The sequence below is a fragment of the Telluria sp. RB2R28 genome, from assembly GCF_059685835.1.
This window is the reverse complement of record NZ_JCASIK010000005.1, coordinates 284,059-341,729: the sequence shown is the minus strand read 5'-3', so window position 1 is coordinate 341,729 and position 57,671 is coordinate 284,059. Positions and strand designations below refer to the sequence as shown.

48 protein-coding genes and 1 pseudogene (2 of these 49 only partly in view) are annotated in these 57,671 nt (G+C 63.1%); 25 read left to right on the top strand and 24 right to left on the bottom strand.

Features of this window, described 5'->3' with window-relative positions:
* The 3 genes from AC56LV_RS19755 to AC56LV_RS19745 form a co-directional block, all read right to left on the bottom strand.
* Positions 1-130 carry the beginning of a DUF979 domain-containing protein gene (locus AC56LV_RS19755; RefSeq protein ID WP_499560106.1) on the bottom strand. 827 nt of this gene lie to the left of the window's left edge, so the window shows 130 of its 957 coding nt (coding positions 1-130); the start codon lies at positions 128-130; its stop codon lies beyond the left edge, outside the window.
* A complete protein-coding gene (locus AC56LV_RS19750; protein WP_499560105.1) occupies positions 127-831 on the bottom strand; it encodes a DUF969 domain-containing protein in 705 nt (234 codons plus the stop codon). The genes AC56LV_RS19755 and AC56LV_RS19750 overlap by 4 nt, the downstream gene beginning before the upstream one ends.
* A 77-nt stretch (positions 832-908) precedes the next feature.
* Positions 909-1,211 (bottom strand): YciI-like protein, encoded by a 303-nt coding sequence (locus AC56LV_RS19745; RefSeq protein WP_183557384.1) that lies wholly within the window; start codon positions 1,209-1,211, stop codon positions 909-911.
* A gap of 210 nt (positions 1,212-1,421) precedes the next feature.
* Between AC56LV_RS19745 and AC56LV_RS19740 the strand changes: the two genes are divergently transcribed.
* The 10 genes and pseudogenes from AC56LV_RS19740 to AC56LV_RS19695 all read left to right on the top strand — a co-directional run bounded on the left by AC56LV_RS19740 (position 1,422) and on the right by AC56LV_RS19695 (position 11,287).
* Positions 1,422-2,360 carry an alpha/beta hydrolase gene (locus tag AC56LV_RS19740; RefSeq protein ID WP_499560104.1) on the top strand — a complete coding sequence of 313 codons (939 nt, stop codon included), beginning with the start codon at positions 1,422-1,424 and terminating at the stop codon, positions 2,358-2,360.
* A gap of 245 nt (positions 2,361-2,605) precedes the next feature.
* Positions 2,606-3,622, top strand: coding sequence for a BMP family lipoprotein (locus tag AC56LV_RS19735; RefSeq protein WP_499560103.1), 1,017 nt, complete (start codon positions 2,606-2,608; stop codon positions 3,620-3,622).
* 96 nt (positions 3,623-3,718) lie between these two features.
* A complete protein-coding gene (locus tag AC56LV_RS19730; protein WP_499560102.1) occupies positions 3,719-5,248 on the top strand; it encodes an ABC transporter ATP-binding protein in 1,530 nt (509 codons plus the stop codon).
* Positions 5,245-6,351: an ABC transporter permease gene (locus AC56LV_RS19725; RefSeq protein WP_499560101.1), complete on the top strand. Its 1,107-nt coding sequence runs from the start codon at positions 5,245-5,247 to the stop codon at positions 6,349-6,351. Before AC56LV_RS19730 ends, AC56LV_RS19725 begins: the two co-directional genes overlap by 4 nt.
* Before the next feature lie 3 nt (positions 6,352-6,354).
* A complete protein-coding gene (locus AC56LV_RS19720; RefSeq protein WP_183557370.1) occupies positions 6,355-7,320 on the top strand; it encodes an ABC transporter permease in 966 nt (321 codons plus the stop codon).
* A 243-nt stretch (positions 7,321-7,563) separates the two neighbouring features.
* Complete coding sequence (locus AC56LV_RS19715) at positions 7,564-9,177, top strand: methyl-accepting chemotaxis protein (protein WP_499560100.1); 1,614 nt, start codon at positions 7,564-7,566, stop codon at positions 9,175-9,177.
* A gap of 221 nt (positions 9,178-9,398) precedes the next feature.
* Positions 9,399-9,764, top strand: a pseudogene (locus AC56LV_RS19710) (methyl-accepting chemotaxis protein); the annotation flags it as partial.
* A gap of 266 nt (positions 9,765-10,030) precedes the next feature.
* Positions 10,031-10,528, top strand: a complete 498-nt coding sequence (locus AC56LV_RS19705) for a hypothetical protein (protein WP_183557350.1) — start codon at positions 10,031-10,033, stop codon at positions 10,526-10,528.
* A 190-nt stretch (positions 10,529-10,718) separates the two neighbouring features.
* Positions 10,719-10,997 (top strand): type II toxin-antitoxin system RelE/ParE family toxin, encoded by a 279-nt coding sequence (locus AC56LV_RS19700; RefSeq protein ID WP_499560099.1) that lies wholly within the window; start codon positions 10,719-10,721, stop codon positions 10,995-10,997.
* A gap of 14 nt (positions 10,998-11,011) precedes the next feature.
* Entirely contained in the window at positions 11,012-11,287 is a 276-nt protein-coding gene (locus tag AC56LV_RS19695; protein WP_499560098.1) for a HigA family addiction module antitoxin, read from the top strand.
* Positions 11,288-11,333: 46 nt separating this feature from the next.
* Here the strand turns inward: AC56LV_RS19695 and AC56LV_RS19690 are convergent, their stop codons facing one another.
* The 12 genes from AC56LV_RS19690 to AC56LV_RS19635 all read right to left on the bottom strand — a co-directional run bounded on the left by AC56LV_RS19690 (position 11,334) and on the right by AC56LV_RS19635 (position 29,858).
* Positions 11,334-12,197, bottom strand: a complete 864-nt coding sequence (locus AC56LV_RS19690; protein WP_499560097.1) for a MipA/OmpV family protein — start codon at positions 12,195-12,197, stop codon at positions 11,334-11,336.
* A gap of 101 nt (positions 12,198-12,298) precedes the next feature.
* Entirely contained in the window at positions 12,299-13,372 is a 1,074-nt protein-coding gene (locus tag AC56LV_RS19685; protein ID WP_499560096.1) for a S1/P1 nuclease, read from the bottom strand.
* 15 nt (positions 13,373-13,387) lie between these two features.
* Positions 13,388-15,073, bottom strand: a complete 1,686-nt coding sequence (locus AC56LV_RS19680; protein WP_499560095.1) for a bifunctional metallophosphatase/5'-nucleotidase — start codon at positions 15,071-15,073, stop codon at positions 13,388-13,390.
* A gap of 202 nt (positions 15,074-15,275) precedes the next feature.
* Positions 15,276-18,695 carry a TonB-dependent receptor gene (locus AC56LV_RS19675; protein WP_499560094.1) on the bottom strand — a complete coding sequence of 1,140 codons (3,420 nt, stop codon included), beginning with the start codon at positions 18,693-18,695 and terminating at the stop codon, positions 15,276-15,278.
* A gap of 511 nt (positions 18,696-19,206) precedes the next feature.
* A complete protein-coding gene (locus tag AC56LV_RS19670) occupies positions 19,207-20,700 on the bottom strand; it encodes an adenosine deaminase (RefSeq protein ID WP_499560093.1) in 1,494 nt (497 codons plus the stop codon).
* Between the two features lie 249 nt (positions 20,701-20,949).
* The gene (guaD, locus tag AC56LV_RS19665) at positions 20,950-22,254 is read right to left on the bottom strand and encodes a guanine deaminase (RefSeq protein ID WP_499560092.1); all 1,305 of its coding nucleotides are present in this window, start codon (positions 22,252-22,254) and stop codon (positions 20,950-20,952) included.
* Positions 22,254-23,246: a xanthine dehydrogenase accessory protein XdhC gene (gene xdhC / locus AC56LV_RS19660; protein ID WP_499560227.1), complete on the bottom strand. Its 993-nt coding sequence runs from the start codon at positions 23,244-23,246 to the stop codon at positions 22,254-22,256. Before xdhC ends, guaD begins: the two co-directional genes overlap by 1 nt.
* Before the next feature lie 2 nt (positions 23,247-23,248).
* Complete coding sequence (gene xdhB, locus AC56LV_RS19655) at positions 23,249-25,582, bottom strand: xanthine dehydrogenase molybdopterin binding subunit (RefSeq protein ID WP_499560091.1); 2,334 nt, start codon at positions 25,580-25,582, stop codon at positions 23,249-23,251.
* Between the two features lie 10 nt (positions 25,583-25,592).
* On the bottom strand, positions 25,593-27,062 hold the full coding sequence (gene xdhA / locus AC56LV_RS19650; RefSeq protein WP_499560090.1) for a xanthine dehydrogenase small subunit: 1,470 nt from the start codon (positions 27,060-27,062) through the stop codon (positions 25,593-25,595).
* Positions 27,063-27,265: 203 nt separating this feature from the next.
* Complete coding sequence (gene puuE, locus AC56LV_RS19645) at positions 27,266-28,219, bottom strand: allantoinase PuuE (RefSeq protein ID WP_499560089.1); 954 nt, start codon at positions 28,217-28,219, stop codon at positions 27,266-27,268.
* Positions 28,220-28,305: 86 nt separating this feature from the next.
* Positions 28,306-29,478 carry a hypothetical protein gene (locus AC56LV_RS19640; RefSeq protein WP_499560088.1) on the bottom strand — a complete coding sequence of 391 codons (1,173 nt, stop codon included), beginning with the start codon at positions 29,476-29,478 and terminating at the stop codon, positions 28,306-28,308.
* On the bottom strand, positions 29,478-29,858 hold the full coding sequence (locus AC56LV_RS19635; RefSeq protein ID WP_499560087.1) for a response regulator: 381 nt from the start codon (positions 29,856-29,858) through the stop codon (positions 29,478-29,480). The genes AC56LV_RS19640 and AC56LV_RS19635 overlap by 1 nt, the downstream gene beginning before the upstream one ends.
* Positions 29,859-30,032: 174 nt before the next feature.
* Here AC56LV_RS19635 and uraH point away from each other — a divergent pair, with 174 nt between their 5' ends.
* From uraH to AC56LV_RS19595, 8 genes are all read left to right on the top strand, one after another.
* Entirely contained in the window at positions 30,033-30,386 is a 354-nt protein-coding gene (gene uraH, locus AC56LV_RS19630) for a hydroxyisourate hydrolase (RefSeq protein WP_499560086.1), read from the top strand.
* Position 30,387: 1 nt separating this feature from the next.
* On the top strand, positions 30,388-32,151 hold the full coding sequence (locus tag AC56LV_RS19625; RefSeq protein ID WP_499560085.1) for a DUF4153 domain-containing protein: 1,764 nt from the start codon (positions 30,388-30,390) through the stop codon (positions 32,149-32,151).
* A gap of 213 nt (positions 32,152-32,364) precedes the next feature.
* Positions 32,365-33,603, top strand: a complete 1,239-nt coding sequence (locus tag AC56LV_RS19620; RefSeq protein ID WP_499560084.1) for a porin — start codon at positions 32,365-32,367, stop codon at positions 33,601-33,603.
* 9 nt (positions 33,604-33,612) lie between these two features.
* Positions 33,613-34,014 (top strand): type 2 periplasmic-binding domain-containing protein, encoded by a 402-nt coding sequence (locus tag AC56LV_RS19615; RefSeq protein WP_499560083.1) that lies wholly within the window; start codon positions 33,613-33,615, stop codon positions 34,012-34,014.
* A 66-nt stretch (positions 34,015-34,080) separates the two neighbouring features.
* A complete protein-coding gene (locus AC56LV_RS19610) occupies positions 34,081-35,649 on the top strand; it encodes a methyl-accepting chemotaxis protein (protein ID WP_499560082.1) in 1,569 nt (522 codons plus the stop codon).
* Between the two features lie 301 nt (positions 35,650-35,950).
* Positions 35,951-37,675: a type IV-A pilus assembly ATPase PilB gene (gene pilB, locus AC56LV_RS19605; protein WP_499560081.1), complete on the top strand. Its 1,725-nt coding sequence runs from the start codon at positions 35,951-35,953 to the stop codon at positions 37,673-37,675.
* Positions 37,676-37,695: 20 nt separating this feature from the next.
* A complete protein-coding gene (locus AC56LV_RS19600; RefSeq protein WP_499560080.1) occupies positions 37,696-38,928 on the top strand; it encodes a type II secretion system F family protein in 1,233 nt (410 codons plus the stop codon).
* A gap of 154 nt (positions 38,929-39,082) precedes the next feature.
* Positions 39,083-40,126: a S41 family peptidase gene (locus AC56LV_RS19595; protein WP_499560079.1), complete on the top strand. Its 1,044-nt coding sequence runs from the start codon at positions 39,083-39,085 to the stop codon at positions 40,124-40,126.
* Positions 40,127-40,534: 408 nt separating this feature from the next.
* On the opposite strand, the gene AC56LV_RS19590 is transcribed toward AC56LV_RS19595, so the two are convergent.
* Both AC56LV_RS19590 and AC56LV_RS19585 read right to left on the bottom strand, forming a co-directional pair.
* Complete coding sequence (locus AC56LV_RS19590) at positions 40,535-41,857, bottom strand: ATP-binding protein (RefSeq protein WP_499560078.1); 1,323 nt, start codon at positions 41,855-41,857, stop codon at positions 40,535-40,537.
* On the bottom strand, positions 41,854-42,516 hold the full coding sequence (locus tag AC56LV_RS19585; RefSeq protein ID WP_499560077.1) for a response regulator transcription factor: 663 nt from the start codon (positions 42,514-42,516) through the stop codon (positions 41,854-41,856). The genes AC56LV_RS19590 and AC56LV_RS19585 overlap by 4 nt, the downstream gene beginning before the upstream one ends.
* A gap of 357 nt (positions 42,517-42,873) precedes the next feature.
* On the opposite strand from AC56LV_RS19585, the gene pbpG reads away from it, so the two are divergent.
* From pbpG to AC56LV_RS19560, 5 genes are all read left to right on the top strand, one after another.
* The gene (gene pbpG / locus AC56LV_RS19580; protein ID WP_499560076.1) at positions 42,874-43,740 is read left to right on the top strand and encodes a D-alanyl-D-alanine endopeptidase; all 867 of its coding nucleotides are present in this window, start codon (positions 42,874-42,876) and stop codon (positions 43,738-43,740) included.
* Between the two features lie 143 nt (positions 43,741-43,883).
* The gene (locus AC56LV_RS19575) at positions 43,884-44,123 is read left to right on the top strand and encodes a hypothetical protein (RefSeq protein WP_499560075.1); all 240 of its coding nucleotides are present in this window, start codon (positions 43,884-43,886) and stop codon (positions 44,121-44,123) included.
* A 6-nt stretch (positions 44,124-44,129) separates the two neighbouring features.
* Positions 44,130-44,450 carry a hypothetical protein gene (locus AC56LV_RS19570; RefSeq protein ID WP_499560074.1) on the top strand — a complete coding sequence of 107 codons (321 nt, stop codon included), beginning with the start codon at positions 44,130-44,132 and terminating at the stop codon, positions 44,448-44,450.
* Positions 44,451-44,694: 244 nt separating this feature from the next.
* The gene (locus tag AC56LV_RS19565; RefSeq protein ID WP_499560073.1) at positions 44,695-45,594 is read left to right on the top strand and encodes a mechanosensitive ion channel family protein; all 900 of its coding nucleotides are present in this window, start codon (positions 44,695-44,697) and stop codon (positions 45,592-45,594) included.
* Between the two features lie 292 nt (positions 45,595-45,886).
* Positions 45,887-46,801 carry a cyanophycinase gene (locus AC56LV_RS19560; protein WP_499560072.1) on the top strand — a complete coding sequence of 305 codons (915 nt, stop codon included), beginning with the start codon at positions 45,887-45,889 and terminating at the stop codon, positions 46,799-46,801.
* Positions 46,802-46,903: 102 nt separating this feature from the next.
* Here the strand turns inward: AC56LV_RS19560 and AC56LV_RS19555 are convergent, their stop codons facing one another.
* The 7 genes from AC56LV_RS19555 to AC56LV_RS19525 all read right to left on the bottom strand — a co-directional run bounded on the left by AC56LV_RS19555 (position 46,904) and on the right by AC56LV_RS19525 (position 56,180).
* Positions 46,904-47,653 (bottom strand): DUF8692 domain-containing protein, encoded by a 750-nt coding sequence (locus AC56LV_RS19555; RefSeq protein WP_499560071.1) that lies wholly within the window; start codon positions 47,651-47,653, stop codon positions 46,904-46,906.
* A gap of 385 nt (positions 47,654-48,038) precedes the next feature.
* Complete coding sequence (locus AC56LV_RS19550) at positions 48,039-49,064, bottom strand: porin (RefSeq protein ID WP_499560070.1); 1,026 nt, start codon at positions 49,062-49,064, stop codon at positions 48,039-48,041.
* 30 nt (positions 49,065-49,094) lie between these two features.
* Entirely contained in the window at positions 49,095-49,799 is a 705-nt protein-coding gene (locus tag AC56LV_RS19545) for a MarC family protein (protein ID WP_499560069.1), read from the bottom strand.
* Between the two features lie 341 nt (positions 49,800-50,140).
* Positions 50,141-51,529, bottom strand: a complete 1,389-nt coding sequence (locus AC56LV_RS19540; RefSeq protein WP_499560068.1) for a c-type cytochrome — start codon at positions 51,527-51,529, stop codon at positions 50,141-50,143.
* Positions 51,530-51,541: 12 nt separating this feature from the next.
* Positions 51,542-53,317, bottom strand: coding sequence for a GMC family oxidoreductase (locus AC56LV_RS19535; protein ID WP_499560067.1), 1,776 nt, complete (start codon positions 53,315-53,317; stop codon positions 51,542-51,544).
* Positions 53,318-53,319: 2 nt separating this feature from the next.
* Positions 53,320-54,045, bottom strand: a complete 726-nt coding sequence (locus tag AC56LV_RS19530) for a gluconate 2-dehydrogenase subunit 3 family protein (protein ID WP_499560066.1) — start codon at positions 54,043-54,045, stop codon at positions 53,320-53,322.
* A gap of 779 nt (positions 54,046-54,824) precedes the next feature.
* Positions 54,825-56,180, bottom strand: coding sequence for an MBL fold metallo-hydrolase (locus AC56LV_RS19525; RefSeq protein ID WP_499560065.1), 1,356 nt, complete (start codon positions 56,178-56,180; stop codon positions 54,825-54,827).
* A gap of 196 nt (positions 56,181-56,376) precedes the next feature.
* On the opposite strand from AC56LV_RS19525, the gene AC56LV_RS19520 reads away from it, so the two are divergent.
* The gene (locus AC56LV_RS19520) at positions 56,377-57,246 is read left to right on the top strand and encodes a prepilin peptidase (RefSeq protein WP_499560064.1); all 870 of its coding nucleotides are present in this window, start codon (positions 56,377-56,379) and stop codon (positions 57,244-57,246) included.
* Positions 57,243-57,671, top strand: partial view of a dephospho-CoA kinase gene (coaE, locus tag AC56LV_RS19515; protein WP_499560063.1) — the 5' portion only. The gene runs 177 nt beyond the window's last position; the window shows 429 of its 606 coding nt (coding positions 1-429); it begins with the start codon at positions 57,243-57,245; its stop codon lies off the right edge, out of view. The genes AC56LV_RS19520 and coaE overlap by 4 nt, the downstream gene beginning before the upstream one ends.

Genomic DNA, 57,671 nt, shown 5'->3' with positions numbered 1-57,671 from the left:
GCGCGTACAGGCCCCAGAACAGCGCCGTCGTGACCCGGCGCGGATTGCTGCGGTCCACCAGGTTCATGATGGCCACGGCGGCCAGCAGCAGGCCGACGAGGATGTAGAAGTGATCGATCGAGAGCGTCATGCGGCGCCCTTCTCGCCCAGCACGGCGCGGGCAATCTCAGCGTCCAGGCGGCGCAGGTTCCAGGCGTGAATGACGAACGCCGTGATCGCCGTCGGGATGCCCCACAAGGCGATGTGCAGAGGATTGACCTCAATGCCTTCGGCCTGCAGGATCGTGTGCATCAGGACGATGGCGCCGAACGCAACAAAGATGTCTTCGCCGAAGAACAGGCCGATATTGTCGGTGGCAGCCGACATCGCGCGGATGCGGTAGCGGATGCGCTGTGGCAGCGGGCCGTGTTGCGCCTCGGCCGCCGCCTCGGCCATTGGCGCCACCAGCGGGCGCACCATCGTCGGATGGCCGCCCAGGCTGGTCAGGCCCAGCGCCGCCGTGCTTTCGCGCGCAAACAGGTAGACGATCAGCAGGCGCCCGGCGGTGGCAGACCGTACCTTGCCGATGGCGGCCTGGGCGCGGTCACGCAGGCCGAAGCGCTCGAGCAGGCCGATGGCGGCCAGCGGCAGCAGCAGGATGAGTGGCAGGTTGCGGGTCTTGAGGAAGGCGGCGCCAAGCGTTTCGAGCAGCGTCATGACGGACATCGCCGCGGCAACGCCCGTCACGCCGCAGGCGGCCACCGCCACCAGCACCGGATTGGCGCGCAGCACGAACCCGACCACGATGACGACCACGCCGAGCAGTGGCCACAGATTCACAGCAGATTCCATTGCATTCCCCGGCGGTGATAAACGCGGGCAATCTTACCCGATGTTCATGGGGCGCCGAGGCGAATGTCGGATGAAGGTTAGCCCGGCCGGACGGGATTGGTCGCCAGGTCACCGACGACCGTATTCCACTGGCGCACATGGAAGGCGCGCACGAGGCCATTGAGCACGTACGGATCGCGCGCCGCGAACAGTTGCACCAGCTCCGCGGTCTCGCAGTCGAACACCAGGACGGCCTTGTCGGCCGGCTCGGCCATGGCGCCGGCAAGTATCAGCTCGCCACGCTCTTGGGCTTCCCACGCCAGCGCCAGGTGGGCGTCGCGAAACTCACCGCGGCGTTCGAGATAGTCGGGGGCCAGATCATAGGTCAAAAGAAAATGCACGAAGACTCCAGGAGATGGCGCGTGGCCGGGTGCATCAATCCTACCGGAAAGCCGAACAAGTGGCGCAAGCGTGCTGTCCGGCATCGCTACCACGGGGCAGGCTCTGCTATGTTGGAATAAAACAACTTTTTGACTGCAAAACCGTCATGAAACATGCATAGAAGAATGCCTCTAAGAACAAAACTCGACAGCAGGCGTAGACTTGGAAGCATGGACAGGTCGAAAAAAATGGCGGCAGGAATCACTGGACTGGCCAGCATGCTGTGGCTGGGCCTGACCGCTGCCGTCGCGGCCAACCAGCGCCGTCTCGTGTTCAATCCGACGCTCGAACGCGAAGTCAAAAGCCCCCGTTCGAGCGGTCACCGCACCCGCCCCGTCGTCTTGCGCGCGAAAGACGGCACGCGCCTTGCCGGCTGGCTGATGACGCCCGTCATTCCCGGTCCGCGCCCGGCCGTGCTGTATTTTGGCGGGCGCTCCGAAGAAGTGTCGTGGGTTGCGCGAGACGCCGGCAAGCTGTTCCCCAACATGACCGTGCTGGCGATGAATTACCGTGGTTATGGCGATTCGCAAGGCATCCCGGCCGAGATCCACATGATTGAGGATGGCGCCCTGCTCTACGACTGGCTCGCCACACGCGGCCAGGTCGACCCGCAGCGCATCGCCGTGGTCGGCCGCAGCCTGGGCTCGGGCGTTGCGGTGCAGGTAGCCCGCGAACGCCCTGCGCACTCGGTCGTGCTGATCACGCCGTACGACTCGATCCTGGCGATTGCCAAGCGGCGCTTCCGCGTGATGCCCATCGAATACATGCTGCGCCACCGCTTCGAGTCGATCAAGTACGCCCCGATGCTCAAGGCCCCTACCTACGTGCTGCGCGCCGCCAGCGACGATGTCGTACCCCACTTCCATACCGACCTGCTGGTGGCCAAGCTGGGCGCGCTGGTGGCCGACGAGGTGGTGCCGGACTCCGACCACATGACCATCCCGTACCTGCAAGCGACGCATGACATGGTTGCCGGCTTCCTCACGCGTCAGTTCAATCAACCGGTGACGCCGGCCGCTGCGGCAGCCGTGGCCGATGCCGTGGCCAATGCCACGCCACCCGTCGAAACGACGGCGGCAGCGCCCGATCTGGCCCTCTCCGCAAAATAATCGCTGAATTTGTCAGCATTTATATTTCCAGCGAATAAATTGGGAAGTAAAATCGTATTTGTCATCAACTTGCAGCTTGATGCATATTTGACAGCTTGTGCCCGAAGGGCGCGGGCCTGGCCTCAACGCCCCTCCCCAGATACAAACCGTAACCACTTGCACGGCGCCGTGCTGCGACAATCGCGCAGCCGATCCCATCGCAAGGCATGCGGCGGGTACAATATCGCTATTCCAGGAGCTCAACCATGAAATTCAAGCAACTCAGCATCACCGTGGCGGCCATGTGCCTTGCCGGCAGCGCGCTGGCAGCGCCATCGACCGCACCGATCGCCGCGCCGAAATTCGGCATGGTCTACGATGCGGGCGGCAAGTTCGACAAGTCGTTCAACCAGTCGGCCTTCGAAGGTCTGCAGCGCTTCACGAAAGAGACCGGCGTGAAGGTGTTCGAGGTGCAGGCCAATAGCGATACCCAGGCCGAGCAAGTCATGCGCGGCCTGGCGCGCAAGAAGGTCGACCTGATCGCCGCCATCGGTTTCTCGCAAACCCAGGCCGTGCAAAAAGTCGCCCGCGAATTCCCGAACGTGCGCTTCATCCTGATCGACAGCGTGGCGCAAGGCCCGAACATCGAATCGGTGATGTTCAAGGAGCAGGAAGGCGCGTACCTGGTCGGCGTGGCATCGGCCATGGCGTCCAAGACCAAGAAGCTCGGCTTTGTCGGCGGCATGGACATTCCGCTGATCCGCGCATTTGCCTGCGGCTACGGCCAGGGCGCCAAGGCGCAGGCGCCGAAAGCTGAAATCATCCAGAACATGGTCGGCACCACGGCAGCAGCCTGGAACGACCCGGCCAAGGGTGGCGAACTGGCCCGTGCGCAGTTCGACCGCGGCGTGGACGTGGTCTTCGCCGTGGCCGGCGGCAGCGGCATGGGCGCGCTGCAGATGGCCAAGACCAAGGGCAAGCTGGCCGTGGGCGTCGACTCGAACCAGAACTACCTGCACCCGGGCACGATGCTGACCTCGATGGTCAAGCGCGTCGACGTGGCAGTGTACGACTCGTTCATGGCAGTCAAGAAAGGCACCTGGAAAGCAGGCGTCACCTACAAGGGCCTGAAAGAAGGCGGCGTCGACTGGGTGCTGGACAAGGATAACCGCGCGGTCGTCACGCCGGACATCGAAAAGCGCGTCAATGCCGTACGCCAGGACATCATCAACGGCAAGATCAAGGTCATCGATTACCGCGCCGGCAGTTCCTGCCCGGTCTGATCACCTTCATTCCATTCGAAGCGCGCCGCGCCGGTTGATTACCGGTCCGGCGCGCTTTTGAATGATAAGCACACTTCCTTTTTACGACAGATCGCAATGCAGCCAGCCGTAGAATTTCGCAACGTGAGCAAGGCCTTCGGGCCGGTGCAGGCGAACGCCGACGTCAGCTTCTCGATCGCCAAGGGTTCGATCCATGGTGTGATCGGCGAAAATGGCGCGGGCAAATCCACCCTGATGAGCATCCTGTACGGCTACTACCATGCCGACAGCGGGCAGCTCGTCATCAACGGCAAGGAGCAGCAAATCCGCTCGAGCCAGGAAGCCATCGCACTTGGCATCGGCATGGTGCACCAGCACTTCATGCTGGTCGAGAACATGACGGTGCTCGACAACGTGATGCTCGGGGCCGAAGGCGCCTTCAAGCTGTCGAAGAAACGCCGCGAGACGGAAGTGAAGCTGCGCGAAATTTGCGCGCGCTACCACCTCGACGTCGATCCGCTGGCTGTGATTTCCGATTTGTCGGTGGGCGCGCAGCAGCGCGTTGAAATCCTCAAGCAGATCTACCGCAGCGCCGAGATCCTGATCCTGGACGAGCCGACTGCCGTGCTCACCACGCAGGAAATCGCATCGCTGTTCGACATCCTGCGGCTGTTCAAGGAACAGGGCAAGACCATCATCCTGATCACCCACAAGCTGGGCGAGATCATGGACATCACCGACCAGGTGACCGTGATGCGCGCGGGCCGCCTGGCCGGCGCCGTCGCCACGGTCGACACCAGCAAGGAACAGCTGGCCAACATGATGGTCGGCCGTCCGATCGAAGGCAACCTGCCGCGCAAACCCTATGCGCCAGGCACGCCAGTGCTGCAGGTCGAGAACCTGCAACTGAAGGACGCCAACGGCGTGCAGCTGCTGGGCGACATCGCCCTGTCGGTGCGCGCTGGCGAGATCGTCGCCATTGCCGGCGTGTCGGGCAATGGCCAGAGCGAGCTGATGCACATCCTGTCGGGCATGCGCCTGCCGACCTCCGGCACGGTCTCACTCGAAGGCAAATCCCTGCCCTTCGCCGGCCGCTCGAACGCCGACGGCCTGCCCGCCGAACTGCGCGACATGGGTATCGGCCACGTGCCGGAAGACCGCCTGCGCGACGGCGTGATCAAGGATTTCTCGGTCATGCAGAACACCGTGTTCGGCTACCAGGAGCGCGTCACGAAGGGCATGGGCCTGTTCGATTTCGACGCCATCGCCAAGCGCTGCGCCCATTTGCTCGAGGCATTCGACGTGCGCCCGAAAGACCCCAACGTGCGCATCGGCCTGCTATCGGGCGGCAACCAGCAGAAGGTCGTGATCGCGCGCGAAGTGTCGGGCTCGCCGAAACTGCTGCTGGTGGGCCAGCCCACGCGCGGCGTGGACATCGGCACCATCGAGAGCATCCACACGCAACTGCTGCGCCTGCGCGACGAGGGCGTCGCGATCCTGCTGGTCTCGACCGAGCTGGAAGAAGTGCGCGCGCTGGCTGACCGCATCATCGTGATGTCGGGCGGGCGCATTACCGGCGAATTGCCGATCGACGAATTCGACACGACCCGCATTGGCCTGTTGATGGGCGGGATGCACAAATCATGAAAACCACTGAACTCCCACGCTGGGCCTCGGGCTTCGTCCTGCCGGTCCTGAATCTGCTCTCTGCCCTGCTGGTCGCGGCGCTCGTGATCCATCTGCTGGGCGAAAGCCCGGTCGAGTCGCTGCAGATCCTCGTCAACAGCGCCGTCATCAATCCGGAAGGCCTGTCGTACACGCTGTTCTATGCGTCGACCTTCGTGTTTACCGGCCTGGCCGTGTCGATCGCGATGAAGGCGGGCCTGTTCAACATCGGTGCCGAAGGCCAGATGTATCTGGGCGGCCTGGGCCTGACGCTGGCGATGCTGGCGTTCGACGCGACGCTCTCGCCGTGGCTCCTGATCCCGCTGGCGATCGTGGCCAGCGCCGTCTTCGGCGCCGCCTGGGCCTTCCTGCCGGGCTACCTGCAGGCCAAGCGCGGCAGCCACGTGGTGGTCACGACCATCATGTTCAACTTCATCGCCGCCGGCCTGATGAACTTCATCATCGTCAAGTACATGATTCCCGAGGGTGACCAGAACCCGGCCAGCCGCACCTTCTCCGACGCTGCCGCGATCCCGCTGCTGTCGAACTGGCTGCCGTTCTTCGGCGAGAGCACGCCGCTGAACCTGGCCTTCCTTCTGGCCCTGGTCGCGCTGGTGGTCTACTGGGTGGCCGTGTCGCGTTCGAGCTGGGGTTACCGCTTGCAGGCCACGGGCCTGAATGCCCACGCCGCGCACTATGCGGGCGTGCGCATCAGCCGCACGATCATCATTGCGATGCTGATCTCGGGCGCCCTGGCGGGCCTGGCGGCGGTGAACTCGATCCTCGGCTCGACCCACTACCTGAGCCTGAACTTCCCGGCCGGTGCGGGCTTTATCGGCATCGCGATTGCGCTGATGGGCCGCCAGCATCCGGTGGGCATCCTGCTCTCGTCGATCCTGTTCGGCGCGCTGATCCAGGGCGGTTTCGACCTGTCGCTGGAAAAACCGAACATCCCGCAAGAGACCTTCATTTTCATCCAGGGCCTGATCATCCTGTTCTGCGGCGCCATGGAAAACATGTACGCGCCGGCGGTCCTCAAACTGATCAACGCAACACGCTCCAACAACGGTGCAAGCAAGGGATAAGCCATGGAAGACTTCCAGTTCGCCAGTATCGTCGTCTCCACCATCCGCAACGCACCGGTGCTGATGTTCGCGGCCATGGCCGGCCTGTTCGCCGAGCGCAGCGGCGTGGTCGACATCGGCCTCGAAGGCAAGATCCTCGCGTCGGCCTTCGTGTCGGCCGGCGTTGCCTACACCTACCAGGATCCGTGGCTCGGCATTGCGGCCGGCATCGTGGCCTCCGTCGTGCTGGCGCTGATCCAGGCCTTCGTCTCGATCACGCAAAAGGGCAACCAGCTCGTGGCCGGCATCGCGATCAATATCGCCATGAGCGGGCTGACGTTCGTCGTGGCCCAGTACTTCTTCCAGCAGGGCGGGCGCACGCCGGACCTCGGCGAGGCGCGCCTCGCGAGCGTCATCCTGCCCGGGACCGAACTGGTGGCCGACGTGCCGGTGCTGGGCTGGGTCTACGGCAGCCTGATCGGCGGGCACTCGGTGCTGGTGTACCTGGCCTTTGCCCTGCTCCCGATCGTGCACTGGGTGCTGTTCTACAGCCGCTTTGGCCTGCGTCTGCGCGCCTGTGGCGAAAACCCGCATGCGGCTGACGCAGCCGGCATCTCGGTCCAGCGCACCCGCTACACGGCGATGATCATCGCCGGTGTGCTGTGCTCGTTCTCGGGCGCCTACCTGTCGATCGTCCAGAGCGGTTTCTTCCTGCGCGACATGTCGGCCGGTGCCGGCTATCTGGCGCTGACGGCGCTGGTGTTCGGCAACTGGCGCCCCGTGCACACGGTGCTCGGTTGCATGATGTTCGGCTTCTTTGCCGCGGTGCAGATCCAGATCGAAGGCGTCGACCTGCCGGTCGTGGGCCGCATTCCGGGCTCGCTGATCCAGATGATTCCGTACATCGTTACCGTGGTCGTGCTGGCTGGTTTGATGGCCAAGTCGGTGGCGCCCAAGGCGCTGGGCAAGCCGTTCGTCAAATCGCGCTGATCGTTCGCCGGCCGGTGCCTGAACAACGACGCTGCCACCCCGGCAGCGTCAAACGTTTCAGGGGTGCGTGTACCGCGAAAACTTCGTCTGTACAACGCGTGACCATCGCGCGACATTCCGGAAAAGTGATCGTACTTCGCACAATTTCTCCGGATTTTCTGTTCCGAATCTGTGAAAATGTAGTGCCTTGTGGCAATACTTTGTATGCCACGAATTTTGCTTTTCACCGATAGACGGAATTTCATGAACTTTCAAAATCTCAAGATCCGCACGCTGATCCTCGGCGGCTTCGCCACCATCCTCGCTGCAATGGTGCTGCTGGTTGGCATTGGCCTGTTCCAGATGCAGAAAGCGGAAAACCTGACCGACGAGCTGACCGGCGAGAGCCTGCATCGCCTCGCCCTGCTGCAGGAGTGGCAGGCCATCATCGAGACCAACGCCGCGCGCACGATCGCCGCGATCAAGATGACCGATGCGAACGACGAGAAATATTTCCTCGACGCGATCGCCGAATCGTCCAAGCGTTCGGACGTGGTGCACAAGGAACTGACCACGAGCCTGGCGAACAACCCCGCCGCGATGGCCCTGTTTGCCAAGGTCGACGAGCAGCGCGAAGGCTACCGCAAGGCGCGCAAGAGCGTGATGGCGCAGAAGGCGGCGGGCGACGATGCGGCTGTGCGCAACTTCCTCAATACCGACATGCTGCCGCGCGTGCAGTCGTATCTCGAGAGCCTGCGCGCCATGGTGAAATTCCAGAAGGATGTCGTGGCCGCCGATTCGGCCAAGATCGACGAGAGCTTCGCAACGAGCCTGAAGCTGCAGGTCACGCTGGCCGCCCTCGCGCTGGTCTGCGGCGGCCTGTTCGCCTGGTGGATCGGCCGCCGCATCACGACCCCGCTCGAAGAAGCCGTGCTGGTGGCGCAAACCGTCGCCACGGGTGACCTGAGCAGCCAGATCGTCGTCCAGGGCAACAACGAAACGGGCGCGCTGATGGGCGCCCTGAAGGACATGAACGACAACCTGGTCGGCATCGTCAGCCAGGTGCGCAGTGGCACCGACACGATCGCCGAAGCGGCCGACCAGATCTCGGCCGGCAACCTCGAACTGTCGGCCCGCACCGAGCAGCAGGCCGGCGCACTGGAAGAAACCGCATCCTCGATGGAAGAGCTGACCTCGACCGTGCGCCAGAACGCGGACAACGCGCGCGAAGCCAACACCCTCGCGCAGAACGCCTCGCAGGTGGCCGGCCGCGGCGGCGACACGGTCGGGCGCGTCGTCCAGACGATGGACGCCATCACCGATTCGTCGAAGAAGATCGTGGACATCATCGGCGTCATCGACGGCATCGCGTTCCAGACCAATATCCTCGCGCTTAACGCGGCAGTCGAGGCAGCGCGCGCCGGTGAACAGGGTCGCGGTTTCGCGGTCGTGGCTTCCGAAGTGCGCAATCTGGCGCAGCGTTCGGCGGCAGCAGCGAAAGAAATCAAGACCCTGATCGGCGACTCGAGCGCCAAGGTCGAAGAAGGCAGCCGCCTGGTGTCGGATGCCGGCGCGACGATGCAGGAAATCGTCGACAGCATCGGCCGCGTAACGAGCATCATGTCGGGCATCGCCATGGCCAGCCAGGAGCAGTCGGCCGGCATCGAACAGGTGAACCAGGCGATCGCGCAAATGGACCAGGTGACGCAGCAGAACGCAGCGCTGGTCGAAGAAGCAGCCGCCGCATCGACGTCGATGCGGGAGCAGGCGAAGGCGCTGTCGCAGCTGGTGTCGACGTTCCGCTTCGAAGCGCAGCAGGCGCGTCCCGCGCTCAAGAGCGCGGCGCGGCCGGCGCTGGGCATGCGCGAGGCCGCATAACGCGGAGTACCTCATCCGCCACATGAAACGCCGGGTTCGCCCGGCGTTTTTTTTACGGTTTGAAGGAAAACATAGCCAGCACAATCAGCCGCCAGAACAGCCAGGGTCAGGTCTGACATTTGGACACGGACTCTGCTTTAGTCCGTTCATCAGGGCTTTTATAGCTAGACTTTTGTTGAGCTCGTGTCTGAATGCCAGACCTGACCCTGTCGTGCTAGACCCTGATCGGCGACTCGAGCGCCAAGGTCGAAGAAGGCAGCCGCCTGGTGTCGGACGCCGGCGCGACGATGCAGGAAATCGTCGACAGCATCGGCCGCGTGACCAGCATCATGTCGGGCATCGCCATGGCCAGCCAGGAGCAGTCGGCCGGCATCGAACAGGTGAACCAGGCGATCGCGCAGATGGACCAGGTGACGCAGCAGAACGCGGCGCTGGTCGAAGAAGCGGCCGCCGCATCGACGTCGATGCGGGAGCAGGCGAAGGCGCTGTCGCAGCTGGTGTCGACGTTCCGCTTCGAAGCGCAGCAGGCGCGTCCGGCGCTCAAGAGCGTGGCGCGGCCAGCGTTGGGGATGCGCGAGGCCGCATAACGCAGGTCACCTTCTCCACCACATGAAACGCCGGGTTCGCCCGGCGTTTTTTTATGGATGCGCTGTCAACGTAGGGTGGACGGCTGCGCCGTCCACGCGTTCAACCATGTCGCGCAGTGAAGGTGTCATCAAACTGCGACCGAGCACCAGGAGCATGTGGGCAACCTGCAACAACGTGAAAAAATGGAATCGTGCGCGCAAGAGGATTTGTTCTCTTATCTTAGTATGTGCAATATCATTTTTTTAACAGCCAAGGAATTATTGTAATGAAGACTGTCTCCGTACGCCTCCTGTCCAGCCTGGTCCTGATGGCCGCTTCGTTCTCGGCCTCGGCCGGTCCGAACGTGGTCAAGGCGCTTGAAGTCAAAGGCGTATTCAATGAAAAGGTGGGGCCTGCGCCGCAATGTGCGTCCACCCTCGGCGGCAAGCTTGCCGGCCACGGTGAGACGGCTGAAGGAACGCCGGTCGCGTTCGTGGGCGGTGATTGCTTCGCCCAGTCCGGCACGACCTTCACCTTCAGCAAGGGCAAGTTCATCCTGCTGTATCCAAACGGCGACCAGATTTTCGCCGACTACAGTGGCCAGTTCGTCCCTACAGGCGCAGGCACTGCCTACGTCATGAACGGTGGCACCTTCACCATCACGGGCGGCTCCGGCACCTATTTTCACGCAACCGGCGGCGGCTCGCTGAGCGGCACTGAAGACTTGTCGAACGGCGCCGGTACGATCGGGTTGTCGGGTCGTGTTTCTTACAAGCCGAAGTAATCGCTGAAACTGCGCCGAGCGACGCTGATACTGCGTCGTGACGGCCTGAGGGAAAAGAGCGGCATGTAAAAGAGCGGCGGATATCCCGCTCTTTTACGTGCCGCTCTTTTTCTTGACCATGCCCGATGATATGACTGACAGGTCATGACAGGGATTGTATCTTGTAGCGATACAAGATACTATACATCGCATGATCAGAACCTTCAGGCACAAAGGGTTGCAACGCTACTTCGAGACCGGAAACAAAGCCGGGATCCAGGCTTCGCACGCAGCAAGACTGCGCCTTCAATTGGCCGCCCTTGATCAGGCAACCCGTCCGGAAGACTTGTCGGCGCCGGCATGGGCACTTCACCCATTAAAAGGTGGCCTCAAGGGGCATTGGGCAGTGACAGTCAGCGGTAACTGGCGACCGATTTTTGCATTCGATGGCACCGACGCCATCCTCTTTGACTACCTTGACTACCACTAACTTCAGGAGAAAAAATGACTCGTATGCATAATCCGCCGCATCCGGGAGAGGTGCTTCGGGAGTACCTGGGAGAGATGACGATCACGGAGGCGGCGGCGCGGCTGGGGGTCAGCCGTGTCACCTTGCAGCGTGTTGTCAACGGCGCAGCAGGTGTGTCGCCCGATATGGCCTACCGGCTCGGCAGCGCACTGAATACCAGCCCCGAACTTTGGGCAGGCATGCAGCTGCAATACGATTTATACCAGGCCGGAAAAATCGAACGGACCAACGTCCAGCGCATTGCAGCGTAAGACGTGCACCACACATTCACCAAACACCGGCCTTGCCCGCGTTACGTCATGGCGTCACCGGATCGACCGGCTCGAAGCCCGCCGCGCGGCGGCTCGAGCGCGCCAGCGTCCAGGCGAAGCCGATGCCGGCCGACGTGCCCGAATTCTTCAGGTGCAGCGGGCTATCGCGGTTGGCGCTGCCAGCGTACGACTCGTAGCGCACGTAGCCGAACAGGCGCACGTCGGGATTGAGCTGGCGCGTCGCAAAGAGGCCCACGCGCGCCAGCACCAGGCCGGCGTCGGCGCTGTAGGCGTCGCGGCTGGCGGTCGCATACTGCGGCGCGACTTCATAAAAATAGCGGTTGATGCGCTTGTCGCCAAACACGACCGACGTGTTGGCTTCGAACGACCACAGGCCGCGCTCGCCGCGCGTCTCGTAGGCCAGCTTCGGCTCGAACGTCCAGCCCTGACGGCGCAGGCCGCCCCGCGCTTCGATCACGGCGCGCAGTGGCAGTTCGGCGCGCAATCGGCTCGTCGCGTCGATATCGGCCACGCGAATTTTCAAACGCGGACCGAATTCGAACAGCGCGCCCAGATCCGGCATGCCGGCACGTACCTCGACGTCGTCCGAGTCCGACGGCAAGGCACCTGACAAGCCGACGTCGAATTCAAGCCGATCAGAGCGGAACAGACGCGCACCGATACCCGACTGGTCAGCGCGCAGCACTTCCCCGCGATACAGCAAAAACGGGATGGGCAGGACGCGGGTGGTGCGGTCGTCGGCGCCGGGATACGCCGGCGTGCTCAGGGCAGCGGCGCCAAGGCCGAATTCCCACAGTGGCAGGCTGGCGCCGGTGGGGGTTTGCGCGTGAGCGTGGAGTGCGGGGAACAGGCAGGCTGCCGCGATGGCGGCCTTCAGTGGGACATGCATGGGGCCTCGGGAGTCTGGTCAGGGGATGACCGGATTCTATCCGAGGCCGTGCCAAAAGTGCACCGCGCGCGCGAACAATCCGCGCGCTGCATGCCGTGGGCTTACGGCCAGATTGCCTGCAGCATCGCGGCCAGGTTATACCCGCCCTTGATCAGCTGGGTCTTGGCGATGTCGGAGCTCGGCACCGGATAATTGGCCGGCACTTCGAGCGCGAAGGTGTAGTAGGTCTCGCCCTTCTTGCCCGTCTGCGGCGTCAGCTTGCCCGGCACCACGTCGGCATACGCCAGCTTGGCGGATTTGAGGCCGTCTTCCACCCACTGCACGGGCCAGGTGGCCACGTCGCCCTTGGCTTTCGCGACCAGCGGCGCGCTGGCGATTGCCACGTCCGCGAACTGCTCCGGCGTGCGCGTCTTGACGCGGCGGAAGGCGTAGTCGACCGTCGTGCTGTCCCAGTACGAGTGGAACGGCTTGGTCAACGCCTTCGGCACGCCCTCCTTGACGACGACCGGCGCATCGCCCGCTTCTGCAGCAGGAATCACCCCTTTGGACAGCGCTGCCAGTTTCTCGTCATCGAGCAGCAGGTTGTTGCCGCCGCGCGAATCGAACACGAGCGCGTCGTCGATCTCGGCGCGCGATTTCGGCACGATGAACTTGCCGTCCTTGCTGACGAACGCCGAACCCACGTGCAGCGGCTGGTGGATGTCGCCGGCAAAGTGCGCCAGCAGGATCAAGGCCTGGCGCCTGGTGAACTTGTGCGGGTTCAGCGCCGGATCGGTCTTGCCCTGCAAGACAGCGATGCACTGCTCCAGCGTCTGCACGATGTCGACATCGCTCGTACCCACACCATGCTCGTGATAGTGATCGAGCTGGAACGGCACGTTGGTGTAGTGATATTCGCTGTGGCGCGGATTGCCTTCGACGTATTCGACCATCTCGGGCGTCTGCGGGCCGCAATACGTGCCCTTGACGCAGTCGGCCCAGTTGGCGACCGACGCCAGCGATTCACCCGGCTGCAACAGCAGCGCGATCTGCTTTTGCGCGTTGGTCCCCTTGAGCAGCTTGTCGGCGATCGAGCCGACGGCGCGGTGGCCGTCGCGGCCCCAGGCGGCGGCGTCCGATGCACCCAGTAATCCAAAGGCGCTGGTGAGCGCCAGCACGCATGCGAGTTTTTTCATGATGGTTTGATGGTCTTAATTGAGGCGCACGATGCGCGGGGTAGCCGGGGCCAGCGCGGCGCCCTGCCCTTCGAGTTTTTTCAGGTAGGCGATGAAGCCATCCAGGTCGCGCAGGCCGGTATCGATGCGCTGCGTGCCCAGTGCGAATTCCGGATAGCCGTCGCTGCCTTCGGCCAGGAAGTTGTTCAGTGCCAGGCGATATGTCGCAGTATCAACCAGCGGCTTGCCATCGAGCTTGATGCTGCCCGGCACCAGCCGGGTGCCGGCCGGCCGCTTCGCGTCCCACGTGTAGGTAAAGTTTTGCGAGACTTGCAGCACACTGGACGTGACGTTCGGGCCTTCGGGCCACTGGCGCTCGAGCAGGTTGCGGATCTGCGCGCCGGTCATGTTCATCACGACGGTCGTGTTTCCGAACGGGAGCACGGCCTGTGCCTGGCCGAAGTTGACGGTCTTGTCGGCGCCTGCTTCGAGGTCACGCCGCACGCCACCATTGTTCATGAACGCGAACTGTGCGCCCAGGCTGCGCGCAGAGTCCAGCGCCGCATCGGCCACCAGGTTGCCGAGGGGCGATTCACCCGCGTCGTTATTCTTGCGCAGCAGCGGCGCGACGGCGATCTTGGCGATCGGGCGCGTCAATGCGGCTTCGCTGCGCTCTTTCACTTGCGCGACATACGCGACGATCTTCGGATCGGCCGGATACTCGCCCGGCTTCATCACGACGTTGGCAACGGTCAGGTTCGACACCGCGCCGGTGCTTGGTTCGACCTGCATCGACACGCGCGTGAGCAGGTGGCCAGCCGTATCGGCCTGGGTCACAACGCGGCCATCGACGTCGCACAGATAGCCCTGATGCGAGTGCCCGGTCAGCACCAGCTTGACCGACGGGTCGATCTTCTGAACCACCGGGACGATGTCGCCCGTCAGCTTGCTGCAACCGGCTTGCAACGGCGACTCGACCGTGCGGCCGCCCTGGTGCACGAGGGCCACGATGACCTGGGCGCCGGCCGCGCGCATCGCTGGCAGCGCGTTGTTGACCGCCTCGGCTTCGTCACCGAAGCGCAAGCCCGCGATGCCCGACGCGACGACCATGTTCGGCGTATCGCGCAGCACCACGCCGACCAGGCCCACCTTGATGCCCTTGACGGTTTCGATGGTGAAGCCGGGGATGATCGGCTTGCCGGTGACCTTGTCGATCACGTTCGCGCCCAGGTACGTGAATTTGGCGCCGCCGAAATTCGGGGTCAGCTTGCAGGCCTTGGTCGGGTGCGGCGAATCGCAGCCGCCGTTCTGCTGGCGCAGCAGTTCCTTGCGGCCGCCGTCGAATTCGTGGTTGCCTACCGCGCTCGCGCGCAGGTTCAGCATGTTCATCACTTCGATCGTCGGCTCGTCGGCCCACAGCGACGACAGCGCCGGGCTGGCGCCGACGATGTCGCCGGTCGACACCAGCAGCAACTCCTTGTCTTCCTTGCGCCAGGCCTGCAGGGCCGCAGCCACGGCTTCGGCGCCGCCGGCGCGCATGACCTGGTCCTTGCCGTCGGCCCCCTTGAGCACATAGCGGCTTGGTTCCAGGTTGCCGTGGAAGTCATTGAGCGACACGAGGTTGATGGTGACCGGACCCTGGGGCGCGGTCACGCAGCCGGCCAGCAGCAGCGCAACGGTGAGTGTGGACAGACGGGCGCTTGCGCGACGCGAGACGATCATGAAAAACACCTTTTATGGAATCGGGCCGGGGTGGCCGGCACCCGAAGGACGGGGCTTGGATAAGCGCAACAGCAGGCATTATCCCATGCCGCCTGTGCGCAGGAAATCCTTACAGCAGCAGGGCTGCGGACTTTTTTGATGAAAAAACGGCCGGTGTTTCCACCGGCCGTTCTGACTACCTCATGCTACGAATTGGCGCTGCTTAGAATTCGTAACGCAGGGTTGCCTGGATGGCCCACTGCGACTCGCCCTTAGCTTGCTTCAGGTCCTGACGCTCGACGTCGTTACGCACGACGTAGACATAACGACCTTGTGCATCGATACCAGCGACGTCGACGAAGCTGCGTGCCTGGCCACCGGAGCCCTGGAAGCTGATCTCTTCGGTACGGCCCCATTTCTTGTTCAGCAGGTTACCGAAGTTCATGAAGTCGAGCGAGAAGGTCGCCTTGTTGCGTGCGAAGATGCCCGGGATTTCCTGGCTGATGCGCACGTCGAAGGTGTTGACCCATTCAGCGGTCGAGTTGTTACGCTTGACGACACCACCGGCAGCCTTGCTCAGGCCCTTGTTCGCATTGACGACGTCCCAGAAGCGCTGCTCGTTGGCACGGTTGGTGGCGGTGTCACCTGCGAACGTGACTTCGTTCGAACCGAAGGCGGTCGGGATGTACATCAGGTCGTTACCGGCCAGATTGTCACCGTTCATGTCGTTGTTGAACGTCCAGCTGTATGGACGGCCTTCACGACCTTCGTAGAAGACGCCCAGACGCGTGTTGTAGCCTTCGAAGAATTTCTTCTGGAAGTTCATCAGCGCATTGACGCGGTTCTTGATGGCGTAGCTCGAAGTCGCGGCGACTTCTTCGTTCGGGTTGAACGACGAACGGCCGTTGAAGTTCGAGTTGGCCACCGACGACGTCAGCGGCGAGACTTCGGTCGCATCGGTGTAGGTGTACGCCACCGACCAGCCAAAGCCCTTGGTCATCGGCTGCGACAGCGACATGGTCAGCACTTTCGCGTCGCCCTTGTCGGTATCACGCGCCACCAGCACGTTGTTGAAGCTGCGGTTGCTCAGCGAACGGTTGACCGCGCCGCAGCTGGTGATGATGTTCGCCGTGTTGTTCGACACGCCGTAGCACGCCGTGCTCAGGCCGGCTGCGTTCCAGAACAGCGGACGGCCATCCGAACCGTTGCGCGTTGCTGCGCCCAGGTTCAGGTGTTCGTAGTAGATGCCGTTCTTGTTCTTGGTGTACAGCGCTTCGGCGCCGAAGACCAGGCCGTACCATGGCAGTTCGGTGTCGAACGCCAGGTTGGTTTTCCAGATCGATGGCTGACGGAAGCTTGGATCCAGGAAGTTGACGTCTGCGGCCGGAATCGCGCCGGAAATGGCAGGCTGGGCGTCAGGATTGAAGCTGGTCAGGCCGCCGGTGGTCGGGCAGCGGGTTGCGCCGGTGCCCGAGCAGCTGATCGTGGCGGTAGCCACGCCGGTGCCCGAGAACGGGTTCGACATCCACACCGTGGCTGCCGCACCCTGGAACAGGCCGAAGCCGCCGCGGATCTGGGTCGGACGTGGCGACTTGTCGAAGCGGTAGTTGAAGCCGAAACGTGGCTGGATCAGGTCGGTACCGTCGATGGTGCGGGTGTTGTCCAGACCGAAGCCGCCGGACTGGCGCACGCCGGTGGCCGGGTTGCCGGCCACCAGTGGCTGGGCAGCAGCGGTGTTGGCCAATGGACGGCCGCCGACATCGTTACGGTCGTAACGCACGCCGTAGGTCAGGGTCAGCTGGTCGTTGACGGTCCAGGTGTCTTGCAGGAACAGGCCGGTGTTCTTGGTGCTGAACTCGGCGACCGCATCGTTCAGCGACGCGCCTGGCAGCGCGCGCTGCTGGCTGTAGCTCAGTGGGCGACCCTTCTGGAAGTTCTCCAGCACGGCTTGCTGCACTTGTGCATTGGTTGCGCGTGCGCAGCTTGGCAGTGCACCGAAGCTGTAGAAGTTCGCGTCCGCCGAATCCAGGCAGGCGTAGGTGTACGAGCCGTTGATACCCTGCAGGAACGCGTTGTAGACATCGTTCTTGGTGTAGTCGGCACCGAACTTCATTTCATGGTCGCCCACGATCCAGTTGGCGCCGGCGTACAGGTCCTTGGTCTTGTTGCGCAGCACGTTGTTGTGACGGCTGAACTCGGTACCGAAGTTGATGTTACGGTTGGCGGTCGACAGGCCGCTTGGTGCGTCAGCCGGCAGTGCGCCGCTGAACTGCAGGGCCATCGATGGCGTGCGGGTCGCGTTGACCGGGACCGAATCGTAATCGCGGTTCGAGAACTTGAACTCGGTCGAGAAGTTCGGGGTCCAGTCCGAGAACAACTGGGCCACGGTGGTCTCGATCGACTTGCCCTGGTTGTAGAAGCTCGACGACAGGCCGACACCGGTGGCCGAGAAGCCCGGGTAGAACGGCTCGCCCTGTTCGGTCTTGGCGTAACGCAGGTTGGCGCGGTGTTCGTCGGTGATGTTCCAGTCGAACTTCACCAGGCGCTCTTTCGAGGTCAGCATCGAGCCGCTCGGTACGGCGGTGCTGCCGATGTCGACGCCGTAGGTCTGCTGGGCGATGCGCTGGGCTTCCGAGATGGCCGACTGGCTGATGCCGACGGTGGTGCCGGCGCCGCTGCCGATGGCGCCGAACTCAGGGCTCGAACGCGAGCTCTCGAAGTTTTCGGCCAGAGCGTAGATGAACAGCTTGTCCTGGATCAGCGGACCCGATGCCCAGACACCCTTGGTGGTTTCCTTCGACTTCGGCGCGTCGGTGTAGACGTCCGTGATCGGGTTGTAACGGTCGCCCGACAGGTTGTCGTTGCGGTACACGTAGTACACGCCGCCACGATAGGTGTTGGTACCCGACTTGGTCACGGCGTTGATGTTTGCGCCGGTGTAGCCCTTCTGAGTGACGTCGTAGTTGGCGACGTTGACCTGCACCGACTGGATCGCTTCGATCGAGATCGGCTGACGCGCGGTCGGGCTGCCATTGGCTTCCAGGCCGAAGGTGTCATTGATCGCGACGCCGTCGATGGTGGTCGAGTTGTAGCGCGAGTTCTGGCCGGCGACCGAGATTTCGCCGCGGTCCTTGTCGGTCTGCGACACGCGCGGGTCGGCACGCGCATAGTCTTGCAGGTTACGCTGGATCGATGCCTGGGTCTGGAGCTGGGTGTTGCTGATGGCGGTGCCCGCACCCATATTGTTGCTCGTGAAGACTTCCGAACGCGATGCGGTACCGGCGATGGTCACGGTCTGCACGCCCAGGGTGGCGTCGACTTCGGCGGTCTGCGCCAGGTCGAGGAAGACGTTGTTGCGGGTTTGGGTGATGCCGTCTTTGGTGATAGTGATGGTGTAAGGACCACCCACGCGCAGGCCACGTGCAACGTAGCGGCCTTCAGCGTCGGTTACGACATTGCTGACAGATCCCGACTCGGTGTGCAGGATCTGCACTTGCGCGCCGGCAGCCGGCTGACCCGAGACGTTCGAGATACGGCCACCGACGGCCGAAGTGGTGTTCTGTGCGAACGACGGCGACGCCGCCAACGCAACTGACAAAGCCAGCGCCAACTTGGTGAGCCGGATCTGCTGCTGAGTGATCATTGATTACCCCAAAAAGAACTTCAAAGTTGTTTGTTGGACGTCCGACGGACGTCCTCCCCTGCTTTACTGCGTGTTGTATTCGTCGTGCCGCGCCAGTGATTCAGCCGGCAAGCGGCTGCGATTGTATCGGTACAATGTTTCAACAAAATGACACGATGTGTGGTTTGATTTACAGCAGAATTGCGCCAATATGCATCAGCGTTTTCAGCCCGACAAATTCAATTTGGCTTGGCTATTCAGAGCTTTTTCGTATAAATCACCCCGCCGACGTTGTCGTTACGCGACAAAAATCGTGTCATTTGGCGTGCTTTATGACATGGCGGAATTATATGCGTGGCATTCCACGGTGAAATTTTTTCAGCAAAAAATCAGTAGAACCAGCGGTGCAACACAGAATTGTGTAGCGAGAAGACGACAAACCTTTCTTCCCGGTTAACTTAGTGCCGAAAAGTCGAAGGTTGTTTATGACAGGGAGGCGATCCGGCGAGCGCCGGATCGGGGATGACACACTTTATTTCGCGCGCGCTGCCTGGGTCGCCATGGCAGCGACCTGCGCCTCGAATCGGGCGTAGCGCCCATCGAGCTGTTTTGTTAAGCGTTGCTTTTCTGCCACAGACAGGAAGGCGTAGCGGATGCTGTTGTACGACGCTTTCTTGATTTCCGCGTAAGAAGGCTTGAACTGGCTGGCAAATTGCACGTACTCGTGCGACAGCGTATGGCGGGTCACGCCGGCGTCGTCGGTCGAAATCACGTACGGCACGCCATACTTGCGGTACAGGTGGATCGGATGATCCGCGCCAGCCACGCCGCTGATGAACGCGTTCGAGGTCAGGTTGATCTCGACCGGAATATCCTTCTCGCGCATCGTCTTGATGATGGCCGGTGCGTTGGCTTCATGCGCCAGGTCCAGGCCATGGCCGATGCGGTCGGCGCCGGCAATGCCCAGGGCGCTGTCGATGTGGAACTTCAGGCCTTCCGGTGGCACTTCGCCCAGCGCCAGCTCGCCCGCATGCATCGCCACTTTCACGTCCGGGTACACCGTTTTCAGGAAGCGGAACATCTTCATATGCAGCAGGTAGTCGCGCATCGACACGTGCAGGCTTTCCTGGCCGACGATGTTGACGCCGACGATGCGCCCGCCCTTGGCGGCGGCCTTGAAGCTCGACACCATCGCCGAAAACACCTGCGACGGGCCCAAGAGGCGCAGCGTGTAGTTCTGATAACGCATCGTAAAGCGCTCGTCGTCGATGCCTTCCGAGGCCGCATTGATCTGCGCGACAAAGCTGTCGATCGACGTGTTGTAGGCGGCGTTTGCGTCCAGCGCCGCCAGCTCGGCGCGCAACTGGGCGCCAAGCGCCGCGTCGTCGTTCACGCTGGCGCGGGTGCTCGTATCGAAGGCGGGGTTGGCCACGAACGGCGAGAGCAGGAACATCGTTTCGATGTAGCCGACATTTTCGGCAATGGCGCGCGCCTTGATCTCTTGCAGGCCTTCGCGCAGATTGTCGTTGGCCACCGGGCCGAAGTAGCCGAAGGTGCCGAAGAACAGGCGGTCCGGCGCCGGCTGGATCGCGACGTGGTTGCTGAAATCCTTGTTCGACCAGCGCTTGACCAGCTCGCGCCAGGTGTTTTCGTCGGCATTGACTTGTGCGCCCGACAGGCAGGTGCGTTCAGCCGCCGGTTTGGCGCGCTGGGCGGCGATGGTTGCTTTGTCGGTCTCGATGCGGTAAGTATTCTTGTCGATGCAGAAGCCCTGCTTGTCGACGAAATCGACATAGGTCTCGGCATAGATCGCGCCCGAATAATGGTGGTGCAGATCGCCGCCCTTGGGCATCTGCGTGAAGAACATCGTCAGCTCGGACAGGCGCGGCGTGCTGCCCTCGATCAGGCTGGCGTAATGGCGCGCGGTGGCCGCTTCGTTGGCGGTGACCGATGGCGCCCGGGCCAGGACGGGCGAAGCAACGACGGCCAGCGCCAGCAGCGCACTGCCGGGCAAATACTTGTGCATGGTGAAACTTTCAGGATGGGTGGCAAGCGTCAGACTCTAACGCCTTCGTTCAAGGTTGGCAATATTGCAGCCGGTAGCGTGGACGGCTCCGCCGTCCACGCGGTGATGGTTGGCAGCCAGATCATCCCGCACGAGAACGGCGCCGTTATTCGTAGGGTGGACGGCTCCGCCGTCCACGCGGTGGTGGTTGGCAGCCAGATCATCCGGCACGAACACGTCGCCGGCAACCATCAACACAGCCCAGACAAATCAGCGTACATGCACCTGGCGACCATACGAATACGTCGCAGCTACCGTACGGTCATCCCCCAGCAGCGCCAGCGCGAACAGCAGCTCTTCGAGCGAGTGGCTGTGGCTCGTGCGGCGCGCCATCAGCGGCGTCGCTTCGCGGTCGAGCACCACGAAGTCCGCCTCGAGGCCGGGCGTGAAGCTGCCGATCGTGTCCTCCAGCCCCATCGCGCGCGCCGCGCCCAGCGTGGCGAGATAAAACATGCGCAGCGCCGTCAGGTAGCTGCCCTTCATGCGCGCGACTTTATACGCTTCGTTCATCGTCTGCAGCAGCGAGAACGACGTGCCGGCGCCCACGTCCGTGCCCAGCGACAGCAGCATGCCGGCCTTGTCGGCGCGCTCGAAGTCGAACAGGCCGCTGCCCAGGAACAGGTTCGACGTGGGGCACACGGCAGCGGCCGAGCCGGTGGCCGCCATGCGTGCCATGTCCTCGTCGTCGAGCCAGATGCAGTGGCCGAACATCGCGCGCGGGCGCATCAGGCCATAGCTGTCGTACACGTCCAGATAGCTGCGCGCCTGCGGAAACAGCTCGCCCACCCAGGTGCATTCGTCGCGGTTCTCGGCCACATGGGTCTGGATGAAGGTGTCCGGGTATGCCGCCGCCAGCTCGCCCGTCAGGCGCAGCTGGGCTTCGGTCGATGTCGGCGCGAAGCGCGGCGTGATCGCGTACAGCGCGCGGCCGCGCTTGTGCCAGCGCTTGATCAGCGCTTCGCTCTCGCCCAAATCGCCTTCGAGGTCGCGCAGGAAGTCCGGGCAGTTGCGGTCCATGAGCACCTTGCCGGCCACCATGCGCAGGTTGCGCGCTTCGCTCGCGGCAAAGAACGCGTCAACCGATTGCGGGTGCACGGTGCAGTAGACCATCGCCGTGGTGGTCCCGCAGCGCAGCAGCTCGTCGAGGAAGAAGTCGGCCGTAGAACGGCCATCTGCGTGATCTTCGTAGCGGCGCTCGGTCGGGAAGGTATACGTCTCGAGCCACGGCAGCAGGCCCGGCGCCGGCGAGGCGATCATGTCGGTCTGCGGGTAATGCAGGTGCGTGTCGATGAAGCCGGGGACAATCAGCTTGCCGCGGTAGTCGACGGGTTCGAGGCCCGCAGGCAGCTTGGGCGCGAGCGCGGCGTAGTCGCCAGCGGCCTGGATGCGGCCATCCTCGACGATCAGCAGGCCGTCTTCGTGAAACAGCGCGGCGCCATCGTCGAACGCCGGATCGGCGCGAAAGTGCAGCAGGCTGGCGCGATAGGCCTGCACATTGGGTGATGCAGTGGGCATTACAGGAATTCCGGTTGAGGTTCGGGGTGATGTGCAGCTTCCCACACGGCCAGCAATTGCGCCACACTCGATGCGGCGATCACGGCCGGGGCCTTGCCGGCAATATCGGGCAGGCCGATCGGGCAGACCATATTGGCCAGGCGCGCATCGGCGATGCCGCGCTCGCGCAGACGCGCTTCAAACTGGCTGCGTTTGGTGCCTGATCCGATCAGGCCGAACCAGTCGGGCGTCGCCGGATGCGCGGGGCGCGCCAGGATAGCTTGGCACAGGCGCAGGTCGAGCGCGTGGCTGTGGGTCATGACGAGAAAGCTCGTGCCGGGCGCGGCGTGTGCCACCAGCGCCTCGGGGGTATCGGTCGCCTCGATCGTCACGTTCGGGGGGATGGACGCCGGGAACATGGCGTCGCGTTCGTCGACCCACGTCACACGACATGGCAGCTCGGCCAGCGCACGCACGATGGCGGCGCCCACGTGGCCGGCGCCGAACAGCATCAGGTGCGCGCGCGGCGCAAGGACCGGGTCGAGCAGCCAGCGGCGACCGCCCTCGCCTGCCAGCACGCGGGCTTCAAGTGCGCGTTCGAACGACGGCGCGGCCGGCGTGCCCGCGAGGGGCGCCGCGTCGTCGAACAAGGCCCATTCGCACGCGCCGTCCAGCGCAACGAGGCGCCACGTGTCGACATTGCGGCGCGTGCGCAGCAGGTCAACCTGCGCGGCATCGACACGTTCAAACGCCAGCCAGGCGACACCACCGCAGCATTGGCCCAGGCTCGGGCCCAGCGCAAAACGCTCGAAACGGCGCGCTTCGCCACCCTGCAGCATCGTGCGCGCAATCTCCAGAGCGCGGTGTTCGAGATGGCCGCCGCCGATGGTGTCGTCAAAGTCGTGTGCGCGCACGAGCATCTTTGCGCCCGGCTCGCGCGGCGCCGAGCCCTTCACGGCCGCCACCGTGACCAGCACGGAAGGCACATCGCCTTGGGCGCGCAACCAGTCCATCGTCACGCGCGCACGCCGGCGGCGCCCTCGACGAACGCGATCGCATCCAGAATGGCTTCGCTCGTCGCGGGAGCATTCAGTGGCGGATTGACCCGGTGCCCGCCCACGCTCGAGATGGCGTCGCGCAGCGCGAAGAAGACCGAGAATGGCAACAGCAACGGTGGCTCGCCCACGGCCTTGGAGCGGTGGATGCTGTCTTCGACGTTGGCATTGTCGAACAACGCGATGCGGAAATCCTCCGGGCAGTCCGAGACCGCCGGGATTTTGTAGGTCGACGGCGCATGCGTCATCAGCTTGCCGGCCGGGTTCCACCACAATTCCTCGGTGGTCAACCACCCCATGCCCTGGATGAACGCGCCTTCGACCTGGCCGATGTCAATCGCCGGATTGAGCGAGCGGCCGGCATCGTACAGCGCATCCACGCGCAGCAGCTTCCATTCGCCGGTGAGCGTGTCGACCACCACTTCGGACACTGCCGCGCCATACGCGAAGTACGAGAACGGGCGACCCGTCATCGTCTTCGGATCCCAGTGCAGGCCGGGCGTGGCGTAGAAACCATCTGACCACAATTGCACGCGCGCCAGGTAAGCCTTGGCGACGAGCTCCTCGAACGGCAGCGCCAGGCCCGCGACGAACACGGTGCCGGCGGCGAAGCGCACGTCGCTGGCCGCGCCCCCGTACTGCTGCGCCGCAAATTGCGCGAGGCGCGCGCGGATCTTGCCGGCGGCATCCTGCGCGGCCTTGCCGTTCAGGTCGGCACCGGTCGACGCGGCGGTGGCCGATGTGTTCGAGACCTTGCTGGTATTGGTCGCGGTGGCGCGCACGCGACCGAGTTCAACGCCCAGTTCGTGCGCCACGACCTGCATCACCTTGGTGTTGATGCCCTGCCCCATCTCGGTGCCGCCGTGGTTCACGAGGATGGAGCCGTCCACGTAGACGTGCACCAGCGCGCCGGCCTGGTTCAGGTGCGTGACGTTGAACGCGATGCCGAACTTGAGCGGCGTGAGCGCCAGCCCCTTCTTGAGCACGGGGCTGGTGCGGTTGTAGTCGTCCACGGCCGCGCGGCGCGCGCGGTAGTCGCTGTCCGCTTCCAGCTTGGCCACCAGTTCGGGGATGACGTTGTCGACAATCGTCTGGCCGTAGGGCGTGACGTTGCGATCGGACATACCGTAGAAATTCAGGCGCCGGATATCGAGCGCATCGCGGCCCAGGTTACGCGCGATTTCGTCGAGCACGTATTCGATGGCGATGGCGCCCTGCGGACCGCCGAAGCCCCGAAACGCCGTGTTCGATTGCGTGTTGGTCTTGCCGCAGGCGGCGCGGATGTCGACGTCGGACAGGTAATACGCATTGTCGAAGTGGCAGACGGCGCGCGTGGCCACGGGGCCGGACAGGTCGGCCGAGTAACCCGCGCGAGTGACCATGTCGACCCGCGCGGCCAAAATGCGACCTTCGGCGTCGTAGCCGACTTCGTATTCATAGTGGAAGCAGTGACGCTTGCCGGTGACGAGCATGTCGTCATCGCGGTCGGCGCGCAGCTTGACCGGGCGGCCCGTACGCACTGCAGCAATGGCAGCCGCCGCCGCCCACAGCGCCGACTGCGATTCCTTGCCGCCAAAGCCCCCGCCCATGCGGCGGCACTCGACCGTCACGTGGTGCGAATGCAGGCCGAGCGCATGGGCGATCACGTGCTGCATCTCGCTCGGGTGCTGGGTCGACGAGTACACGTGCATGCCGCGGTCTTCGCCGGGAAGCGCATACGCGATCTGGCCTTCGAGGTAGAACTGCTCCTGCCCGCCCACGTACAGCTGGCCCTTGACCGTGTGCGGCGCGCGCGCGAACGCTGCTTCGGCGTCGCCGCGCGTCAGGCGCATGGGCGGCAGCACGTACGATTGCGCGGCGCGCGCCGCCTGCGGGGTCAGGATCGCCGGCAGGTCCTCATAGGTCACCTGCGCCAGGCGCGCCGCGCGGCGTGCGTTGTCGTGGCTGTCGGCGACGACGATGAAGATCGGCTGGCCCACGTACTGCACGAGGCCATCGGCCAGGATCGGATCGTCGTGGATGATCGGGCCGCAGTCGTTCAGGCCGGGGATGTCGGCGACGGTCAGCACGGCGATCACGCCGGCGCTGGCACGGACCGGCGCCAGGTCGATGGCGGTGATGTGCGCATGCGCGCGGGTCGACAAACCCAGCGCCGCATGCAGCGTGCCGGCCAGCTCGGCGATATCGTCGGTGAAGGTCGCGCCGCCGCGCACGTGCAGCTCGCTCGACTCGTGCTTGCGCGCGCGGCCCACTTCGGCCCAGGCGTCGGTACTCTTGATGCCGCCGTCGTTCATGGTCGTCTCCTCAGGCGCCGGCAAAAGCATTGACTGCCTGCGCGGGCAGCGGATCAAGCAAACGCGTCTCGAGCCAGAAGCGGCGCAGCAGGTTCTGCGCGGTGCGCATCCGGTAGCTGCTCGAGGCCCTGGCATCGGACAACGGCGCGTAGTCGCGGCCCAGCGCCGCCATCGCGCCCGTCAAGACAGTTTCGCTCCACGGCTGGCCCAGCAGCGCGGCTTCGGCCTGCGCGGCGCGCTGTGGCGTTGCGGCCATGCCGCCAAACGCGATGCGGGCATCAACAATCGTCTCGCCGTCGAGCACGATGGCAAACGCGGCGCATACGGCCGAAATGTCCTGGTCGAAGCGCTTGGCCAGCTTGTAGGTGCGAAAGCGCAGGCCTGGACGTGATTGCGGCAGCGGCACGCGCACGGCCTGGACGAATTCACCGGGCTGCAAATCCTTCTTCTGGTAGCCCAGGTAAAAGTCGTCCAGCGCCAGCACGCGCGTACCGGCGCTGCTGGCCAGGACCACCTGGCTGCCCAGCGCGATCATCCATGGCATCGAGTCGCCGATGGGCGAGCCGTTGGCCACGTTGCCGCCCAGCGTACCGGCATGGCGGATCGGCAGCGACGCGAAGCGCTGCCAGAGCTCCGTCAGTTCGGCGGGATAGCGCGCCGCCAGTGCCTGATAAGCGTCCTGCAGCGAGACGCCGGCGCCGATCTCCAGCATGCCGCCCTGTTCGTGCATCGTTTTGAGCTCGGCGACCTGGCCGAGATAGATCACGTCGCCCAGTTCGCGCAGGTGCTTGGTGACCCACAGCCCGACGTCGGTCGAACCGGCCAGCAGCACGGCGGCCGGGTGGTCGGCGCGCAGCACCGCCAGTTCGGCCAGCGTGCGCGGCACGTGGAAATGCTGGCCATGCGCGGCGTACGTGAAGCCGTGGCTGCGCTGCAGCGTGCGCAGGCGCTCGGCCAGCGCAGCGCGGTCGAAGGCAACCGGTGGCAGTTCGACCATGCGGCGCGCAGCGTCGATGATCGGGCGGTAGCCGGTGCAGCGGCACAGGTTGCCGGACAGTGCATCGTTGATCTGGCAGCGCGATGGCGCGCGTCCTTCCTGCTTCAGGTACATCCCAAACAGCGACATCGCAAAGCCCGGCGTGCAAAAACCGCATTGCGAGCCGTGGCATTCGACCAGCGCCTGCTGCACGGGATGGGGCGCGCCGTCGGGTTGTGCCAGGTCTTCGACCGTGAACAGGGCCTTGCCGTCGAGCGTCGGCGTGAACTGGATGCAGGCATTCACCGCGCGCAGCGCCAGTTCGCCATCCTCCAGCGAGCCGATCACCACGGTGCAGGCGCCGCAATCGCCCTCGGCGCAGCCTTCCTTGGTGCCGGTGCAGCGCAAATCCTCCCGCAAGTGCTGCAGGATGGTTTGCGTGGGCTTCACGTCGCGCAGTTCGCGCAGCTGGCCTTGATAAAAGAAGCGGATCGGTTCTGACATGCCTGTCTTTGGTGAGTGGATTGCTGGACGCCAAAGGCGGAAGGCTACCATCCAGGGTCTGCCAACTTATAATCACCGAATGATATTGCTCATATCACGAAGCATATACGCAGGGTGGACGGCTATGCCGTCCACGCGTTCAACTTGCCTTTGCACGCCACAGAGCAAGGTTGATTTGAACGCGTGGGCGGAATCCGCCCACCCTACTTGTGGTCAAGCCAAGGATGCACCATTTTCCAGTGATTGGCGATGTCGATGCGGCGCGTGACCCAGACCTTGTCGTGCCGGCCTACGTAATCAAGAAAGCGCGCCAGCGCTGCCGTGCGGCCCGGGCGCCCCGCCAGGCGGCAATGCAGGCCGACCGACAGCATCTTGGGCTGGTTCAGGCCATCCGGGTCGCCCTCGGCGTACAGCACGTCGAACGCGTCCTTCAGGTAATCGAAGAATTGCGTGCCCGAATTGAAGCCGCCGGCCGAGGCAAAGCGCATGTCGTTGGTATCGAGCGTGTACGGCACCACCAGATGCGGCGTGCGGCGCACCACCCCATCCGGCCCGGCCGCGTCAACCTGCTGCCAGAACGGCAGGTCGTCGCCGTAATGGTCGGCGTCGTAGGCGAAGCCCCCATGCTCGACCACGAGGCGGCGCGTGTTGGGCGAGTCGCGTCCCGTGTACCAGCCCTGCGGCGGCGCCCCCGTCAGGTCGCGGAAAATCGCCACCGCTTCAAGCAGATGCGCGCGCTCGGTGGCTTCGTCGACGTTCTGGTACGAGATCCAGCGCAGGCCGTGGCAGGCGATCTCGTGCCCCAGTTCCTGGAACGCGGCCACCGCTTCGGGATGGCGCGCCAGCGCCTGGGCCACGCCGAACACGGTCAGCGGCAGCTTGCGGTCCTCGAACAGGCGCAGCAGGCGCCACAGGCCGGCGCGCGAGCCGTATTCGTAGAGCGACTCCATGCTCATGTGGCGCGCGGGGAAGGCGCTGGCGCCGACGATCTCGGACAGGAAGGTTTCGGACGCCGCATCGCCATGCAAGACGTTATTTTCAGCGCCCTCTTCGTAGTTGAGCACGAACTGCAGCGCGATGCGGGCCCTGCCCGGCCACTGCGGATGGGGCGGCGTGCGGCCGTAGCCGGCCAGGTCGCGCGGGTAGGAAGTCGGCATGAGCATTCCAGATGGGAGTTTGTCCGATCATATCGTGCCATGCCATGCCTGCAGCAGTCCAGTGTGGATGCCCGGTCTGTCGTTCTCTATGTCACTCGCAACGATTCAACCACCGGTCCCGGGCGCACCCGGCCATCGATGAGGCGTTCCTTGAGCGCAGTGCGCCCGAGTCCCCCTACCGCCCCGACCTCGACGACAAGCGTCGAGCCGGGCGCTGCCTTCTGCAGGGTCGACAGAAAGCCACTGAGCAGGCGGCGCGTCAGCGCCTGCTGATCGTCCAGCACTCTCACGCGTTCGGCGGCACTCCATTCGAACTGCACGCCTGTCAACCGCGCTTCGGTGGCAAGCAGGTCGAGCAGGTCCTGCACGATGTCCGCAAGCGCCAAAGGCTCGGGCTGGGTCGTGCCAGTGCGCTCGAGCGCCAGCAACCGCCAGGTGCGCGCCTGGCGGGCGAACTGCGCACTCATCGCCTTGGAAGTCTGCACCATGGCAGTGACGTCGGCCCCGGCGGCGATCCGGCGCGCCGCGACCTCCATGCGCAGGCGGGCGCTCGTCAGACGTTGCAGCATGTCCTGGCGCAGGCGTTCCAGCGTGTGCTCCATCTCCTGGCCGCTGATGCCGGAGAGCCACTTGGCCAGCAACTCGCATTCCACCGCTTCGGTAGCGCAGAACAGGATGTCACGCACACGATCCGCCGTGGCCAGCGTCCGCACCGACATGCTCAGTACGCCCATCGGACCTTGCGGCCCGGTGATCGGTACACCCTGGCACGTGAAGGCATGGAAGCCCTCGATGAAATGCTCGGGGCCGACCAGTTCCACATAGCCGTTCTCGGCGATGGCGGTGCCAACGCCGTTGGCGCCGGCATGCGCTTCATCGAGCAGAGAGCCCGGCCGCGGGAAGTTTTCATCGGCCATGGTTTCAGTGTCGCCCGTCAGGCACAGCAGACGGCCGTCGGTGTCCGCCAGCATCGCCGCGTGCCGGTTCTCACCTGCCGCTCTGGACAAGGCACCAAGAAAGGGCGCTGTTATCTTGATGAGTTCGTGACGCTCTGCGAGCAGCTGCTGTGTGTCGTGTTCTCCCAGCAGGTCGGCGCGGCCGAGGCGAGGATTGCACCCACTGGCGCGTGCGCGGTTCCATGCTCTGAGCACGTACGGCCGCAGCGTCTCCGGCGCCAGTTCCTGGTGCTGCACGTAGCGTTCCCACACGGCGCGCACCTGCTCGACATCGGGATGAATGACGTTGGACAGAAAGAGCATCAGGCCATTCCTGTACCTGGCCCGCGCGCGCCTGGCAGCAGGCGCCGCATCAGCCGGACCATCTGGTCGAGCTCGAATGGCTTCGACAACGCCTCATCAAAGCCGGCAGCCGCCGATTCAGCAGCCAGGCTCGCCATGGCCGACACCAGTACTGCAGGCGCCGTCAACCCGCATTCCCGCATCTCCTTGAGGGTCTGCGAGCCGTTCAACCATGGCATGCGATAGTCGAGCATGACCAGATCCGGGCTCAACCCATCACAGATGGCGGCCACGGCTTGCCGAGGGTCATCGTGCGTTGACACCCGAAAGCCTTCAGTTTCAAGCAGCCATGCGACGCTCTCGAGCAAATCCAGCTCGTCGTCTACGATCAATACGTGCAATTTGCCTGTCATCCCTCATGATACACCCGCTTACCATGATTTAACTCAGCGCTCATACCGACACGCGGCATTGCTGCTCTATGCATGCGGCCGGCGCGCCTTGGCGGAACTACATGTTTCGTCACCAACTTGGTGCGCGTTATGATGAGCCACCACAAGAAAGGGAGGACACCCATGGGCAAACTCACCACCCACGTACTTGACACCGCGCACGGCTGCCCCGGCGCCGGCATCACCGTCGAGCTGTACGCGATCGACGCGGCCCGCCGCACGCTGCTCAAGGCCGACGTGACGAACGACGATGGCCGCTGCACCACGCCACTACTTGAGGCAGCAACAATGCAGCCCGGCCAGTACGAGCTGGTGTTTCATGCAGGGGACTATTACGCGGCGCGCGGCGTGGCCTTGTCCACCCCGCGCTTTCTGGACCGGATCACGCTGGGCTTCGGCATCGCTGCCACGGACCAGAATTACCACGTGCCGCTGGTGATGACGCCCTGGTCGTACTCGACCTACCGGGGCAGTTAAGTTGGCGCCGCACCGGCTTGGCCCCGCACGCATCGGCATCGGCCTGATCCAGGGCGTGCTGCTGTACCTGCTTTACACGGCGCTGCAGGACAAATTATGGCCCGCGACCGCGCCCCTGCTGTTCGCGCCGCTGGTGATGCTGGGCGTGCTGCTGCCGGTGATCCTGATCAGCGCCCTCGGGCATGTGCCGCGCCGGACGCTGGCAGGCTGGGTGAGCGCCGCAGCCATCGCGATCACGCTGCTGGCGGTCCACGACATCTGGCGCCGGCTGGGCGGCGCCGCAGACATGCGCCCGACCCCGTCCGGCCCCTTGACGGTGTGCCTGGCCGCAGGTTGCTTCATCGCCCACGCGCTGGTGCTCGCCGGCGCGCGCGAGCGCCAGCGCATCGCGGCGTATGCCACGTATTTTGACGTGGCGTGGACCCTTGGCCTGCAGCTCGCCTTCAGCGCCCTGTTCGTCGGCGCAACCTGGCTCGTGCTGCAACTGGGCGCATCGCTGTTCGACCTGATCCGGCTCAACTTCCTGAGCCAGGCCATGGAAAAAGCCTGGTTCTCCATTCCCGTCTCGGTGTTCGCCTTTGCCTGCGCGATGCACCTGACCGACGTCAAGCCGGCCATCGTGCGCGGGATCCGCAATCTGGTGCACGTGCTGCTGTCGTGGACGCTGCCGGTGCTCACGCTGCTGGTGGCGGGCTTCCTGGCCAGCCTGCCATTTACCGGACTTGAGCCGCTGTGGGCCACGCGCAGCGCTGCCGGGATGCTGCTGTCGGCGGCGGCCTGCTTTGTGGTGCTGATCAATGCGGCCTGGCAGGATGGCAGCGAGCGCCCGGCGCGCATCATCGCCGTCTCGGCGCGCGTGGCGAGCCTGCTGCTGGCGCCGCTGACGCTGCTTGCCGCGTACGCACTCGCGCTGCGCGTGCTCGACCATGGCTGGTCGACCAACCGCGTGATCGCCGCCGCCTGCCTGCTGGTGGCGGTGTGCTATGCGGGCGGCTATGCGGCGGCGGCCGCGCGGCGGGGCTGGTTGCCCACACTGGCCGGCGTCAACATCGCCGCCGCCTTCACGGTGCTCGGCGTGCTGGCGCTGCTGCTCTCGCCCCTGCTCGACCCCGGACGCATCGCCGTCGCCAGCCAGCTGGCGCGCCTGGATGCCGGCCAGATCACGTTACGGCAACTGGACGTGGACCATCTCTGGAATCACGGCGAGCGCTACGGCCGCGCCGCACTGGCCCGCCTGCAGGGCAGCACGACCGGCCCGGATGCCGGCTGGCTGCGGACCGAACTGGCGCGCCTGCGCCAGCCTGCCCGGGACACCGGCGCCATCAACATGGTCAAGCAACTGCACGTGTGGCCGACGGGCGCCACGCTGCCGGCCGGCTTCGCGCAGAACGACTGGCGCGGCATGCAGCAATCGACGCGCCTGCCGTGGTGCATGCGCACCCAGAACGCGGTGTGTGACGCGTTCGTGCTCGACCTGGGCGGCGGCGCTCGGCCAGAGGTCGTAGTGGTCGGCCGCAACGTCAATGGCAATGGCCATGAAAGCGCCGTGTTGCGCCAGGATGCGCACGGCGCCTGGGAACTGGCTGCCACCCTGCCTGAGCTGTACGGCGATTGCGCACCGCTGTTCAACGCCATGCGTGCTGGCCGCTTACGCGCCGCGCCGCCGGTGCTCGCGGATCTGGAGATCGACGGCCGCCGCATTCCCCTGCAAAACGATCCCGGCCATCTGGATTGCACGACGCCATCCGCCAAGCCTGTCAACTAACTTGCAATAAAGGAATGTGTTCTGACCACCTTGTGTGTCAGTCAGGCCACATTCCATCCGGAAATATCTCCAATACTCTCCAGATGTCATAAAACTGTTGCCGTAAATATTGCCGCATGGATAGAATTAATTCCAGTATGTACCGGCGCTCCTGCCTGCTGCCCTTGTCAGCGCCGTCGTTTCCAGCAGCTTACGTTACCGCACATTCCTATTATGAAAAAAACAATGATCGCCAGCCTGCTGGCGCTGCCTCTGTGCGCGCCGGTCGCACAGGCACAGGAGACCGCCGTCAAAATCAGCGGCTTCGGCACCGCTGCCGCCACCTACGCGGATGAAGACCGCGCCGAATTTGCCCGTCCGAACCAGGCCAGTGGCAGCGCAGGCGACTTCCGCACCGGTATCGATTCGAACCTCGGGCTGCAAGCTGACTACACCGTCAACGACTGGCTGTCGCTGACCGCGCAGGGCCTGGTGCGCAAGGATGCCGAAGAAGGCTATGGCGCCGAACTGAGCTGGGCCTTCGCCAAGTTCCGCATCTCGGATGAACTGAGCGTGCGCGTGGGCCGTGTCGGCCTGCCGATCTTCATGATCTCGGACTACCGCAACGTCGGCTACGCCAACACGATGCTGCGCCCGCCGTCGGAAGTGTATTCGCAAGTGCCATTCAACAGCGTCGATGGCGCCGACATCACCTGGCGCCACGAGTTCGGCAACACCAGCCTGACCACGCAGTTCGCCGCTGGCAGCACCAAGGCGCCGGTGACGAGCTTCCACGTACGCGGCAAGGACATCCTGGCGCTGAACGTGGTGGCCGAAAACGGCCCGTTCACGCTGCGCGTGGGCCACGCCCGCACCAAGGTCACGCTCGACGACCTGCCATCGCTCAATACGCTGATCGGCTCGCTGCGCGCTGCCGGTGCCGGCTACCGCATGCCCCAGTTGACCGCGCTGGCAAGCGAAGTGGAAGCCAAGGGCGACAAGGGCACGTTCAATTCGATCGGCCTGACCGCCGACTGGAACAACTTCGTGCTGCAGAGCGAATTTGCCAAGCGCAAGACCGAGACCTACATCAACGACACCACGTCGTGGTACGTGATGGGCGGCTACCGCATCGGCAAGTTCCTGCCGTACTACACGCGCTCGGAACTGAAGATCGACAGCACCATCAACAACACCGTGCCGACCGCCTGCCCCGCCGGCTTCCCGGCTGCCTGCACCCCGACCCTGCAGGCGCTGCGCGCCGGCGTGAGCCGGATTGCCGTCTCGGGCGTTGGCCAGGGCGAGCAGACCACCGACACGATCGGCGTGCGCTGGGACTTCTACAAGTCGGCCGCGCTGAAGGTGCAGATCGACCGCATCAAGCCAACCGGCAGCGGCCTGTTCATCAATGTCAAGCCGGGCTTCTCCGGTCCTGTGACCGTCGGCGCCGTCGCCCTCGATTTCGTGTTCTAAGGAGCGGCCATGAAAAAAATCATCATCGCTGCCTGCCTGAGCACCGCTTTCGCTGCACTGCCGGCCCTGGCCGAAGTCGTGGTCGTCGTCAATCCGAAGGCCGCCGAGAGCGCGCTGACCAAGGACCAGGTCGCCCAGTTCTTCCTGGGTAAATCGACGTCGATGACGCCGATCGACCAGCCCGACAACGCGCCGGTGCGCGCCGAGTTCTACAAGAAGGTCGCGGACAAGGACGCGGCCCAGGCCAAGGCCCTGTGGTCCAAGCTGGTGTTTACCGGCAAGGCCACGATGCCGAAGGAAGTCGCCGACCACGCCGGCGTCAAGGCTGCCGTCGCCGCCAACCCGAAGGCCATCGGCTACATCGACAAGAGCGCCGTCGATGCGAGCGTCAAGGTCGTCCTTACCCCATAAGCAAGCACTAACCACGCCCGCCACCGGCCCTGCGCCGCGTGGCGGGCGTTGTATCTGGAGACAAGCATGAGCATCAAGCGCAGGATCTGGGCACTGCCCATCATTTCGGCCATCATCTTCGGCCTGGGGGCCGGCATCAGCGCGACCATCGCGAACGGCGCCCTGAAGTCGATCACCACCACCGAGTCGGTGGACTATCCGCTGATGGACGCGGTCAAGGTCCTGTCGCTCGACATCGGAGCCGTCACCGTCATGCTGACCGATGCCGTTACCGAGAACGACAAGGCGCTCGTCGACCAGGCCAACAACCAGGCCGCCAAGGTGCGCACCGCACTCGACCAGCTCGCCAAGATCCCCGGCCAGCAAGCCACGAGCGCGCGCCTGAATACCGAATTCACCGCTTACTACACGCCGGCACTGTCGTCGGCCCGCATCATGCTCGAGATGGAGCAAGGCGACCCGCAAGCCACCGTCGGCGCCATGCAAAAGGCCCTGGCCGCGCTGAATGCCGACCTGGCCAGGACGGCCGATCTGGCCCAGCGCCAGTTCGCTGCCGGCATCGAGGCCAGCCAGAACAGCGTGCGCCAGACCGTGATCGCGATGGTGCTGTCGGCCCTGATCGTGATCGCGGTGCTGGTGGCGATCTCCTGGTTCATGGTTCGCACCATCTGGCAGCAGCTCGGTGGCGAGCCGGCCTATGCGCGCACGATCGCGCAGGCGGTGGCCGCCGGCGACCTGTCGATGGAGATCCACACCGACGCGGGCGACAGCAGCAGCCTGCTGGCCGCGCTGAAGGAAATGCGCACGCGCCTGTCAACGCTGGTGGGCGACATCAAGGCCTCGGCCGACGCCATCGCCAGCGCCAGCAGCGAGATCGCCAGCGGCAACGCCGACCTGGCCAGCCGCACCGAATCGCAGGCATCGAACGTCGACCGCACCACGCGCGCAATGGCCGAGCTGACGGGTGAAGTGCGTCAGAACGCCGCCAACGCCAGCGAAGCCAGTGCGCTGGTGGTCACGGCCAACGAGATCGCATCACGCGGCGGCGACGTCGGCGGCGGCGTGGTCACGACGATGGGCGACATCAGCGCCTCGTCGAACAAGATCGTCGACATCATCGCGACCATTGACGGCATCGCGTTCCAGACCAATATCCTGGCCCTCAACGCAGCCGTCGAAGCGGCCCGTGCCGGCGAGCAGGGCCGCGGCTTTGCCGTGGTGGCCAGCGAAGTGCGCACGCTGGCGCATCGCTCGGCAGCGGCCGCCAAGGAGATCAAGGAGTTGATCGGCGACTCGGTCGCCAAGGTCGGCGCCGGCAGCGCGCTGGTGGACCAGGCCGGCGTGACGATGGCGCAGATCGTCGAGGCAGTGGGCAAGGTGCAAACCATCATGCTCGAGATCCGCGATGCCGGGACGCGCCAGAACGCGGGCATCGAAGACATTGGCCTGGCCATCGGCAGCATCGATGCGATGACGCAGCAAAATGCGGCGCTGGTCGAGGAAGCGGCAGCCGCCGCCGAATCGCTGACGGGCCAGACCGGCCACCTGACCGATGCGCTGGCCGTGTTCAAGCTCGCGCATACGCCTGGCGTGACTGGTACAGCATCGAGTACGCGCCTGGCGCTCGCACACTAGAACGCATGCAGTATTGGCGGGCTGAAGTGTTGCGAAAACCCAGCTTTGCAAGGCGACCACAACCGTAATAGCTTTACCAAGAGTGTTTCATCGCCGCCAAGGCGGCTCACTCTGTAGCGCGGCAGATAGACGCAGCGCCATGTGGACGATCCGGCATGCCATGCCAGATTGTCCACATGCCCGTCTTGCTGCACGTCACACCAAATCCTTTACAAAATTAATGCCCATAGGCATCATCCCTTGATCCGCCGGTGACTCTGGCGTTCTGGTCACATTCCTGAGGTACCCACACCCGGCTCATATGGCAGCAGTCCTCCCTCATCCGACCACCGGCACACCGTTGTCGGGCCTTGCGCGCGCGCTCGTCCAGGCCAACCGCCTGAGCGCCGTGCAGGCGGACATGCTGCACAAGAAAGCCGCGCAGGAAAAAATCGCGTTCATCGATGCGCTGCTGGCCAGCGGCGCGATCGAAGCGCGCACGCTGGCCGCGTTTTGCGCCGAGACCTTCGGTTATCCGCTGCTCGACCTGTCGGCCTTTTCGGTGGGTGTACTGCCTGCCAGCGCCATCGACGCCAAGCTGATGCAGGCCCAGCGCGTGATCGCGCTGGCCAAGCGCGGCAACAAGCTGTCGGTCGCGCTGTCCGACCCCACCAACAGCCAGGCGCTGGACCAGATCAAGTTCCAGAGCGAGGCCACGGTCGAACCGGTGATCGTGCCGCACGACGCCCTGCTGGCCCTGCTGGCGGTCATCGCCAAGGGCGCCGAGCAGGACCTGAGCGACCTGGCCGGCGAAGAAGCGGCGATCGAGTTCGCCGACGACGACAAGGAAGCCGCGCCGCCCGAGGCGGCCAACGATGTCGAGGACGCGCCGATCGTGCGCTTCCTGAACAAGATCCTGATCGACGCGGTGACGATGGGCGCATCGGACATCCACTTCGAGCCCTTCGAAAAGTTCTACCGCATCCGCCTGCGCGTGGACGGCGTGCTGCGCGACCATGCGTCGCCGCCACTGGCGATCCGCGAAAAGCTGGTCTCGCGCATCAAGGTGCTGGCGCGCCTGGACATCGCCGAAAAGCGCGTGCCGCAGGATGGCCGCATGCGCCTGATCATGTCGGCCACGCGCACGATCGATTTTCGTGTCAGCACGCTGCCCACGCTGTTCGGCGAAAAGACCGTCATGCGTATCCTGGACGCGACCCAGGCCCAGATGGGCATCGACGCGCTCGGCTACGATCCCGACCAGAAGGCGCTGCTGCTCGACGCCATCGCCCGCCCCTACGGCATGGTGCTCGTGACCGGCCCGACCGGCTCCGGCAAGACCGTCTCGCTGTACAGCTGCCTGAACCTGCTCAACAAACCGGGCATCAATATCTCGACCGCGGAAGACCCGGCCGAGATCAACCTGCCCGGCGTAAACCAGGTCAACGTCAACGAAAAAGCCGGCCTGACCTTCCCGGTCGCCCTGAAGTCCTTCCTGCGTCAGGATCCCGACATCATCATGGTCGGCGAGATCCGCGACCTGGAAACGGCCGACATCGCGATCAAGGCCGCGCAGACGGGCCACATGGTGTTTTCCACGCTGCACACGAACGATGCGCCGTCGACGCTGACGCGCCTGATGAATATGGGCGTGGCGCCGTTCAACATCGCCTCGTCCGTCATCCTGATCACGGCCCAGCGCCTCGCGCGCCGCCTGTGCACCTGCAAGCAGCCGCTGGCGACGAGCCACGAAGCGCTGCTCGCTGCCGGCTACCGCGAAACCGACATCGACGACTCGTGGAAGCCGTACGGCCCGGTCGGCTGCGACCGCTGCCTGGGCTCGGGCTACAAGGGCCGGGTCGGCATCTACCAGATCATGCCGATCTCGCCCGCGATCGAAGCCCTGATCCTGGGCAACGGCAACGCGATGGAAATCGCGGCCCAGGCCGAGAAGGAAGGCGTCAACTCGCTGCGCCGCTCGGGCCTCATGAAAGTCAAGCAAGGCCTGACCAGCGTCGAAGAAGTCCTCGGCTGCACCAACGAATAAGACCCTGAACAGGAACCCCCATGGCAACTTCCCTATCCCCCAAGAGCCGCGGCGCACAGGTCAAGGAGAACGTGTACGCCTGGGAAGGCAAGGACAAGACCGGGCGCACCGTGCGCGGCGAAGTGCGCGCCGGCGGCGAAGCGATCGTCAACGTGACGCTGCGCCGCCAGGGCATCATGGTCACCAAGGTCAAGAAGAAGGTCTACCGCAGCGGCAAGAAGATCACCGACAAGGACCTGACCATGTTCACGCGCCAGCTCGCGACCATGATGAAGGCCGGCGTGCCGCTGCTGCAATCGTTCGACATCGTCGGCAAGGGCCACGGCAACCCGTCGATGGCCAAGCTGATCCAGGACCTGCGCAACGACGTCGAAACCGGCACGAGCCTGAACCGCGCGTTCCGCAAGTTCCCGCTGTACTTCGATCCGCTGTTCTGCAATCTGGTCGGGGCCGGCGAACAGGCCGGTATTCTTGAAGACCTGCTCACGCGCCTGGCGATCTACAAAGAGAAAACGCTCGCGCTCAAGGGCAAGATCAAGTCGGCGCTGACCTACCCGATCGCCATTCTGGCAGTGGCCTTCATCGTTACCGCCGTGATCATGATCTGGGTCGTGCCGGCCTTCAAGCAGGTGTTTGAAAGCTTCGGCGCCGACCTGCCCACGCCGACCCTGGTGGTGATGGCAATCTCGGACTTCTTCGTCACCTGGTGGTACCTGATCTTCGGCTCGATGTTCGCCACCGGCTACTTCTTCTTCCAGGCCTGGCGCCGCTCGCTCAAGATGCAGCAGGCGATGGACCGCCTGCTGCTGCGCCTGCCAATCTTCGGCCCCGTGATCCGCAAGGCCACCATCGCGCGCTGGACCCGCACGCTGGCCACCATGTTCGCCGCCGGCGTGCCGCTGGTGGAGGCGCTCGACTCGGTCGGCGGCGCATCCGGCAATGCCGTCTACCTGGAAGCGACGCGCAAGATCCAGAACGAGGTCAGCACCGGCACCAGCCTGACGGCGTCGATGCAGAATGTTGAAGTGTTTCCGAACATGGTGATCCAGATGGTGCAGATCGGCGAAGAATCCGGCTCGCTCGACGCCATGCTGGGCAAGGTGGCGGACTTCTTCGAGGAAGAAGTCGACGAGGCCGTGGCGGCGCTGTCGTCGCTGATGGAGCCGTTGATCATGGTGATTCTTGGTGTGCTTATTGGCGGGCTGGTGGTGGCGATGTATTTGCCGATCTTTAAGCTGGGTTCGGTGGTGTAAGTGGGGTCTGCAGGGTTTCGGAAAACGTTGCGGTGAACGCGCCGTGGAGCTCGGGCAGGAGCAGCCTTTTCAGGCCCGTGAAAATGTGCGCATCTTTCCCGCGTTGAGTGTGCCAGACTTTTGATCCTCCTCTCATCTGGAAGCGGATCTCAATATGCATCGAGCATTTGGCATCGCGGTCCTGGCTGCGATGTTTTTCACGCCTGCCGTCGGTGCTGAAGCGCCTGCCCAAACCATGTCTGTTTCATTGGCACGTGAAGTCGCCAGCAAGACGGTCGCGCTTGTCGAAAGCCGTGGCCTGTACCCACGCCAGCAGGCCGAATATGACCGGGCCAGGATGGCACTGTTGGCCATCCTGGATGGACAACCCCTGGAAGTCGACCGAACAGAGCTGTACACACGCATCACTGGTCTCCTGGCGACCCTCGACACGAACGGGCATAGTTTCCTGATCCCTGCACGCCATGAATTGACCGTACAGCGCATGCAAACAGCATCGAGCGATCTTCCTCCGGCAACTTTCCTGGTGCTGCAAACAAGCAAAGGCAAAGTATTGCGCTGGACACCGCCGCCTGTCGTCAATAGCACCATGACGGCCCTTGGCTCCTACTTGACACGCTTTCATGACGAGGCAGAGACAGCGCCCGGCATCACCGACGCCTGCGCCCTGGTGGTCGACCTGAGCGAGCAGACTGGTGGTAATGCCTGGCCGCCCCTGGTGGCGATGCATCCATTGTTCAGCGATGCCAACAACGCGATGTGGGTCGACCGCGACGGCAAGCGCACGGCGCTGATGAATCGTGCTAGCCTGCAAGAAATGCGCCAGAGAACGGGTGAAGGCCGGGCCAATCCGTTAAGCCGCTTCGACAAGGGACCGCTGGCGGTCGTCACCGACAAACGCACGTCGAGTGCAGGGGAAATGTTGTTGATTGCTCTGCTTGGCGAGGCCAGAGTGCAGACGTTTGGCAGCACTTCGTCAGGGATGACGACTGCCAACGCGACCTATCCTTTGCCGGATGGCTCGACCCTGGTGTTGACGCAGTCCCGGTATGCCATCGGGGACAGGCCGGTGATTCGTGGAGGCATTGAACCGATGCGCCAGAATAACCCGGGAGAGAGTTCAGTTAATCCGGTTGCCAGCGCTGCTGAATGGGTAGCGGCAAACTCCGTGAGTTGCAGTCACACCGAGCACAAGTGACAGCTACCGAAAAAGCCGTGCACCGTCCCCGTTGAATCCAAAGCTGAAAGCAGCCCTTTGCCGGAGTAAAAACTTATTGCTGCGATATTTAACGATTTGCCACGGAGGACCGGCGTGTCGTGAAGGTAAAAGTTTGACGTGTGCATGGTGAGAAAAATATGGGATATTTAAATTTTTCCATCCAGACACTCACTGTGTACCGGTGACCAGACAGCTTGTTCAACGATGCCTGCGCCGGTAAAGTCAGTGAATGTGAATCGCTCGCCGGGCATGTGCATACTGCTTCGCCGGCAGAGACCATGAAGCTGGCCGTCACGCCCGTCTCAAGCACTGCAAACCAGCACTGGTTCGTACCAACGGAGCGAAGTCTGCGCCGGTGGCGATGTGGCACACGCGTGCGGCAGGCGCTCAGCGATTGAATCGGACCACTACGCGCAAACCTTGATGCACAGGAGGATGCATGAGCGACACGGTTGCGCCTGACTTGTCCGCAACCGCCCTCACGATTGCCAGACCCAGGCCAGATCCGCTCTCGCGGCCATTTCCCAGTATCCTGTAGAACGGATCAAATACACGCTCGCGCTCGGCCCCCGCGATACCGGGGCCGGTATCGTCCACGATCAGGTTGACTACTTGCTCATCTGGTACCACCAGCACATCGACCCGTCCGCCACGCGGTGAGTAACGAATCGCGTTATCGACCAGATTCTTGATCAACATCTGCAGCTCGATCGGGTGAATCCCAATCGCCGCATCGTCGCTGCCCACGACCCCCAGGTCGATCTCGCGCTCTTCGGCAAGCGGATACAAATCCTCGATGACGAGGCGAATCGTTTGCTGAAGCGAGACTCGCGCCTTCGGGTCATGTGTGCTTTGCTGTGAGCGCGCCAGCGCGAGCAACTGGTCGAGCATGACGCGGTTTCTCTTCAGCCCATCGGTCAACGCCAACAAGCGCTGCCGCGCTTCGCTCGACATGTCAGCCGCCATCAGCCGCTCCGCCTGAAGATTCATCGCCGTCAGCGGCGAGCGCAGTTCATGGGCAGCGTCGGCAACAAACCGCCGCTGCGCCTGCATGCTGCGGTCAATCCGGATCAGGAGGCGGTTGATTTCCGAGATGAAAGGCTGAATTTCGTCCGGAAGCCCAACCGGATCAAGCTGGCCGAGATCATCGCTCCTGCGCTGCCCGGTCTCTACGGCAAGCTTGCGCAAGGGCCCCAGGAGTTGCTGGATCAGGAAGCGAACCAGAAATACAAGTACCGGTGCTAAAAGCGCGAATGAAATGAGCGACCGCACTGCGCTTCGCACTGCCATGGCGTTGCGTACCGTGGTTTGTTGTGCTACTGCAATTCGAACGCCATCAGCGTCGGTCATGACGAAAGTGCGCCAGGATTCGGTACCGACCTCGACCGTCTGAAAACCATCCGGCAGCCGGTTCGAGAACAGGGGCGGCCCGTTCTGTGCGCTTATGTCCCCTACGTCAGGATCATGCAGGAGGCGCACGACAATGCGTTCCTCCAGACGGATTCCACTGATCCGCTGGCGTACGGCCAAGGTAATCGGTCGGGCCTGGATTCGGATGACGATGTGGGCGGTCTGACTCAGCTGCTTGTCCTGGGCAATATGTGCCTCTTTCAGGGCGGTGAGGAACGCCGATGCCGCGGCAATTGCAGCGATGGCGACGACCGCCAGCGAAATCGAGGCCGACAAGCGATACTGCAGCGACGTCTTCATGCCGGCTTTGACACCATCCAGCCAACCCCGCGCACATTCTTGATGGCTGTGCTGCCCAGTTTTTTCCTTAGCGAATGGATCAGGAACTCGACCGCATTACTCTCGACTTCCTCGTTCCAGCCATAAATCCGGCTTTCCAGATCATGCCTTGAAAGTATTGCACCAGGCCGCACCATCAACGCCTGCAGCAATGCGAACTCGCGCCCGGTCAGGCGCACCGCCGCCGCATCCGCGCGCGCTTCGTGAGTGACTGGATCGAGTGTCAGCAAACCGTTTGTCAATACCGGCCCCACCGCCGGGCTCTGACGCCGCGTTACCGCGCGCATTCGTGCCAGTAATTCACTGAGCTGAAAAGGCTTGACCAGATAGTCATCGGCACCGGCATCGAGTCCGGCCACGCGATCCTCTGTTTCGTCGCGTGCGGTCAAGAGGATTACGGGAACTCGCCCACCGGCCGCGCGGATCGCACGCAGCACTTCCATGCCGTCCTGCCTGGGAAGGCCAAGGTCGAGTAGCAACATCTGGTAAGGCAGGCACGCAAACGAACGCAGGGCTGCGTCCCCATCCATCACCCAGTCCACACCGTAGCTGGCGTCGCGCAATGCCTGCTGCACGACATTGCCGATCATGTAGTCGTCTTCCACCAGCAAAACCCGCATTGCCTTTTACCCTTTCTAGACAGACCAGGCAGTGTGGCAGCACTGCCGCAGGACTGCGGCCGACAATGTTCCTGGTACCAGAGCCAGACGGCGACGGCATGGAACGCCGCAGCGATTCTAGCAAACACATGGCAAGTCCCTGCACACGCAGCGGTGCATGCCTGACAGGTCGGGCGGCGCTCGACCGGCTCTCCCCGACCTGCCCCTGCCAGATTGGTCTTGCTAAGTGACTGCTAAGTGCTGCCTCCTACTATTGCCCATTTCGCTGCTCTGGCCCGATGGGCGCGGCATGAGCATCGATGTTCATCTCAATCGGATTGGCTGCGTAGCGGCCGTTCGAAGTTCCCGGTCCCGACAATGAAACTGTTCGCACTTCCTTTCTTCGCCCTGTGCTGCTTCGTATTCCTTTCGCCTCCAGCTCATGCAGGCGCCGTCAGCACAAAGCGCGTGGCCGACCTGGCTACGCTGCGCTCGAGCGCGGTCGTCGTCCTTGATGCCCGATCGAGCAAGATCCTGTACCAGAAGAATCCGCGCGTTGTCATGCCGATCGCTTCGCTGACCAAGCTGATGACTGCACTGGTGGTGCTCGAAGCCAGGCAGAACATGAAGCAGAAGCTGACCGTGACCAAAGCCGATCTCGACAGGATCAAGTATTCCTCGTCGCGCCTCCGGGTCGGGACCCGTCTGTCGCGCGCCGACCTGCTGCACCTGGCCCTGATGAGCTCTGAAAACCGCGCTGCATCGGCGCTCGCCCGCCATTATCCGGGCGGGACCAGGAAACTGGTGGCTGCGATGAATGCCAAGGCGCGTGTGCTGGGCATGAAGGCGACGCGCTACGTCGAACCAACCGGTCTGTCGCGACATAACGTCTCGACGCCAAATGACCTTGCAAGACTGGTTATCGCAGCCGAAAAGAATCCACTCATACGGCGCTATTCGACTGGTCATCGCATGGTCATCCGGCAAGGCAAGGCGAACAGTCTGTACAGGAATACCAACCGGCTGACAGGGAGTGCAAACTGGCGCATTCGCTTGCAGAAAACGGGCTATATTTCCGAAGCCGGCCGCTGCATGGTGCTGTATGCACTCATCAAGAACCGCCCCACGGTGATGGTGTTTCTCCACGCTCAAGGCAAATATTCACATGCTGCCGACGCCAACCGTGTGCGGTCATGGCTCACCAGGTTCGGCGTACGTGCGCTGGCTCAGGCAGTGAAACAGTAGTGGGATTTGCCAGTAGAAACGAAAGCACGCTGCAGGCACTGCGGCGGCAGGTCGACGACGAAAAAGCCGCGTCAGTTCACGCGCGCTACGGTACTCGCAAAGGAATTTTCCGAACGACATCGTTTTCTAAGGAGTAGATTACTTTGAACAGCAAGTCAGTAGCACATGCATCATTGATTCAAGCGAGCGTCTACGCATTTGTCGCGTTGATGGCACTTCTTGTCGTCACCGCCTCCGAGGTGCTGTTGGTGGTCTTCGGCGATATTCTGCTCGCCATTCTGTTCCATGGGACAGGCGCCTGGATACATCGCAAGACGGGATTGAATCAGACTGTTGCACTGGCAATCGGTCTGCTGCTGCCGCTGTTGATCATGGCATTGTGAGGCTGGTTGATTGCTCCCGACATCGGTGACCAGGCAAGCAAGCTGGCCGACAGATTGCCTCGTGCTGCTGAGAAGCTGCAAGAGCAGCTCATGCAATATCAGTGGATATCCAGCTTGTTGGAAAGTACCCGCCAGTTACGAGAGCTCGTGCCGGACGGTAGCTCCATAGCGCAGTACCTGGGAGGCTTTTTTTCGTCGACTCTCGGCGGGCTCGGCAACCTGCTCTTCGCGTTGGTTGTCGGTCTCTTCCTGTCGTTTAGTCCCACGCTTTACGTCAACGGCCTTTTGCAACTCGTATCTACTGCTCGCCAGGCGCGGGCGTCTTGAAACTCATCTTTTGATCCTGAAGGCGTCCGAGGCGCCCGCGATGACAATCTCCACGCGACGCTGCCAGACGAATGACCCTTGTAGTACGAAGAGCATCGCCTGTGCCGGCGCATTGTCCAGGTCGCCATTGGCCTGGTTGGCCGTGGTAGTCGTCTGGCTCTTCGTGTCAATGCCTGCCGGGGCACAGAGTAGCCGAGGGACCGTCCTACTTGACGGCGAGACGCTGGCAGCACAATGGGCCGACATGATCGATGGTGCGCTCATTCGCGCTGCACAGCGCAGGACGTCCGCAGGCAGCAGATTCGTAACTGCTGTGCAATCGAGTATCGAGACTGCCTTTGTGCGCCTGCTCGAATCGGCCATTGTCGTGATTCCGCGCGCGCTTGCAGCAACCCTGGTACTGCTCGCATTTCGGTTACTTGCTTCGCTGGTCCGCTGGATCATGCGCATCGTTTTCCGGCAGTTCATTTCTGACTTGACCGTCGAGAACCTGATCAAACAGGTTGGCTACTATACTGTCTGGGCGTTGGGCCTGGTCGTTGCGGCGGGCGCCTTCGGCATCGAGCCAGAGGATTTCGCCACCGGGCTTGGCTTGACCAGCATTGCGCTCGGTTTTGCCTTGAAAGACATCCTGTCGAACTTTGTCAGCGGATTGCTGATCCTGATCCTGCGTCCGTTCGAGCTTGGCGATCAGATCATCATTGGAGAAACCGAAGGCAGCGTAGAGCGCATCGAACTGCGAGCAACCCTGATTCGCACGTATGACGGCAGGGTTGTATCAGTTCCAAACGCGGAGACTTTCACTTCCCGGGTGACGAACAACACCGCCAGTCCCGTGCGCCGAGCGGCGATTCGTATCTACGTCGACTACGAAATCAACCTGGCAGACTGCGGCGCCGTGCCAATGAACGCGGCAAAGGCAGTCCAAGAGGTGCTGGCAGACCCTGCGCCATCCGTCCGGTTGATATCTTTTGAAAAGGATGGTGTCGTGCCGGACTTGCGTTTCTGGACTGATTCCCGGCGCTCGGATTTCGTTGCAACTACTTCAAAGGTAAGGCTGACAGTGATCGAACACTTACGCAAGGCAGGCATTGCTTTGCCTTCCTCAAATCTGACGGTAGAACTCAGCCGCGCACAGAATTGATTTGGTGAGCACATGAGTGGGTCGAGCATGCCAGCGCGAGCGCGTATATGGTGGCGTCGTTGCGGTATTGGCGCCGTGTGGATTCTTTTTGCGAATATGCAGCAGTCCGGTGCTGCGCTGGAGCACTCCTACCGGTACTACGCGGTTGGAAACCCGGGCGCTGTCACTGCCATTTCCGACCAATTACAACGTTCGGCGTTCGTGCTCATGGGCGGGGGCAAAGATGTTGATGAAGCATTTCGCTGGATGATCCGCAAGGCCGGCGTCCGGCCAGGTACGGGGGGGGAAATTTGTGATTCTGCGCGCTACCGGCTCGGAAGGCTACAACGCATACGTCTATTACAGTGGCCCGGATAGGCGCACGACGCTTCCGCCGCTTGACGGTTGGACTGGCGGCGCTGCACTCGGCCTGAGCTCAGTCCAGACATTGGTCGTCCCGGATCGGGCGGCGGCAGACGACCCATTCGTCAATTCGGTCGTTACCGAAGCCGACGCAGTGTTCATTGCCGGAGGCGACCAGGCCAACTACATACGGTACTGGCAAGGCACGGCACTGCAGCAAACACTGAATACCTTGTTGGCGAAAAAAGTGCCAGTGGGCGGCACCAGCGCTGGCCTTGCCATTCTCGGCGAGTTCAATTTCGCCGCATTACAGGGAACGATCAAATCGAGCCGAGCCTTGACGAATCCTTTTGACCCACGCATCACCATTGGTTCGGATCCCCTCAGTCCAAGTGGCGGCTTGCTGTCTGCACCGGCGTTCGCGAGCACGATCACGGATTCGCATTTCGTGCATCGTGATCGTATGGGAAGATTGGTGACCTTTGTCGCCCGCCTTGTTGCCTCGGAGGGCGGGGCTGGCTGCCAGGGTGGAATATTGCCTGCCTCAAAGGGATCAGCTAATTATGCACGAGGTATTGGCGTCAGCGAGCAGGCTGCGTTGCTCGTGCAAGGAGATGGAACAGGTGAACATTTCACCGCACGCCGAGTCCGCAATCCTGGGACGAAGGGGCACGCGCCAGTGTATTTCGTGCGGCCGCTTGAAGCGCCAAGTCAATGCATGCCAGCAAAGCCCCTGACCGTGCAACGGGTCGAAATTCGCAAATTGGCTGATTCAGGGACAGTCTTCAACCTTTCCGACTGGACTGGCGTAGACGGCTACATTGTCAATGTCGAAGAGGGAATGTTCGACACTTCTCCTTATTGAGCCGGCACTACCGCTTTCTGCAAATGTAGCACGGTAGAAATCAGTCAGTAGCGAAAGGGCTTCCGGTATCGACGTCACGCGGTACCCACTTGCTTAGCTTGTCTATTTAGTCACCAAAACGGCAGTTTCACCGGCATGCAGATCGACCTGAAGTCTGTCGCAGTTTGCGGCGATATAGCTGGTCATAGCATAGATCAGGGTAGCCATTCCGGTCATTTCGAGTCCTTCCTCAACCATGACAAGCACGTTATAGAGCAGATTATCGCCCTGGCTTTCCATGACACTGCCATTGATTAGTTCCATGCCGAGGCACCCACCAAGAAACAGTCCTGCCGCCAGAATCATCCGAACACGTGTGGCAACTGGCAAGCGCAACATGAATTTAAGGAAGAACAGCGAGATCGTGAACGCGCCTACCAGGCCGGGCACGACCCAACTGTAATACACCAGCCCAAGTCTGGCGCCATTTTCCGGATCAGAGCCCCCCAATATAGCGCGCATTGGCCCGGTCATTCTTTCATGCACTTGAAAGCATTCATCGTAAGACAGGAACAGAAAACCAGCCGCCAGGACAACCCAGTAGAAGGCGTCCCGGTCACCACGGTTTTTTGCGTCTAGCGCAATCACAGCGAACAGGGCGGCGCTGCACAGTCCAAGGCACACCGAGAAAAAAGTCGGGACATTGCCTTCGACATTGACGTCGAACAGGGGAACCAGGCCATGGACTAATTCGTGTCCCAACCCCAGGCGCATGACAAGGCCTGCTGCGTGTGCGCACAGCAGACAGACGATAATTTTGCCAAGAAAGTAGGCAACCGAGCGTGGGCTGCTTGAGAGGCGATAGGCGTGCATGTGCTTTTTTCCAAAATGATCGTCAAAGGAATTGCTGTCCAAATGACAGGAAAGGCACAATGTTGTGTCAATGCGTGACAACTGTGTTGTGGATGTTACATTAATAATCAAACAGCGTAAATAGTGCTTTCTTGACATCTATACTGGCATGACAAACACTCGTGGTCGGGGCATAACAACGATATTCGCGTACTTGGCGTTCTATACCAAGGCTTCCATGGCCCGCTGTGCCCGTCCCATTGCTCTGGATCGATAGCAGACGTCTACGAACGAAGTCTAAGCACTGATATGTGCAGCTCGTCTATAGACGGTCCAAGGCGACGTCGCAAACATGCATCCCCATAGCCATTGGTCGCTTACAGCAATGTCCGCCCTCTCGCGCCGCTCAAAAATCGTAACGCAGCCCCACTGCCAGCGCACGACCGCCACGCACACCGCCATCCACGTCCGCCAGGCCACCACGGCGCGTCGTCAGCGCCGCCGTCTCGGCTTCGTGATACAGCTCGGCAAACAGCCTGGCGTCGCGCGACAGCGCATAGTCGATGCCCAGGTGGACAATCTCGTCACCGTAATTGTCCACCTTCGCGAGCATCAACTTGATCGTGCTCTTGCCCAGCGCATAGTGGCCATACAGATTGATGGCGCGGTTGCCATCGGTCGAGAAGCCGCCTGGCTGGCGGTTGCCCGTCTCGAATGCCTCGTACTTCACCGCGAGGTACAAGGCATCGGCCTGGTGGCTCAGCGTGACGCCGTAGATGCGGTTCTTGCCATAGCCCGCGTCGCCCCGGTCATCGACCCCTGCCGCCAGGCGGGTGTCGCCGCGGACATACGTCGCCACTGCTTGCCAGCGGCGGTCGTCGATGCGTGAGGTCGAACGGCGGTTGCCGCTGCTGGGCGCATAGCCTGCGCCAAACGACAGGCCGTTGTAGGTCGGGGTCGTGTACGCCAGCGTCTTGGCAACCCGGAACACGGTGTAGGTCGCATAGCCGCTGTAGTAGGTGCTGAACATGTCCACCGGCGCCGCCACCGCGTTGTAGTAAGGCATCCACTGCTGGCCGTAGGTGAGCGCGCCGAGCGTGCCCTTCACGCCGACGCTGGCGATGCGGATGTTTTCATCCTGGTCGTAGGGGTCGCGCAGTCTGGCATTGGCGACATCGACCGGCAGCTCGACCTGGCCGACGAGCGACAGGCCCGCATTGATTGGGTATTGGCCGCTGACGCCCACGCGCGAATACGCGTCGCGCAGGCCAGTGTAGGAGTCGGCGCGGTCGGGGTGGACCGATTCGACCTGGGTGCGCAGCGAGCCGTAGAAGTCGAGCTCCGGCGTGTCCTGCGCGAACGCGGCGCTGCAGCAGAAAGAGCCCGATAATGCAAACGCCATGCGGGCAGGTGTGGTGGTGAGGAACGTCATCGATGGTCTCCAAAGGTCAGGACCATAAGGTCACATTAAAACAGCAAGATGGGTGGCCACCGGCATCAGACTGAGCACAAGTTCGTGCACCCCGTCCCAGACGATCTGCACGCCCAGACACAGCAGGATGAAGGCGGTCAGGCGCAGGAAGACGGCGGTGCCCGCTTCGCCGATCAGGCGCAGGAAGTGTTCGCCGTAGCGGAACGCGAGGTACAGCAGCACGCCGATCAGGCCCAGGGCGAGCAAGGCGCCGCCCATGCGCGCCAGTGAGAACACGACCTTGACATCATGCAGGGCCACGCCGACCGTGATGGCGACGGCGATCGAGGCCGGACCACAGCTGATCGGGAAAGTCAGCGGATAAAAGGCTTGGCGCTGGGCGTGTTCCGGCGTGAAGGTCTCGGCCAGGGAGGCCCGGCTGTCGGGCGTGGCAGGCGTCGCCCCGAGCAGGCGCCAGGCGACGGACGCCAGGATCAGGCCGCCGCCAATGCGGACGATCGGCAGCGAGATGCCGAAAAAATCGAGGACGTACGAACCGATCAGCATCGAACCGGCCATCAGCCAGAACATGTTGCGGGCGATGCGACGTGCCAGCAGCGTGCGGATCGGCGGCGATGCGCCCTCGGTCAGGCTCAGAAAAATCGGCGCAGTGGCGGCCGGATTAAGAATTGGCAACATCGTCACCAATACAAACAGGAAGCTCCTGGCTGCCACCAGAATAAGTTCGATCGTCATGGATAGTCCGGCAGCCCCGTCAGGCTACACCTCGGTTACCAGCGCATGGGGCCGCTGGCGTGGTGGTTGTTGACGTGCACACCTTCAAGCGAAACACGACGCGTGCCGATGTGGAACCTGCCGTCGTCACGAGGTTCTTTAGTCTGACAAACGAAACTGTACATGAAGGTCGGGCGGGATGGACACACGCCTGGCGTTGCTCCATGGTGTGCGAAGGTGCGTTGAACGCGTGGGCGGGAAACCCGCCCACCCTACCCGCGAAAAAAAAGCGGCGCCGCCAGCACCGGGCCACGTGAATGACCCCGTACCGACGGCGCCGCCGTCACGCTACCACCGCACGCTTAGTGCTTGGTATCGCCCTTGTCCATCTCGTGGATCTCGTGGTCCTTCAGTGCCTTGCGCACCTTGGCCACATCGGCTGCACCGACTGGCGCGGCCTTGTTACCCCAGGCATTGCGCACGAAGGTGGTCAGGTGCGCCGTCTCTTCGTCCGACAGACGCCATGCGAAGCCCGGCATGCCCAGCTCCGATGGCGCCGTTTTGGTCGATGGCAGGCGTGCGCCGGCCAGGATCACGCGGATCAGCGAGCTCGGGTCCTGCTGCAGCACGGTCGGGTTGCCCGGCAGCGCAGGGAACACATTGCCCGATGCCTTGCCATCGACACGGTGACAGGCCGAGCAATTGTCCAGATACAGCTGGACACCGCGCTGGCTGTCGTCGCCGCTCATGATGGCGTCGACTGTCGCCGTGCTGGCCGTGAAGCTGGCTTTCTTGTTGCCTGTGGCCGGCAGCGTCTTCAGGTAGCCGGCCATGGCGCTCAGGTCGGCATCCGTCATGTTCTGCGTGCTGTGCAGGACGACGTCCTGCATCGGCTCGCCGAGCACGCCGGAATGGCTGTTGCGACCGGTCTTGAGGGTATCGACGATATCCTTCTCGCTCCAGTTGCCCATGCCGTCGACCTTGTCGCCACGCAGGTTCACCGCGAGCCAGCCGTCGATCAGCGGACCGCCAGCCAGGTACTCGGGACCGGACTCGTCCAGCGCCAGCTCGTTGAGCGTGGCGGCGCGCGGGGTGTGGCAGGTGCCGCAGTGACCCAAGCTCTGGACCAGGTAGGCGCCGCGTGCGATGCGCTGGTCGGCGTACTTCGACAGGTCCATCGGACCCTGCACCGGCACGAAGGTCTTGCGCCAGATGCCGAGCGGCCAGCGGATCGACAGCGGCCAGCGGATGTCGGCCTCACGGTTCGCGGCGCTTGCCGGCGCCACGCCGTGCATGAAGTAGGCGTACAGCGCGCGCAGGTCGTCGTCGCTCATGCGGGCATACGACGGGAATGGCATCGCCGGATACAGCGTGCCACCGGTCGGCGTGATGCCGTGGCGGATCGCACGATCGAAATCGTCCAGCGTGTAGTTGCCGATACCGGTCGTCTTGTCGGGCGTGATGTTCGTCGAGTACATATTGCCGATCGGCGACTGGATCACGCGGCCGCCCGCAAAGGCTTTGCCGCTTGGCGCCGTGTGGCAGGCGATACAGTCCGAGGCGGTGGCGACATAGCGCCCCTTCTCGATCAGGCCGGCATCAGGCCTGGCGCCCGCTGCAAGCTGCGGACCGGGTTCGATCTTGCGCGTCTCAGTCGGCGCGACGGCGTAGCCGTACATGCCGGCAAACACCAGCGCGCCAACGATGCCAAGGGTCAGGAGGACTTTTTTCACAGGTTTTTTCGTCGTCATCTGTTCGTCCTCTTATGCCTGGACCAGTGGGCCTGGGTTCTTGATGTACTGCTCACGGATCGCCTTGGCACACCAGTACGCCAGCGCGCCGACCATGCCGGTCGGGTTGTAGCCATTGTTCTGCGGGAAGGCATTGGCGCCCGGCGCGAACACGTTCGGCACATCCCACGATTGCAGGTACTTGTTCAGGGCCGACGTCTTCGGGCTGTCGCCCATGATGGCGCCGCCGACCGTGTGCGTGCTCTGGTACTGGTTGATGTTGTAGTGGCTACCCGCCTTTTTCGCATCGCCCTTGATGGCCAATGGATTGAGCACCTGGCACATGTCCTGCGCCTTGCCGACCAGGTATTGCGACGCAATGATTTCGTTCTCGTGCCAGTCGAACGTCATGCGCAGCAATGGCCGGCCGAAACCATCCTTGTAGTTCGGATCGAGGTCGAGATAGGCATCGTCGTACGACATGCAGGAGCCCTGCACCTCGAAGTAGAACGAATGGCGCATTGCGTCCTTGGCGCCCTTCTTCCAGTCGCTGCCCCAGCCCGGCACGCCCGGCGCGGTCGCGATGCCGCGCACCGGACCGCCGCCCGGCTGGCGCGCCCAGATGATGCCGCCGCCGATGAAGCCGGTCTTGGTCGGATCGTTGCGGTTGCCGTTCAGGTCATCGAACGTGGCGCCGCCGCCGCCAATGCCCATGAACTGGTTGGCGTGCACGGTCTCGTCGAAGAACAGCGAGACGCGGTTCAGGTTCTGGTACGAGTAGTTCTTGCCGACGGTACCGGTCTTGGTAACAGGATCGTAAGCCGGGCCAATGCCCGAGAGCAGCATCAGGTGCACGTTGTAGAGCGCGAACGCTGCCAGGATGACGATGTCTGCCGGCTGTTCGGTCTCGCGGCCCTGGGCGTCGAGGTAGTTCACGCCGGTGGCCATCTTGCCGTCCGGCGTCAGGTTCACCTTCATGACTTGCGCCATCGTGCGCAGGTCGAACCCCTTGCGGCCACGCAGCACCGGCAGGATGTTCGCGTTCGGGCTCGCCTTCGAGTAGTTCAGGCAGCCATAGTCGGAGCAGAAACCGCAGAAGTTGCACGGGCCCATCTGGCAACCGTACGGGTTGACGTAGGTGCCCGAGGCATTCGCGGCCGGGATCGGGTATGGGTGGTAACCCATCGCGTTGGCGGCCTTGTAGAAGTATTCGGCGCCCAGGTAGTCCGGGTTGGGCCCGAGCGGGAATTCGCGCGAGCGCGAGCCTTCGAACGGGTTGCCGCCGGCAACTTGCGTACCATTGATGATGCCGCCCTTGCCCGAGGTGCCGCACACGTATTCGAAGTGGTCGAAGTGCGGTTCCAGATCTTCATACGTGATCGGGAAATCCTGGATCGACATGCCAGCCGGCAGGATCTTCTTGCCGTACTTCTGTTCCATGATGCTGCGGATCTTGAAATCCTCTGGCAGCGCGCGGAAGTGGCAGCCCGACCAGTGCGAACCGGCGCCGCCGACGCCTGTGCCTGGCTTGAACGAGCCCATGCGGCGCATCGGCACCGCCGACGTCGTGCCGTTGTGGCGGATGGCGATGGTTTCCTGCGCCAGCGACTGCAGGTACTTGCGGTGCACCGAGCCTTCGAGCTCGTCGATCACGCGCGGGTAGGCGAAGTCGGGCTGCGTGTCGCGGTCAGGACCGCGTTCGAGCACGACGACGTTCATGCCGGCGTCCGTCAATTCCTTGGCAATGATGGCGCCAACCCAGCCCATGCCAACGATCACTGCATCTGTTTTTGGTTTTACGATTGCCATGCTTATCCTCTCCGTCCCGCCAGATCGACCGGTCCGAGCGGATACGGTTTGTCGCGAATCTTGACCCACTCGAGATAATCGCCCCGCATGCCGGGGTAGCCGATCATCTTCCATGCGCCCATGTTCTTGTTGCCGCCGTGGCTCGGATCGGCGAAGTAGCCGGCGCGCACTTCGGCGAGGAAATCAGCGAAGAACAGCTTCGACGAAATGTCGGCCAGCTTGATCTTGCCTTCTTCGAGATCCTTCAGTACCGCCTCCTGCATGCGCAGGTCGAGGTCGGCAAACGCCTTGCCCGAGAAGCTGCTGGCGCAATGCGCGTCGACGGCCTTGATGCCCACGCGGATGATGTCCTTGAGCGCCAGCTTGCCCTGGTAGCCGAATTCGGACGTGGCTTCGAGGAACGGACCCTGCATGTACCAGATCGCACCGGCGGCGTATGGTGTCTGCATATGGCGGTCGAGGAATTCGGGCACGCCCAGTTCGACGGCGCCAGGGCCGTGCTGGTCATGCGGAATCAGGCGATCGACAGCGGCGATGACGAATTTCCATTCGGTCGCGGTGAAGAATTTTGGGGTGTAAGCATCTGGCTTGCCTTCGGCCGGCGCTGCGGCCGTCGCGTTGGGCAAGTTCTGCTGGATTGCCGCTGCAGCGCCCGCACCCATCGGCACGAACACCAGGGTCTTGATGAGCGTGCGGCGCCGGGAGGGAGATTGCTGGTCATCGGACATAATGTCTTTGCTCCATATTGACGTTGGATATATATGCATCAGGCATCTCGCATGATAACAATGCTGATCTTGATACGCTATTGGAAATCCCGGCGCGGGAATTGGCGCGATCGATTATGTATCGTTGATTCCGCCGATTTGCCGTGATCCTTTCGCCTTAATTTCCGTATAGGGAAATCAACGCCAGCACCACGAATATATTTACAAATGAAACATTCGAATATTCAGAAATTTCAAGAGTTTTAATAGAATGGATGGATAGCGCATCTGAGCGGATACAGCGCTGCACGAGGTAATTGCCGCACAGATACACCTGGATTATCGTCAATACAAACGTGTCGCGGTGGACGAGATATGGGAATGACCAGCAGGAATGCGCGGGCGCAGAAGGCGTCGCGCTCAGCGCTCGAGGAAGGCGGCCACTACTCTGGCAGCGCGCTGCGGGCACGCCGACATGGGCTCACCGTGTGAAAACAAAAAACTTCACACGTTGCATAAATGAAACACTGCAACAACCGTTTTCAAGACAGGTAAACACCCTTTCATGCAGCTTTTCATGACTACATGCGACGAAAAAGAAATCTTGATAATATCAAGCTAATCATGTTTTATTTTTCCACCCAGTGGCATATGGCTGAGATGTAATTACAAGCCCATGCGTATTTTCAATGCTCTTATCACTGAATATGATGAGAGGAAGATGAATCACCGATATGGCATCACACTGGCATTGGATTTAAACGGCAACTGGCTGGGCGGAGCAAATTCAGGCAGTGCATTTACGACAATTGTGTACGTATTGCACGCCATGCCCAGATTAATGTTTCACGCAGCAATGCGCCGCCCAGTATCCCTGGTCGTTGCTGTTCCAGCACGCGCTGGCAACCACGCTGGGGCAAGAAGAAACGCCTGAACAGCGACACGCCTTGCGCACGCATGCTCTGGAAACAGCCGCCCGCAACCGTCGTGTCGAAGCCATCCGCGGCGCGCAGCAGGTACAGCGCCGTCCCCGAACACATCGCGATATCGGCCCCGCCATCGCGCGCCAGTGGGCGCAGGCCATGCCGGTACGACAGCACGATCGTCCGGTGCAGGTCGGGCAACGCAAGGTGCAGCGGGCGCAGTATGCCGAGCGATTCCAGCAGACGCGGCAGACCATGCAGGTTCACATCAGTGCGGTCGCGATAGTCGCCGAACGCCTCTTTCAGTTCGGCCAGCGTGGCCTGGGCCGGACGCGGCAACGGCGCGGGTTGCCCGCGCCAGCGCGCCATCCAGTACGCCAGCGCTTCGGCGTGCTGCGCGCACAAGGCGGCCGGCGTCGCAGAGGCCAGATCGAACTGCGCGCCGGGTCGCATGAAACGGACGACGCCACGCAGCGCGGCCAGCGCTGGCGCGTCGAACACGTCCAGTGGCGTGGGGCGGCCGTGATTGCGCCATGTGTTGTCGATGCGGCTGAAGTGCGCGAACGAGGCGACCGGCACGGCCAGCCGTGGCCGGAAGGCGTCGATCTGGCACACCATGCGCCCGATGCCGCGCCCGATGCCGCGCTCGGCCGCTGCTCCACCCTGCATCGCATCGTCGGCAAAGCTGGTCAGCAGCAGATCGATACGCACCTGCCCCGCACGCAGTTGCACAGCCGCGCGACGGCAAGCGGCGGCAGTGGCCAGCGCCCGCTCGCCCAGGTGCAGCAGTGTGTGCTGCCCGCACGCGATCAGGCAATAGGACGCGCCCTCGCCGCTGGCATGGGCCGTCAGGTGCAGGCCAGGGCCCAGCGCGCGCGGTGCGCCGGCGGGGCATGTGGCGATGGGCAGGCGGTGACGCCGCAGTTCGTCCGCCAGGCGCCAATCGCCCTCGCGGCACAGGAAGGTGGCGATGCCGCGAAATTCGGCGCGAAAACGCTGCACGAAAGAGTGCGACAGATGCTCGGGCCGGCTACTCGAGCACCAGATAAACACCGGCAAACTGCTTGCGTTGAGTTCGTCGATCACGTGCGCGTCGCGGGTAGCGTCGTCAATCAGGCGGCAGGCATTGTTGTGCACGGTGCCTTCGAGCCACGGGTCGACCAGCAGCAGCGCACCGTCAGTGCGCAGCAACCAGCAGGCGTGATTCAGGAATGTGAAGGTCGGAGTTTGCATGGGCTTGATCGCACGGGACGTCGATACGATCGAGTCTGGTGCGTCGCTGCGCGCCGCGCGTGAGGCGTCGCAATCGTGCGCGGGAACCGGCAAAGCGCTTCGCCAAACAGGGGAAACGCCCTACAATAAGGTTGTTCTACAGAATCTACCGTGCAGCTTGCCCGTACTGCACGCCACCCGACCCGAAACGACCGACATGCCCCTGGAATCCCTTTTGTTTGCGCTCCCTGCGCAGCTCGCACCCACGCTGGTAGCGGCCCTGCTGGGCCTGTTGGTCGGCAGCTTCCTGAACGTCGTCATCTACCGCATTCCGAAGATGATGCAGCGTGAGTCCGACAACTATGTGGCGCAAGAAAGCGGCCAGCCGCCACCGCACACGGACCGCTTCAACCTGACCGTGCCCCGCTCCGCCTGCCCGTGCTGCGGGCACCGGATCACGGCGATGGAAAACATCCCGGTCATCAGCTACCTGGTCCTGGGCGGCAAGTGCCGCAAGTGCAAGACGCCGATCTCGCCGTGCTATCCGGCTGTCGAACTGTTCACCGCCATCGTCTCGGGCTTGCTGGTCTGGACCTTCGGCAGCGGCGCGATGGGCATGGGCAGCCTGCTGTTCGCGTGGCTGCTGATCGCGATGACGTGCATCGACTACGACACGCAGTTGCTGCCGGACGACCTGACCTATCCGCTGCTGTGGGCGGGCCTGCTCATCAACCTGAACGGCACCTTCGTGCCGCTGCAGGACGCCGTCATCGGCGCCGCCGCCGGCTACCTCGTGTTGTGGTCCGTGTACTGGCTGTTCAAGCTCGCCACCGGCAAGGAAGGCATGGGCTACGGCGACTTCAAGCTGCTCGCCGGCCTGGGCGCGTGGCTGGGCTGGACCGCGCTGCCGACCATCATCCTGCTGTCGTCGGTCGTCGGTGCAATCGTCGGGATCAGCCTGATCGTGTTCGCCAAGCGCGCACGCGACAAGGCAATCCCCTTCGGCCCTTACCTGGCGGCAGCGGGCCTGCTGACGATGCTGTATGGCGCGCAATTGGGCGGCTTCACGGCGGGCCTGTTCGGATGAGCACGACATTTTCGGTAGGACTCACCGGTGGCATCGGCTGCGGCAAGAGCACGGTCGCCGACCTGTTTGCCGCGCTGGGCGCGACGATCGTTGACACCGACGTCATCGCCCATGCGCTGACGGCGCCGCAGGGCGCGGCGATGCCGGCCATCGTGGCCGAGTTCGGGCCCGACTTCGCGCAGCCGGACGGCGCGCTCGACCGCGCCCGCATGCGCACCCTTGTGTTTTCGGATGCCACCGCGCGCGCGCGGCTCGAAGCCATTTTGCATCCGCGCATCCGCGCCGCAACCGAGGCGGCCGGTCAGGCGGCCACGGGCGCCTATGTGATTTACGTCGTGCCACTCCTGATCGAATCGGGCAGCTGGCGCGAACGCGTCACGCGTGTGCTGGCCATCGACTGCAGCGAAGACACGCAGGTGGCGCGG

What these genes read in the sequence shown, in the direction of transcription:
- AC56LV_RS19750 (WP_499560105.1), bottom strand. Translation starts at nt 831, where the DNA reads ATGGAATCTGCTGTGAATCTGTGGCCACTGCTCGGCGTGGTCGTCATC.
- AC56LV_RS19740 (WP_499560104.1), top strand. Translation starts at nt 1,422, where the DNA reads ATGGACAGGTCGAAAAAAATGGCGGCAGGAATCACTGGACTGGCCAGC.
- AC56LV_RS19735 (WP_499560103.1), top strand. Translation starts at nt 2,606, where the DNA reads ATGAAATTCAAGCAACTCAGCATCACCGTGGCGGCCATGTGCCTTGCC.
- AC56LV_RS19730 (WP_499560102.1), top strand. Translation starts at nt 3,719, where the DNA reads ATGCAGCCAGCCGTAGAATTTCGCAACGTGAGCAAGGCCTTCGGGCCG.
- AC56LV_RS19725 (WP_499560101.1), top strand. Translation starts at nt 5,245, where the DNA reads ATGAAAACCACTGAACTCCCACGCTGGGCCTCGGGCTTCGTCCTGCCG.
- AC56LV_RS19720 (WP_183557370.1), top strand. Translation starts at nt 6,355, where the DNA reads ATGGAAGACTTCCAGTTCGCCAGTATCGTCGTCTCCACCATCCGCAAC.
- AC56LV_RS19715 (WP_499560100.1), top strand. Translation starts at nt 7,564, where the DNA reads ATGAACTTTCAAAATCTCAAGATCCGCACGCTGATCCTCGGCGGCTTC.
- AC56LV_RS19705 (WP_183557350.1), top strand. Translation starts at nt 10,031, where the DNA reads ATGAAGACTGTCTCCGTACGCCTCCTGTCCAGCCTGGTCCTGATGGCC.
- AC56LV_RS19700 (WP_499560099.1), top strand. Translation starts at nt 10,719, where the DNA reads ATGATCAGAACCTTCAGGCACAAAGGGTTGCAACGCTACTTCGAGACC.
- AC56LV_RS19695 (WP_499560098.1), top strand. Translation starts at nt 11,012, where the DNA reads ATGACTCGTATGCATAATCCGCCGCATCCGGGAGAGGTGCTTCGGGAG.
- AC56LV_RS19690 (WP_499560097.1), bottom strand. Translation starts at nt 12,197, where the DNA reads ATGCATGTCCCACTGAAGGCCGCCATCGCGGCAGCCTGCCTGTTCCCC.
- AC56LV_RS19685 (WP_499560096.1), bottom strand. Translation starts at nt 13,372, where the DNA reads ATGAAAAAACTCGCATGCGTGCTGGCGCTCACCAGCGCCTTTGGATTA.
- AC56LV_RS19680 (WP_499560095.1), bottom strand. Translation starts at nt 15,073, where the DNA reads ATGATCGTCTCGCGTCGCGCAAGCGCCCGTCTGTCCACACTCACCGTT.
- AC56LV_RS19675 (WP_499560094.1), bottom strand. Translation starts at nt 18,695, where the DNA reads ATGATCACTCAGCAGCAGATCCGGCTCACCAAGTTGGCGCTGGCTTTG.
- AC56LV_RS19670 (WP_499560093.1), bottom strand. Translation starts at nt 20,700, where the DNA reads ATGCACAAGTATTTGCCCGGCAGTGCGCTGCTGGCGCTGGCCGTCGTT.
- guaD (WP_499560092.1), bottom strand. Translation starts at nt 22,254, where the DNA reads ATGCCCACTGCATCACCCAATGTGCAGGCCTATCGCGCCAGCCTGCTG.
- xdhC (WP_499560227.1), bottom strand. Translation starts at nt 23,246, where the DNA reads ATGGACTGGTTGCGCGCCCAAGGCGATGTGCCTTCCGTGCTGGTCACG.
- xdhB (WP_499560091.1), bottom strand. Translation starts at nt 25,582, where the DNA reads ATGAACGACGGCGGCATCAAGAGTACCGACGCCTGGGCCGAAGTGGGC.
- xdhA (WP_499560090.1), bottom strand. Translation starts at nt 27,062, where the DNA reads ATGTCAGAACCGATCCGCTTCTTTTATCAAGGCCAGCTGCGCGAACTG.
- puuE (WP_499560089.1), bottom strand. Translation starts at nt 28,219, where the DNA reads ATGCCGACTTCCTACCCGCGCGACCTGGCCGGCTACGGCCGCACGCCG.
- AC56LV_RS19640 (WP_499560088.1), bottom strand. Translation starts at nt 29,478, where the DNA reads ATGCTCTTTCTGTCCAACGTCATTCATCCCGATGTCGAGCAGGTGCGC.
- uraH (WP_499560086.1), top strand. Translation starts at nt 30,033, where the DNA reads ATGGGCAAACTCACCACCCACGTACTTGACACCGCGCACGGCTGCCCC.
- AC56LV_RS19620 (WP_499560084.1), top strand. Translation starts at nt 32,365, where the DNA reads ATGAAAAAAACAATGATCGCCAGCCTGCTGGCGCTGCCTCTGTGCGCG.
- AC56LV_RS19615 (WP_499560083.1), top strand. Translation starts at nt 33,613, where the DNA reads ATGAAAAAAATCATCATCGCTGCCTGCCTGAGCACCGCTTTCGCTGCA.
- AC56LV_RS19610 (WP_499560082.1), top strand. Translation starts at nt 34,081, where the DNA reads ATGAGCATCAAGCGCAGGATCTGGGCACTGCCCATCATTTCGGCCATC.
- pilB (WP_499560081.1), top strand. Translation starts at nt 35,951, where the DNA reads ATGGCAGCAGTCCTCCCTCATCCGACCACCGGCACACCGTTGTCGGGC.
- AC56LV_RS19600 (WP_499560080.1), top strand. Translation starts at nt 37,696, where the DNA reads ATGGCAACTTCCCTATCCCCCAAGAGCCGCGGCGCACAGGTCAAGGAG.
- AC56LV_RS19595 (WP_499560079.1), top strand. Translation starts at nt 39,083, where the DNA reads ATGCATCGAGCATTTGGCATCGCGGTCCTGGCTGCGATGTTTTTCACG.
- AC56LV_RS19590 (WP_499560078.1), bottom strand. Translation starts at nt 41,857, where the DNA reads ATGAAGACGTCGCTGCAGTATCGCTTGTCGGCCTCGATTTCGCTGGCG.
- AC56LV_RS19585 (WP_499560077.1), bottom strand. Translation starts at nt 42,516, where the DNA reads ATGCGGGTTTTGCTGGTGGAAGACGACTACATGATCGGCAATGTCGTG.
- pbpG (WP_499560076.1), top strand. Translation starts at nt 42,874, where the DNA reads ATGAAACTGTTCGCACTTCCTTTCTTCGCCCTGTGCTGCTTCGTATTC.
- AC56LV_RS19565 (WP_499560073.1), top strand. Translation starts at nt 44,695, where the DNA reads ATGATCGATGGTGCGCTCATTCGCGCTGCACAGCGCAGGACGTCCGCA.
- AC56LV_RS19555 (WP_499560071.1), bottom strand. Translation starts at nt 47,653, where the DNA reads ATGCACGCCTATCGCCTCTCAAGCAGCCCACGCTCGGTTGCCTACTTT.
- AC56LV_RS19550 (WP_499560070.1), bottom strand. Translation starts at nt 49,064, where the DNA reads ATGACGTTCCTCACCACCACACCTGCCCGCATGGCGTTTGCATTATCG.
- AC56LV_RS19545 (WP_499560069.1), bottom strand. Translation starts at nt 49,799, where the DNA reads ATGACGATCGAACTTATTCTGGTGGCAGCCAGGAGCTTCCTGTTTGTA.
- AC56LV_RS19540 (WP_499560068.1), bottom strand. Translation starts at nt 51,529, where the DNA reads ATGACGACGAAAAAACCTGTGAAAAAAGTCCTCCTGACCCTTGGCATC.
- AC56LV_RS19535 (WP_499560067.1), bottom strand. Translation starts at nt 53,317, where the DNA reads ATGGCAATCGTAAAACCAAAAACAGATGCAGTGATCGTTGGCATGGGC.
- AC56LV_RS19530 (WP_499560066.1), bottom strand. Translation starts at nt 54,045, where the DNA reads ATGTCCGATGACCAGCAATCTCCCTCCCGGCGCCGCACGCTCATCAAG.
- AC56LV_RS19525 (WP_499560065.1), bottom strand. Translation starts at nt 56,180, where the DNA reads ATGCAAACTCCGACCTTCACATTCCTGAATCACGCCTGCTGGTTGCTG.
- AC56LV_RS19520 (WP_499560064.1), top strand. Translation starts at nt 56,377, where the DNA reads ATGCCCCTGGAATCCCTTTTGTTTGCGCTCCCTGCGCAGCTCGCACCC.